Here is a 57,671-nt window from a genome sequence, read left to right as displayed (position 1 = left end):
TGCGAAGTCACCGAGCCGTTTTTCTGCGACATACCGGTCATATCCAGCACCGATGCGCCCTTGCCTTCCAGATGCGCCGCCATACCGAGCAAGGCACCGACGGTAATCACACCGGTACCGCCTATACCATTGAGCAGTATGTTATAAGCGCTGCTGCAGGCCGGCAGTTGTGGTTCAGGCAAAGCACCGAAATCATCGTTCTTCGCAGTGCCGGTTTTTGATTTGCGCAGCTTGCCGCCTTCTACCGTGACAAAGCTGGGGCAAAAGCCTTTGACGCAGGAATAATCTTTATTGCAGGACGACTGATCGATCACACGTTTGCGGCCAAATTCTGTTTCCAGCGGCATCAGCGAGGTACAGTTGGATTGCACGCCGCAATCGCCACAGCCTTCGCATACTGCGTCGTTAATGAACAGACGCTGATTCGGGTCAGGGAATTCGCCTTTTTTGCGGCGACGACGTTTTTCGGCGGCACAGGTCTGATCGTAAATCAGCACGCTGCAGCCTTGGATTTCGCGCAATTCGCGCTGTACCGCATCCATGTCTTTACGGTCATGCAATGTGACCATCTCCGGTAATTGCGAGCGGTCGCTGTAACGCGACAAATCTTCCGTCACCAAGGCGATGCGCTTGACGCCTTCGGCCGCCATTTGCTGCGCCATCATAGGCACGGTAATGGTGCCATCGACGGGCTGGCCACCGGTCATCGCGACCGCATCGTTATACAAAATTTTGTAGGTGATATTTACCTTTGCTGCCACCGCCGCGCGGATCGCCAGATAACCGGAATGGAAATAGGTGCCGTCACCGAGATTCTGAAACACATGCGGTAATGTGGAAAAAGCCGCCTGACCTATCCACGGTGCGCCTTCGCCACCCATGTGAGTCGTGAGCTTATTGTGTTCAGGATAAATTGCGGTCGCCATCACATGGCAACCGATACCGGCCAGCGCCAGACTGCCTTCCGGTACCTTGGTCGAGGTATTGTGCGGACAGCCCGAGCAATAGTAAGCCGGACGCGCCGGGGTATTGACCTGCTTGGTCAGCACCACATCTTTCGCTTCCAGGAAGGCCAGACGCGCCTTGATCAGATCACTGGTGTGGAAGCGCGCAATCCGTGAAGAAATCACACGTGCAATCTGCGCTACAGAAAAATCAGCCTTGGAAGTCAGCAGCCATTCGCCGCGTGGATGAACCCATTCGCCTTTTTCGTCGAACTTACCGATCACACGCGGGCGCACATCGTCGCGCCAGTTATACAACTGTTCTTTGAGCTGGTATTCCACCATCTGGCGTTTTTCTTCTACCACCAGAATTTCATCCAAACCTTGCGCAAATTCACGTATGCCATCCGGTTCCAGCGGCCATGGCATCGCGACTTTATACAAGCGGATACCGATCTCAGCAGCGAACTTTTCATCAATACCCAGTTCTTCCAGCGCTTCCAGCACATCGAGATAAGATTTACCGGAGGCGACAATACCCAGTCTGGCCTGCGGGCTGTCTATCGTTACGTGATTGAGCTTATTGGCACGCGCATACGCCAGCGCTGCATAGATTTTGTAATCCTGCATCAGCGCTTCCTGCTTACGCGCCTGTATGCCCAGCGTGTCTAGCGATAAACGGGTGTTGAGACCGCCTTCCGGCATCACAAAATCCTGCGGTATCTGTATCTGCAAGCGGAAGGGATCAGCGTCGACCGAAGCGGTGGATTCCACCGTATCTGCGAGTGCCTTAAAGCCAACCGCGCAGCCGGAAAAACGCGACATCGCCCAGGCATGTAAGCCCAGATCCAGGTATTCCTGCACATTGCAGGGATACAGCATAGGGATCATGCAGGCAGAAAAAATATGGTCAGACTGATGCGGCAAGGTTGACGAATAGGCACCATGGTCATCACCGGCCACCAGCAAGACGCCGCCATGTTTGGCGGTACCGGCATGGTTCATGTGTTTGAACACATCGCCGCAGCGATCTACGCCCGGGCCTTTGCCATACCACATAGAGAACACGCCATCGTATTTAGCCGGGCCGATCAGATCGACAGTCTGGGTGCCCCACACGGCAGTTGCAGCCAGATCTTCATTCACACCCGGTACGAACTGTACGTGATTTTGTTCTAATAATTTTTTGGTTTTCCACAAAGTCTCATCGAGACCACCGAGCGGCGAACCGCGATAGCCGGAAATAAAACCGGCCGTATTCAGACCCGCAGCCAGATCGCGCTGGCGTTGTATCATCGGCAGACGGACTAAGGCCTGTATGCCTGAGAGAAAAATTGTTCCGCTGTTGGATGTGTATTTATCGTCGAGCTGCACATCGTGCAAAACCGGTGCGGCGGCAGGATTAACTGAAGTTGCTGAAGGGATTGTTGCTGCTGTGGTGGATGGGCTTGCGCCTGAGGCGGACGAAAGTCCAGCAGACCCCATCGTGGTGTCGGTTGACATAGTGGCTCCAAAATTTGTGATTTTTGATCGCAAAGAACATGCAGGGCGTCCGGTAAGACACACATTTGTTCGTCACCTGTAGCGAGGTATCGGGTACAGGTTCATTGCGTTGGCTGAGATAGCAGCCATTTTATTCGAATCCGGGACAAAACTCGATAGCCAGAGCAGCCATTACCATTGCAATGCTAAATACGTCGCCACCGGGAATACGATTGATGACTCAGTTATTTGCAGTACGGCCTTTTGTCCAGATCCGGAAAGATATCAAAGAAAGCTTTCGAAATTATCGCTGCAGCGCTTTCCCGACTTCCTTTGAAATCTGCTGTGTTCACAGTGTAGATCGCCCGATGGATTATAGAAAATACGGAATTCAAATACGGGTATCACAAAAATTGATAGCTAAATTCTGCGCCTGCTATTAGTTCAAAAATAAGCGTCTCACTTCCGACGGTATGCATTTTTTGCATTTGTTAGTACGAATTCATTCTTTCTTTGAATTCCAGCGGCACTGCTAAGATTTCACGCCTCAGATTGCCAAATTGCAATCTTCTACCTTATTGCACATTCCCCAAATATGTCTTTTGATCCTGTACTCACACTCATAGGTAATACGCCAGTTGTCCGCATCCAGTCACTGGATACCGGTCTGTGCGAACTGTATGTCAAACTGGAAAACCAGAATCCCGGCGGCTCTATTAAAGATAGGATCGCTCTTTCCATGATAGAAGCGGCCGAGCGCAGTGGTGAACTGCAACCCGGCGGCACGATCATTGAAGCTACAGCGGGCAATACCGGGCTGGGGCTGGCATTGGTAGCAATCCGCAAAGGCTACAAAATCAAGCTGGTAGTGCCGGATAAAATGAGCACAGAAAAAATCCAGCAACTCAAAGCGATGGGTGTGGAAGTCTTGCTGACACGTTCGGATGTCAACAAAGGCCATCCGCTTTATTATCAGGATTACGCCCGCCGCATCGCTGATGAAACGCCGGGATCGTATTACATCGATCAGTTCAATAACCCGGCCAATCCGCTTGCACATCAAACCGGTACCGGGCCGGAAATCTGGCAGCAGATGGAACACAGACTCGATGCGATTGCGGTCGGTGTCGGCTCCAGCGGTACCTTATCCGGACTCAGTGCCTATTTTTCGACCACCGCGCCAGAACTGGAATTTGTACTCGCCGATCCGCAAGGTTCGATTCTCGCTGATTATGTAGAAACCGGTAGCTACGGTAATGCCGGTAGCTGGCGCGTGGAAGGCATCGGTGAAGACTTCATACCGCCACTCGCAGATTTTTCTATGGTGAAAAGTGCGTATCGGATCAGCGATGAAGAAAGTCTGTTCACCGCCCGCGCCCTGTTAGAAAAAGAAGGTTTGCTGGCGGGTTCTTCGAGCGGCACGCTGGTTGCCGCTGCGCTGCGTTACTGCCGTGCGCAAACAGAACCTAAACGGGTGCTGACTTTCATCTGCGACAGCGGCAACAAATACCTCTCCAAGCAATTTAACGATAACTGGCTGGTTGATCAGGGTTTGCTGCAGCAACCGCAACACGACAATCTGACTGATCTGATTACACGACCGCATCAGCGTGGTGCCACTGTCTTTGCACGCCAGGAAGACACACTGGCAGATGCGTATCAAAAAATGCGCCGTCACGACATTTCGCAAATGCCGGTCATAGAAGGCAATGCACAGCTGGTCGGCATCATTGATGAGTGGGATATTTTGCTGGCACTGCGCGCCGATAAAGCCAACTTTACGCAGCCAGTACGCCAGGTGATGAGTAAGGATCTGGTGACGCTGCATCCGCACGACCCGCTGGAAAACCTGCTCGGTATCTTCCGCGAAAACAAGGTGGCACCCGTCATCGATGGCGACAATTTTCTCGGCCTGATTACACAAACCGATGTGATCAACTACTGGCAACGCCATTAACCCGGCCACCGTCGAAAACCAACTGACACCGCAATGCACCGCCACCTGACAGTCTTCATTCATTTTTAGGAAATCAACATGTCTCACCCCGATACCCTGAGCGTACACGCAGGCTACCAGCCAGATAGCACTGGCGCGGTCATGCCACCAATTTATCTGAGTTCCACCTACGCGCAACGCGCTCCGGGCGAGCACAGTGGCTTTGAATATGGGCGCAGCGGCAATCCCAGTCGTCAGGCTTTCGAGCTGGCGCTGGCAGAATTGGAAGGCGGCACTGCCGGTTTCGCCTTTGCTTCCGGTCTGGGTGCCATGACGACAGTACTGGAATTATTAGAAGCAGGCAGCGAAATCGTTGCGGTGGACGATTTATACGGCGGTGCGTGGCGCTTATTTGAACAGGTCAAAGCACGTAGTGCTGGTTTAAAAGTACGCTATGTCGCGCCCGATGATCTGACTGCTTTGCGATCAGCAATCACACCTGCCACCAAACTGGTCTGGCTGGAAGTGCCGACCAATCCGTTGCTGAAATTTCCGGATATCGCTGCTATCACGGAAATCGCACGCGGCGTTGGCGCGTTGACGGTTGTTGATGCGACCTTCGTCACACCTTACCTGTTGAAACCACTGGAATTCGGTGCCGATATCGTACTGCATTCGATCACCAAATATCTGAATGGCCATTCTGACGTGATCGGCGGTGCTGTCATCGTCAAAGATCAGGCGCTGGCAGATAAGCTGCGCTGGTTGCAAAATGCAGTTGGCGCAATATTGGCACCGTTCGACAGCTTTCTCGCGTTGCGGGGCTTACGTACATTAGCCTTGCGCATGCAAAGACACAGCAGCAATGCGCTGACACTGGCAAGATGGTTGCAACAGCAAAGCGGAATCAGCGATGTGATTTATCCCGGCCTCGCCTCGCATCCGCAACACGCACTCGCGCAACGTCTGCTACCCAAAGGACAAAGTGGCATCATCTCCATCAGACTCAACACCGATGCCGCTGGCTTGCGACGCTTCGTCGCGGCACTGAAATTATTTACGCTGGCGGAAAGTCTCGGCGGCGTAGAAAGTCTGATTAACCATCCGTGGTCGATGACACATGCAGCAATACCGGAAGCATTGCGTATTGAAAGAGGCATAGGTGAAAATTTACTGCGCCTGTCGGTCGGTATCGAGCATCCTGCTGATTTGCAAGCGGATCTGGCGCAGGCTTTAGCGGCGATCTGACCACCAACGGCGGGGCTTACGACATCAGACTGCGCGTATTTGGCCAGACCCGGTGCTGACAAAGTTGCCGGGTAACGTCGAGTACCAGCTTTTCGACGGCCATGGCCGCATTTGTAAGCGGGATATTTTTGGAGAAGCACAGCGTCACAGTACGCGATAGCTGCACATCACTGACAGGCCACGCCAGCAACTCTCCGCGTTCGATTTCCGCCAGCATCGGTGCGACCGGCAAAATGGTCGCGCCCATGTCGGCCAGCAATGCCGATTTCAGAATGGCAATTGAGGTGATATCAATCACCTGCTCGATTTCCAACCCATGTTCACGTGCCACTTTTTCTATTCCGGGCCGCACGCCATGTTGAATACTCGGCAGGATTAACGGCGTCTGCAATGCCTTTTTCAGACTGATGCTTTTGCGTTTACAGGCAAACTGCGAATCGGCGCGGGTGATATACATCATTTCTTCTTCGACCAACGGTGTGCATGCGAAATGATTTTGCAGTTGTCCATCATTAAACAGAATAGCCAGATTCAGACGACCTGATTTTAACTGCTCGGTCAGATTGCCGGTCAGCTCTTCTGTGAGCTGAAATACGATATCCGGAAACGCTGCACGCACCGCCGTCAAAAGTGGAAAAGCGAGCGCACCGGAAACGCTTTGCGGTATGCCAAGCGCCACCGTACCACTGGGCTTATCGGTTGATTGGGTGACAGCTGATTTGGCGTCACAAACCTGTTTCAGTATGGCTTGCGCATGTTCATAAAACAGCTTGCCGGCATCGGTCGCCTGCATACCCTGCGCTGACCGGTGCAGTAAAGTGGCACCGAGTTCTTCTTCGAGATGTTGTAATTGTTGCGTCAATGCAGGCTGTACGATATGCAGCACTTTTGCCGCACGTGACAAGGAACCATGATCCACAATCGCGATGAAATAACGTAACTGGCGTAGTTCCATGTTTACTCCACCGGCTTGATCGCACGTCGCTCGATTGATGAAGACAAAATCAGCGAAGTCGATGTCACGCCGCAGCGGGCAAGGCTGGCAATGACACGCTCCAATTCGCGGACAGATGAAGCGACTACTTTAACGATCACGCAATCTTCACCAGTAATAGCGTGACATTCGACCACTTCTGGTACCTGCTCAGCAATTTTGACGACAGGCATATCACTGGAACGACTTGCTATCCGCACAAATGCGGTGATGCCATAACCCAAGGCTTCCGGGTTGACGTGCGCGTGGTAGCCGGTAATGACCTTCGCAGCTTCCATGCGCTTGATGCGCTCTGCCACTGCTGGCTGACTCAGATGTATGCGGCGGCCAATTTCGGCCAGCGTCACACGAGCATCTGCCTGCAGAATATCGAGAATTCTGGCGTCCATCATATCTAATTCTATCTTCATGGTGAAATCGTCTTTTTTCAATTAATTTAAAAGAAATGTACCTGATTTACCTTGAACTATCCATTTAAAAACAAGGCAGAGTTCCCTACACTATTCCACATTCAGCTCTTTCTCCTCATTCTCGTCTATTTGCATGCGCCACCTGCCCCGTTCCGTTTTAACTGCCCTGCTGACCGTCTATGTTGTCTGGGGCTCTACCTATTTCGCCATCCAAGTTGCCTTGCAAGCGTTTCCACCGTTCATGATGATAGGCACGCGCTTTCTGGTCGCTGGCGCGATTTTATTTGCCTGGCAAAAATGGCGTGGCGCAGCGAATCCGACACTCAGCGAGTGGCGTGACGGTGGCATCGTCGGCGTATTAATGCTGGGCGGCGGCACAGGTCTGACCGCCTGTGCGCAGCAATATGTGTCTTCCGGGCTGACTGCGGTATTTATCGCCTGCTCTCCGATGATTTTATCGGGCTTGTCGGGACTGTTCGGCGACTGGCCGAAACGGCGCGAATGGATAGGGATACTGGCTGGGTTTATTGGCGCAATGTTGCTGGCATCCGATGGTGATTTCGCCGCAAAACCTATCGGTGTACTGTTCCTGCTCGGTGCGATATTGTGCTGGGATGTCGGTTCTATCCTGTCGCAGAAAAAACTCAAAATGGCGGCTGGCGGTATGGGCTTTGCGAGTGAAATGCTGATCGGCGGTTTGTTTCTGGTGATCGTCAGTCTGTTGAAAGGAGAAAGCATGACAGGGCCAGTCACTGCTGAAGCACTGGCGGCCTGGGCCTATCTGGTGATCGCAGGCTCTTTACTGGCGTTCACTGCATACATGTATTTATTATCGAAAGTATCCACCGGACTGGCTGCCAGCTATGCGTATGTGAATCCTGTCATTGCCGTCGCTCTCGGCGTATTGTTTGGCGGCGAACATTTGTCCTTCAAAGCCATGCTGGCCATGGCAGTCATACTCGGCAGTGTGGTTTTGCTGACGACGGCACGTCAGGCCAGCAAATAGCAGAAAAAATGGCGGGCTCCTTACTTATAACTTAGGCGGAAGCCCTGCGCAATTGCAGCCAAAGACATAGAAAATGTGGAAGTGGCGAACTTATTTATAGAACTGGGATGCGATCAAGGGCAAAGCTATTACATCATCAATACCATGCCGACCAGCGAGTTGCAGCCATGGCTGCTGACTTGGTCACAGCATCAGACGATATGAATCAACTGACCTGACTTGCGGTCGCGCTTGGAATTATACATACGGCTATCGGCAATCTTGATCAGTTGTACATACTCATCACCATCCTCGGGAAAACAGGCCCAGCCTATTGATGCGCCAATTTCAACGACCGCATTATCCAACGCGATAGGCTCTTCAACCAGAGAAGAAATTTTCTCCACCATGTTATGAATATCAATAGAATTTTTGGTGTCTCTCAACAGCAATACAAATTCATCACCGCCATAACGGGCAACATCATCGGTATCGCGGATCGCGGACAAAAGTCGGGCAGCGGTAATCATCAGCACCTGATCGCCAGCATCATGACCATGGCTATCGTTAACCTGTTTAAAACGATCCAGATCAACGAACAGTAAAGTAAAGCCGTTTTCCTCGTCCGGGTTTTCTTTCGAATTTTTTTGCAGGTAAGTGATTTTTGCAAACAATGATTCGCGATTGGCGACTTGCGTCAGTTTGTCAAATCGCAGCTTTTTTTCCATGTCAACAAAGGTCTGCGTCAGTATGCCTATCTCATCCTGACGACGGATATGTAGCTTAGGCATAGGTTCGCCATTACCGAATTTTTCTGCCGCTGCAGTGAGTTTTCGTATATCGCGAACCACTCGTTCAACAATTGTTAGCCCTATCGTCAGCGCAAAAATAATACATGCGATAGCAATCACAACACTTTGCATAAACCCTTTATTTATTTCGCGCATGAAATCGGCACGTGGTACTGCAACAATCGTCTGCCAGTTCAATCCTTGTCTGACGCCGAGTGGAGATATTGCGACATCCACTGCACCACCGCTGAGGTCCATAGCCAATACCTCGGGCTCTACCGTTTTTGACTTGCCAATATTCGAGAAAGTGTCTCTGATCAATGCCGTTTTCATATCGACCGCACGCATGCGTTCGGGTACGCCATTGACGGTACGCTGTGGCACCTCCTCGCCCGAAGTCGCAACGATATAACCATCTGCGTCAACAATGTAGGCAACGCTGTTTTTGCTGATTTCCAGCTTTCGTAAAAAATTCGATAGCTCCATCAGAGTCATATCAGTCGCCAACACGCCTGCAAACTCATGATTTTTCTGGAATACAGCCTTCGCCAGCGTTATTGTCGGGAAATTAAACGAAAAATTGTTGTAAATCTTGGACCACACTGGTTTTTCAGAACGCATCGCCGTCTGATACCAGGGTCTTTTGCGGGGATCAAATTCATCGCTGCGTATCAGTTCCGAACGGTCACCGATACCCGTCACATGATAGACGTCCCGGCGGCTGGCTTCCGGTTCACGCCAGAATAACTGGACATCCCGCTTGGAGATACGATATACACCGACAAAACGCCCGTCTTTGCCACCAAAATAGACGTAATTATTCACGTCCATAAACAAGCCGCTGGCGGCCCAGAACTTGTCTTCCAAGGTATGCATGTCCGTGGGAAATACATGTTCTTTCGGCATACGGTCCGCGCTGGGGGCCACCGATTCCAGTGCTATCAATGCACCCTCTATATGCCTTTCAGTAGAGAGGTTGATGCGATTGACCATATCAACCAGCATACGTTGCGTGAGCGTATGCACCGCGTCTGTACCTGCCTTCATGGATACCCAGCCGATCGCAGCCGAAACACCGATCACCAATAAGGTAATCGGAATCACAAGTTGGCGGCGCAGAGACGAATGACTCATATCAGATTCAGGCTAAACAACAAAAGTAGGGAAAAGCGATGTACGGCGGAGCGATCTGATCTCATTCACTCGTCTACGCCACGGCTATATTCCAAAGACGCAATTAAAAAATACCGTATTCGTGCAGCATACTATGAACTGCATGCGTGTCGATAGAGCGCTTACTCTGTTATCAAAAATCAGTGTAGAGAAATTTATTCTTGCAGTTGGCACAACGCAGAAGATCAGCTATTTGTAAAACTGACTGCGGAAATTTTAAGACTGGCATCGCCACGAAATACGCAAAAATTGTTATCCAAAATGCGTAGCATGGTTCTGCCAGACTGCATAAAGAATGTTGGCAACATGTTTGCCATCCACCAATGCGTATGGGCGTCATGAACTTTCAGCTTTGGAAAAAAACAACACCGGTCTGCGCTTAACCTCGTCATCAGACCTGCGTGTTGTTGAAATTCAACTGACTGCTTAATTAATAAGCGCCCATGAAGTCTTTTTTACCTAGTACGACACCGTTATGACGCAAAATCGCATAAGTCGTTGTGACGTGAAAAAAGAACTGGGGCAAACCGTATTGCAGCAAATAAGTTTGGCCGTTCAGTTTTTTTTCTTTAGGCGTACCAGGACGCAAAATAATTTCACGCTCTTCGCTACCGGCAAATTTTGCCGCATCTAAAGAACTGATAAATGCTTTAGTTTTCGCGATCCGTGTCTGCAAATCGGCGAAAGTCTGCTCATTGTCTTCATACGCAGGCAATTCGCTCTCTGCCAGACGACCCGCAACGCCTTTCGCAAAATCAGCAGCAATCTGCACCTGACGTATCAGCGCGAACATGTCAGGAAATAAACGCGCCTGCAATAAAATTTCCGGCGCGATATTTTTTTCTGCCGCGTGCTCTTCGGCTTTCTTTAAAACTTCGCTGAGACTGTCCAGCATTTGGGTGAATACGGGCACTGATGCTGCATACATAGAAATCGTCATGGTGGGGTTCTCCGTTAATGGCTGACAAAAGTCACATAAAATCAAAGTTGATCAAGCGAGCTGATTATAGGCCGGGTTGATTTTCCACATATGCGGGCAACACAATTGCTGCGAAATCCATGCATAGATATCGATAGATCTGTCAGCACCACTTCTGGTCTGCGCATGAGCAGCTTGTCCGTGAACCAGCAAAGCATGTCTGAAACCCCGGACACTACGAACAAAACGTCAGCAAATAAAAAAGCCGGTCATCAGACCGGCTTTTTTTAACAAGATGAACTTGCTGTTGCTTAGAAGCGATAGCCTACACCTACGCCTACCAACCATGGATCAACCTTAACAGCACTGATTTTCGCACCGCCCAAAGTCACATCGCTGCGAATCTGTACTTTTTTCACATCCAGATTCAGAGACCAGTTTTTATCCAGTTTGAAATCCACGCCAGCTTGAATCGCGAAACCAAAGCTGTTGTTGTCCAGATCAGCAGCACCTTTTAACAGGTTAACATCGGAGATACGTGTGTAGTTCACGCCAGCGCCGAGGTATGGGCTAACTTGTGCGTCTGGAGCGAAGTGGTATTGCGCTGTCAGTGTTGGTGGCAGATGTTTGAATGTACCGATATTAGTACCATTCAATGTCACATCATGCTTTTGTGGGTAAGTCAGGATCAGCTCTGCAGACCAGTTTGGTGTAAGGAAGTAAGTGATATCAACTTCAGCAATAGTTTTGTTGCTGACGTGGATAGCATCTGCAGCCGCCAAACCGGCGATAGCATCAGATTTATTATCTGGGCTGATGTTCACTGCGCGGGCACGTACTTGCCATGGGCTTTGTTGAGCCATAGCTTGCGTTGCTGTTAAACCCATTGCAGCTAAAGAGAGAGCGATAACGATCTTTTTCATTTTGTTTTCCTCGGTTGTCTAAGTTGATGGATGAAGTGTAGTTCTGCGATACGCCTTGCAATTTGCGCTAAATCAAATTTGATGCGAGGCACAAATTTATGTGAAATTTGGCAAAATACGTTTGTCTCGGCGCGCATGAGGTATCCTTGCGGGCATTGTCTACATTTAACAACAAAGAAATAATGGCTAATTACGTTTACACCATGAATCGTGTCGGAAAAATCGTTCCGCCGAAACGTCAAATCCTGAAAGATATTTCACTTTCCTTCTTTCCTGGCGCCAAAATTGGCGTGCTTGGTCTGAATGGTTCAGGTAAATCCTCGCTGCTGAAAATCATGGCGGGGATTGATAAAGACATTCAGGGCGAAGCCGTACCGATGCCAAACCTGAACATCGGTTATTTGCCGCAGGAACCACAGCTCGATCCTGAGCAAACCGTACGTGAGGCGGTCGAATCTGCACTCGGCGAGGTATTTGAAGCAAAAGCAAAGCTGGAAGAAGTGTATGCAGCTTACGCTGAAGAAAATGCCGATTTCGATGCTTTGGCTGAAGAACAGGCGCGCCTGGAGGCCATCATCTCGGCGTCTGCAGGCGATAACGTTGAGCTGCAACTGGAAATGGCCGCGGATGCACTGCGCCTGCCGCCGTGGGATGCCAAAATCGGCGTGCTGTCAGGTGGTGAAAAACGCCGCGTTGCTTTATGTCGTTTACTGTTGTCAAAACCCGACATGTTGCTACTTGATGAACCAACCAACCATCTGGATGCAGAATCTGTTGACTGGCTGGAGCAATTCCTGTTGCGCTTCCCCGGCACCGTGGTGGCGATTACGCATGACCGCTACTTCCTTGATAACGCTGCAGAATGGATATTGGAGCTGGATCGCGGTGCCGGCATTCCATGGAAAGGCAATTACTCTTCCTGGCTGGATCAGAAACAGGCTCGTCTGAAACAAGAAGAAGCGACCGAATCAGCACGCCAGAAAGCACTGCAGAAAGAGCTGGAATGGTCACGTCAGAATCCGAAAGCACGTCAGGCCAAGAGTAAGGCACGTCTGGCCCGTTTCAATGAGATGAGCGAGCACGAATACCAGAAACGCAATGAAACTCAGGAGATATTTATCCCTGTCGCTGAGCGTCTGGGTAATGAAGTCATCGAGTTCAAGAATGTATCGAAAGCTTTCGGTGACCGTCTGCTGATCGACAATCTGAGCTTCAGAATTCCACCTGGCGCAATCGTCGGTATCATCGGCCCTAACGGCGCCGGTAAATCGACGCTGTTTAAAATGATCAAAGGGCTGGAACAACCAGACAGCGGCGAAGTGGTGCTCGGTCAGACTGCCAAAATCTCGCTGGTCGATCAGTCGCGTGAAGACCTCGGCAATACTAAGACTGTGTTCGAGGATGTCGCCAATGGTGCCGATATCCTGACCGTAGGCCGTTTTGAAATGCCGTCGCGGGCATATTTGGGTCGCTTCAACTTCAAAGGTGGTGATCAGCAAAAGATCGTTGGCAATCTGTCCGGTGGTGAGCGTGGTCGTCTGCATCTGGCGAAAACCCTGCTGCAAGGCGGCAATGTCTTGTTGCTGGATGAACCATCGAATGATCTGGACGTGGAAACCCTGCGTGCACTGGAAGACGCTTTGCTGGAATTCGCTGGCAGCGTGATGGTGATCTCGCATGATCGCTGGTTCCTTGATCGTATCGCGACACACATCCTGGCATTTGAAGGTAACTCGCAAGTCACGTTCTTCGATGGCAACTACCAGGAATATGAAGCCGACAAGAAAAAACGTCTGGGTGAAGAAGGTGCCAAACCTAAGCGTATTCGCTACAAACCACTGACGGTGTAACAGCACCAGAGGACAGCAGACACCGCATTGCTGTCCTCTTATAAAAACAAGATTTCCGGAATTTCATTATGGCCAATAACAGACGCTCCATTTCTTTATCAAAAGCGATTTTCACCAGCATTTTTTGTTTTTTCACGCTGTTATCCGGCCATGCAATAGCCAATTCCGGCGGCAAGGAAGCCAGTGCATCTGCCGGCGCCCCAACCACCGCGCTGGAACCTATCATCGTCAATCTGTCGAGCTTTGACCGTTATCTGCAAATCGGCATTACTCTGCAATTAGCGAAACCTGAAATCGCTGACAAAGTTAAAGTAATGATGCCGGTCGTGCGTCATTCGTTGATCATGTTACTCAGTGGAAAAGAATCGACACAGATTCAGACCGCCGAAGGTAAAAATGAGCTGATCGATGAAATAAAAGAAAGAATTAATCGTGTACTCGACGTCAAAGAACACGATGGCGTAACGGATATTTTCTTTGTTAATTTTGTGATTCAATAAGCGAAAACAGCTGATCTTTGCTGGGCTTCTACGCATAGTAAGCACTGACAAAAGCTGCTGTCGTTTTCTGCGGATAGTTTCCGTCTTCAGTTTCTTCGTTAATTTCATGTACCAACTGGCAGCACCCGCTTTCGCGGAGATAGAAATAAAAAAAAGCCGCTTTCTGGGCCAGTTGTATCCGCTGCACACCCGTGCTGAGGCGCGCGCCCGTCTGGCGGATATCCGCGCGCAGCATCCAGGTGCCGTGCATGTCTGCTGGGCGCTGGTTTGTACAGGCGACTCAGGTCTGGATGACGACGGCGAACCATCCGGTACCGCCGCCAAACCGATGTACAACGTATTGGTACACAAAGATGTGACCAATGTTCTTGCGGTGGTTGTCCGTTACTGGGGCGGCACCAAATTAGGTGCCGGCGGATTGACGCGCGCCTATGGGCAGGCCATTTCCGATGCGTTTAAAACTGCCCAGTTGATCGCCGTCGAAACGATGGCGGATATCATGTTCAGCATTGCATTTGCAGATGAATCTCAGGTCAGGCGCTTGATTGAAAAATATCAGGCGCAAGTGATAGCAGTCAGCTACACCGAATCCACCCAGATGCAGCTCAGCATGAAGGAAAAACAGATTACCTCGTTTATCGATGAGCTGACCGAAATGCTGAAAGGCCAGGTTCAAATCTCCTCCTGATATGATCAGGCGAACGACGATGCTTTAGGTATCATGACCGACGAGCTGAACCGTACTTTTGAATCGCATTTCTGAACCGCATTTCTCAATAATTTTTACCGTTCTCCATTCTTATGTCTTCTACTACCGACCATCTGCGCACGAAAATCAATCAGGAAACAGCGCTTTTTCCCTGGAGCGAACTGCTCAAACATTTTGCCTCCGGTAATGTGCTTGCCATTGCACCGGATCTCGATCTGGTCGAAATTGCACTGCACATGGCCAACGATAATGCAGCCGAAATTCAGTCATTACTGAGTACAGGTCGCTTGTATAAAGTCAGCGATGAGCAGGCCAAAGTCTGGCTGGAAAATGAACTGGAATTATGGACGGTAGTGGTCAAACCCTGGATACTGGTGCAACACCGGGCATCTTAAAAATGGGGGAGTATCGCCAATGAACGGTGAATTCCCCTTATTTTAATTAGACTTCAGGGATAATTTTATAGATACTCCCTCCCAGTATATGAGGCTGTTGAACTTTTATTAAAAACCGTTGGTCTGAGTGCCATGTTCAATGCAACAGGAAATGCCATGCAATTTCAGCTGCACAAACCCCTGAGCTTCACCCGCCGCACAGTGGCGTTGGTGCTAATGTTATTGGTACATGGCTGCTTGTGGCTCGGCTGGCAGAATCAGCACTGGATAAGAGTGCGCACCGAAGCAAACGAAATGCGCTATCTGCAATTGATTGATATACAAACGCCGCGCATTCCCGAAGTAAGTTCAGCGCCGCCAAAAAAAAATCTGCCGACAGCCCCGAAACGCAGCAATCCCACACCGCTCAATAACAAGCCCGAAAAGGCCAACGCGATCACGCTGAATCCTGTCGCGGAGAGTAATGCTAGCATCATCACGCCAGCCGTCACCAGCGCAGAAGAGCCGCGCCTGAATCTGGACGATTTAAAGCGATCGGCATTGGCGATCGATAAACAGCGCCAGCCCGGAACCATAGAAAAAATCCAGCAAAGTCATCGGCGTGACGAGGGCTTTGAACAAAAACTGGCCGATGGCACCAAAAAAGCCGAGCGCAAAGACTGTCTGAAAGCCTATTCAGGTATAGGTTTGCTGGCGGTCATCCCACTCGCAGTCAGCACTGTTGTCGATACCGGCTGCAAGTGGTGAACGCTGTCACGGGCTCAGTTATAATTCGCTGTTCGCCCCATCCACAGCCAGACAAAATGAATGGCTGAATGTGATGCTAAGTAATAACCGTGTCCATGCGGTCATGTTCATTTTTTACCGGATATTTCATGAAAAAAATCTCTTTTCTGTTCGCTGCGATGATGTTTGCAGCACTCGGCACAGGCATTACCCCAGTCACCGCTGGCGTAGCGCATGCAGATGAAGCAGCCGACAAAGCTGCGGAACTGGCCAAAAAGTCTGTTGTTCGTAAAGAAATGGTGAAGCCATTAACTGAAGTCCAGGAGCTGCTGGAAAAAAAACAATATAAAGAAGCACAGGATAAAGTGAATGAACTCAATGCCTTTGAGAACAAAACTGCCTATGAAACCTTTGCTCTGCATCGCCTGAACGCAGTCATTGCTTCCGGTACCAACAATACCGATCAGCTGGCAACCGCATTTGAAGGCATGGTCAGTTCAGAATTTTTGAAAGATGCTGAAAAACTGCGTCTGATCGAAGGGCTTGCCGGTACGTATTACAACGAGAAAAAATATGATCAGGCCATCCTGTGGGCAAAACGTTATCTGGAAAAAGATAACAGCAATGCTCAGGTCAAAAATATGGTTGCCCGCGGCTACTACCTGAAAAATGATTTCAACAGCGCCATCAAGCAACTGAACATCATGCTGGCCGAAGATGAAAGTGCGAAACGCATTCCTTCAGAAGAAAATCTGCGTTTGCTGGCCAGCAGCTATCAGCAACTGAAAGACAACGCTGGTTACGCTGCGGTATTAGAGCGCGTGGTTCAGCATTATCCGACCAGAGAATACTGGGGTGATCTGATTTACCGCACTGAACACAAACCAGGTTTTTCTGACCGTCTGCGTCTGGACTTATACCGCCTGCTGTTGGTCACAAAAAATATCGATGATGCCGGACAATATGTAGAAATGGCCGAGTTGGCCTTGCTCGCCGGTTTGCCGGCAGAAGCAAAAACGACGATAGACGCAGGCTACGCCTCTGGCTTGCTGGGCACAGGAAAAGAAGCGGCTAAACATAAGCAATTGCGTGATCGCGTGTACAAGCAAGCGGCAGAAGATATTAAAACGCTGGATGCTGGTGAGACTTCTGCTAAAAATGCCAAAACAGGCACAGGCTTAGTGAATATTGGTTACAACTACGTCATCAATGCGCAGGCAGAAAAAGGCATTGCACTGATGGAACAAGGAATTGCCAAGGGTGGTCTGAAATCGATGGAGGAAGCTAAACTTCACCTCGGTATGGCTTACCTGCAATCAGGCAATCGTGACAAAGCCTTGGAAGTATTCAAATCCATTCAGGGTACAGATGGCGCCGCTGACCTTGCCCGCCTGTGGACTTACGTTCGTCCTGCTGAAGCAAAATAAAATACAGACTTCATTCGAATCAAAAACACCGGCACATTTGCCGGTGTTTTTTTTCGCTTCCAATCCGTCATTCACTGTCTCTTGCAAGCAAAAAAAAGCGGTCTGGCTGTGTGGCCAAACCGCTTGTAAATCAGTCGCATGCGCTCTGTTTCATGCACTGAGGATACTAGCTTTACTACGACAATTTCATTCCTGCATTAAGAGTGGTAGGCAGACTCACCATGGCTGGTGATATCGAGACCTTCACGTTCTTCATCTTCAGGGACACGCAAACCAACTACCAGATCAACCAATTTGTACGCGATCACGGAAACCACAGCCGACCACAGAATTGTGACGCCGACCGCTGTTGCCTGTGTCGTTACCTGATCGATAATGGAGTAAGGATCAGCAGACATTTTGTTAGCGACGTAATCAAAAATACCCTGACCGCCTAAGGATGGCGAAGCAAAGACGCCAGTCAGCAGAGCACCGAGAATACCGCCAACGCCGTGTACACCGAAGACATCCAGAGAATCATCCGCACCGATCAGACGTTTCAGGCCATTCACGCCCCACAAGCAGACAATACCTGCCAGCAAACCAATAATTAATGCACCCATCGGTCCGACGAAACCACATGCTGGTGTAATAGCAACCAGACCCGCAACTGCACCAGATGCACCGCCCAGCATGGATGGCTTACCTTTAGACATCCATTCACCAAAGACCCAGGATACTGTCGCTGCTGCGGTTGCCAGTAAGGTATTGATGAATGCCAGCGCTGCGATATCGCCAGCTTCCAATGCTGAACCAGCATTAAAACCAAACCAGCCCACCCACAACAAAGACGCACCGATCATGGTCATCGTCAGAGAATGCGGCGCCATCGATTCCTTACCGTAACCAACACGTTTGCCGATCAGGAAAGCACCGACCAGACCTGCTACTGCGGCATTAATGTGAACCACTGTGCCGCCAGCAAAATCAAGCGCGCCTTTCTGGAACAGGAAGCCTGCTTTAGCAGTTTCAGTTGCCAGCGTTGCTGCATCTTTAATCGCATCAGGGCCAGTCCAGAACCAGACCATGTGGGCGACAGGCAGATAACTGAAGGTGAACCACAACACCACGAACAATAATACCGCAGTGAATTTTGCACGTTCAGCAAATGCACCAATGATCAGCGCACAAGTGATAGCTGCAAAAGTTGCCTGGAACGCGACATACACAAACTCAGGGATCACCACACCTTTGCTGAATGTTGCGGCAGTGGAGAATGTCGCCTTAGCAGGATCCCAGATACCTTTCAGGAACAGACGGTCGAACGAGCCGATAAACTTACCGCCTTCGGTAAAGGTCAGCGAATAACCATAGATGCACCATAAAACGATGATCACGGCAAAGATCATGAAAACCTGCACCAAAATCGATAACATGTTTTTAGAACGAACCAGACCACCGTAGAACAATGCCAGACCTGGCAAGGTCATCAGAATCACCAGCAAGGTAGCAACCAGCATCCATGCGGTGTCGCCTTTATTTGGCACAGGTGCTGCAACCACTGGTGCGGCATCTGTTGCAGAAGCGACCGCCGCGGCTGGTGCTACCGTCGGTGCCGTCACCGAAGCAGCCACAGCCTCCTTCACTGCTGGTGCCGAGGCACTGGTGGCGACCGCAGATGCGGCAATGGCATCCGCTTTGGCTGGTGCATCGTCAGCCCACGCACCCGCTGTCATTCCTATGGAAGCGAGAAATGCTCCCGCAACCAGCATGCTCTTCAGTACTTTTTTCATATGAACTCCCTAGTGTGCGGATCAGAGTGCGTCGTTGCCGGTTTCACCGGTACGAATACGCACAACCTGTTGCAAGTCATAGACGAAAATCTTGCCGTCACCGATTTTTCCGGTGCGTGCAGCGCTTTCAATCGCTTCAATTGCACGATCCACAATCGCATCGTCCACGGCTGCTTCAATTTTTGTTTTTGGTAGAAAATCGACGACATACTCGGCACCGCGATACAACTCGGTATGCCCTTTCTGACGACCGAAACCTTTCACCTCAGTCACAGTAATTCCTTGCACACCCATTTCTGATAAAGCTTCGCGAACTTCGTCGAGCTTAAACGGTTTAATAATGGCAGTAATCAGTTTCATGTTGTTCTCTCATTTCAGAAAGTTTTTACAGCGGTCAACAACAGGGTAGTCTTACCGGTAAATTTGCCTGCTGGGGTGACATACAGTTTTTTGTCAGCATTAGTACCGACTGCGGCCAGACTGAAATTCACACCAAAGAATTCTTTCGTGACGCCCACTTTCCAGTCGTTATACGAAGACGCCGAATTATTTTTAATCATCTGGCGACCGACATGCAAGTTCAGGGTATAGGCATCCGGTAACTCAATGTTTGCCCCCAGATCAAGATAGCCGCTGTTTTTGCTATTCACAAAGCCGAACAGATTTGTAACGGAGTGAGAATACTTCGCGTACACAGGGCCAGTGCCGATCTGTCCATAGATTTCAGTCGTGTTCGCATCAACAAAGCCCGGAACCTTATCCAGACCGTTAGAGAGATAAACGTAGGTCAGGACACCGGCGTCGTAGCTGACATCTTTAGTGATTTCGCCTTTCTTACCGGCGTAAATGTCCCACTCAACATCACCGCTGCCACCGGCATCTTTTACCCATTTAATGGTCGATAACCATGTACCGGCGTAAAAACCGCTAGGATTGTGAGTGTAGTCAGCGCCGCCTTGTAACGCAGGATCCAGACGCGTCTGCGCGATACCACGATAACGATATTCACTGGCAACACCAACGTTAAAACTCAATTCATTGTCTGGTTTTGGCTCATCTGCGTAAGCGAAACTGCTTAACAATGTTGCGGTCACTGCAGCGGCGAGTACTGATTTTTTCATTATGCTTCCCCTTGTTTATATATAGTAAACATCGATTTGTATAAGAAACTGGACTGAACTCACTTCATCAACCACCGGTACGCAAAGCCAGAAGATCGTTCGTGGCCTTGCAGGAAATGAACTTCGAAAAGTTACGAACGCTTCACTATTAGCAGAAGTCGTGCCAACTGTACTTTTTCACGTACAGCCCGCCTGTAGTGCAGTCATAGAGGTATAACAATCAGGTATAGGAATACAATCAAATGAATACGCTGGTGGGCACATCCACGGCTTTACGCTATGATTTCTGTTTAATAGCGAAGTGGTAAATAAAATACTGGCGCTCCATCTCGCACCGTTTTGACGCGGGATGCGCAATGTGTTTTATGGCTGCACTTTTTTCGCACTAGTAATGTGCAATCGCAAACTCACTTACAAATACAGGCAGGGATATGATGGATAAGCAAAATTTCTTCAGTGATGTACAGGCAAAAATCAGTCAAGCGCTGGAAAACTCCCCTGCCAAAGACATAGAAAAAAACGTCAAAGCCATCATGACTCAGGGTTTCTCTAAACTGGATCTGGTAACCCGGGAAGAATTTGATATACAGGCACAAGTACTAGCCAAGACGCGTAGTAAGCTCGAAGTACTGGAAGCACGTGTCGCGGCTTTAGAAGCGCAGATAACGGAATAACAGGGCGTTCCGGATATGTCGCTGGCGGTTCTTAAAAGTCGCGCACTCAATGGGATGGACGCTCCGCAAGTGACGGTGGAAGTCCATCTGGCCAACGGTTTGCCTGCTTTTACTATCGTTGGTCTCCCGGAAACAGAAGTAAAAGAGTCCAAGGACCGCGTCAGGGCAGCATTACAAAATGCCCGCTTTGAATTTCCGGCAAAAAGAATCACTGTCAATCTGGCGCCGGCAGATTTGCCAAAAGAATCCGGCCGTTTCGATTTGCCTATCGCCCTTGGCATCCTGGCCGCATCCGGACAGATACCCGCAGATGCGCTCGCACAATACGAATTCGCTGGCGAGTTATCACTGTCGGGTGAATTACGGCCCATCCGTGGCGCACTGGCGATGACCTTCGCGATCTGCAAAAGCACGGCTGACGGACATACAAAACCCGCATTTATTTTACCCAGAGCTAATGCCGATGAGGCGGCTTTGGTGACGGAAGCAGCCATTTATCCGGCAGATTCATTGCTTCAGGTTTGTGCTCACTTCGCCGCCATTGACGAAGAAAGTAAGCTGCAACGGCATCGCCCGCAGGCTGCAATTCAACGTCGCACCTATCCTGATTTTTCCGAAGTCAAAGGTCAGTTACAGGCAAAACGTGCGCTTGAAGTTGCCGCTGCAGGAAATCATTCTGTGCTCATGGTAGGGCCGCCCGGAACGGGGAAATCTATGCTGGCTGCCCGCTTCCCCGGAATACTGCCGTCAATGACGGATCAGGAAGCGCTGGAATCAGCAGCAGTACAATCCCTGACTTCGGGTTTCTCTATCGATAAATGGAAATCGCGCCCTTTTCGAGCACCTCACCATACAGCCTCTGCCGTTGCACTGGTTGGCGGCGGTGGCACGCCTCGTCCCGGCGAAATTTCACTGGCTCATCAGGGAGTGTTATTTCTCGATGAACTTCCCGAGTTCGATCGGCGCGTTCTGGAAGTATTGCGTGAACCGCTGGAATCTGGGCACATTACTATTTCCCGCGCTGCCCGGCAAGCGGATTTTCCGGCCCGTTTTCAGCTGATCGCAGCAATGAATCCCTGTCCCTGCGGCTACTTCGGCCACAGTAATGGCAAATGCCGTTGCACGCCAGACAGTATCGTTCGTTATCAGGATAAAATTTCCGGCCCTTTGCTGGACCGCATCGATTTGCAGATTCAGGTCGCGGCATTACCGCACGAGGATCTGTTGAAACAAGCGGCAGGAGAATCCAGCCCGGTGGTGGCGCAACGTGTCGAAGCCGCATTTGAGCGCCAGCAACGACGTCAGGGCAAGGTCAACAATTTACTCACCACGACAGAAATCGATACTTACTGCCGCCCGGACAGCAGTGCAGATCAGTTGCTGAAAAATGCCATGAGTAAATTTAACTGGTCAGCCCGCGCCTATCATCGCGTATTGAAAGTAGCGCGTACCATCGCCGATCTGGCTGGTGCAGATCACATCAGTTCGGCCCATGTCGCGGAAGCAATACAGTACCGGCGTGCGTTACGCGAGCATTGACTATAAACATGCATTGAAAAAGCCGAGGCCATGACCAGATAGTGCCCATATCGCTTATTTCAGGAGAAAACGATGTCGCCACAAGAAATGCAGGTTTTGCAAAATTTTCTCGCCCAGTTGGTTCAGGTACAAGGCGTCGCCAAAGACCCGCAAGCCGCCAGTCTGATCAGCGAGGCAATCAGCAAGCAGCCGGATGCAAGCTACTTATTAGTACAACGGGCCTTATTACTGGAACAGGCGCTGGCAAATGCAAATAGTCAGATTGCCAGCCTGCAGGCAGATTTGCGTGAGCAACAAGCACTCAATGCGACACAAAATCCGACGACACCCACACAATTTCTCGATCCTGCCGCAAGTAACTGGGGCAACAGTGCCAGCAGTCGCCCGCTAAATATTCCCTCCAATACCAGCACCTCAGTCACTGGCGCACCTTTAGCGGCCTATCCGGCGATGGCAGCCGTGCCAGTCAGCCAGCCAAGCGCCGTTGCCACAGCGCCTGCAAGCAGTTTTTTCGGTAATACGGGTGGCAGCATGCTGGGAACCGTCGCCGCAACGGCCGCCAGTGTGGCTGCCGGCGCCTTTTTGTTTCAGGGCATCAGCCATCTGATGAACGGCAATTCGCATCAGGCAATGGCAGATAACTCCTCAACGGCCAATCTCAGCAATGCTGACGGCGGACTGCTCACCGGCTATTTTGATCAGGATCAGGCCGACAGCTCGCCACTGGAAAGTCTGCCCGACGAGAGTGACGACGTCATCTGACCTGTTACTTTTAATGAGGTAACGCTCACACTCGGTTGCATTTCGTCACTCGCAGGTCATCCAATTGCCGGACAATCCGTTGTATGCTGATGGCCATCGATAGTGCCCGGAGAAGTGACTTCCATGTTGAGCGACTCACCTTTACAACGTCTGCTGGCTTTAAGCCCGGTTTTCATCCTCATTTTCGCAATGTCAGGATGCACGACGTCACCCGCGCCAAACAAGATAACGGATGCCGGGCCATCCAGATTTCTTCCACCCAGCAGCAATACTTTTGCGAAAGCGAACGTCCAGCCAGAGCTGCTGCTCAACCGGCTGACCTGGGGTAGTAACTTCTCTACTTATCAACAATTGCAAGCGGTTGGCATGGACAAGTTCCTCGACCAACAACTGCGTGGACGGGCCAGCGTCGTGCCGCCAACAGTGCAGGCGCAAATCAGCGCGATGACGATTTCACAGCAACCGATAGAGAATATCGTCAGGGAGCTGGAGCATAAACGCGTCGTCGCCGAACAGCAAAAGGGCACCGATGACAGTCTGCGGAAAGAGTATCAGCAAGAGTTGAACCGGCTAGCCAAAGAAGCTGCAACACGCTCGCTTTTACGCGATATCTATTCACCGAATCAGTTGCAGGAACAAATGACATGGTTCTGGATGAATCATTTCAACATCCACGCAGGCAAACATAATCTGCGGGCCATGGTCGGCGATTTTGAGGAACACGCGATACGCCCGCATGCTCTGGGTAATTTCCGCGAATTACTCAAAGCCACCGTATATCACCCGGCGATGTTGCGCTATCTCGATAACGAACATAATGCAAATGGTCGCATTAACGAAAACTATGCCCGTGAATTAATGGAATTACACACGATGGGCGTCAATAGTGGCTATACCCAGAAAGACGTGCAAGAACTTGCGCGGGTGCTTACTGGCGTCGGTGTTAATCTGGGCACAGACACACCAAGACTTAAAGCCGAATTAAGTAAATTTTATCTGCGTAAGGGTTTGTTTGAATTCAATCCGCAGCGACACGATTTTGGCAACAAGCAGATATTAGGTAACAACATCAAAGGTCGCGGTATCAATGAAGTTGAGGAAACACTGACATTGCTGAGCAAGCAACCAGCTACGGCGCGCTTTATCAGCCGGAAACTGGCGACGTATTTCGTCTCTGACACGCCGTCAGAAAATCTGATACAAGCGATGGCTAACAGCTTTCTGCAAAGCGATGGCGATATTCCTGTCACCTTGCGTACGATGTTTGACTCGCAGGAATTTATTGCTTCCTTAGGACGCAAATTCAAAGATCCCGTGCACTACGCTGTTTCCTCCATGCGGCTTGCGTACGACGGGAGTTGCATCGTCAATGCCGCTCCGATCATCAACTGGCTCAACATGATGGGGCAGCCATTCAACGGCAGGCAGACGCCGGACGGATACGCCATGACAGAAAGTGCCTGGGCGAGCCCCGGACAAATGACAGTCCGCTTTGATGTCGCCCGCAGTATCGCCTATGGCACGCCTGCACTCTTCAAAACAGATCAGCAGATTTCAGCAGAAAAACCGCGTACACCGGCCATTGCAAGCTCGCTGTATGTCAAAAACTGGGTGCAGACATTCAGCAAGGACACACAACAGACATTACAACAGGCAGCCACACCCGCAGAGTGGAGTACCTTATTTCTCGCCTCACCGGAAATGATGCGCCGTTAGTAAATAAACGCGGGTACAGTGATCGACAACTGACCATATGATGAACAAGCAGACCGGATGAAAGTCAACATGAATCGTCGCCAATTATTGCAGTGCCTGGCCAGCATGGCTGCGTTGCCGGGTGTTACTTACAGTAGTCAGTTACTTGCGGCACCGGCTACGCAAAACCGTCTGTTGCTGGTATTTTTACGTGGCGCTTACGATGCCAGCAATTTTCTGGTGCCGACGGCCAGTGATTTTTATTATGAATCCCGTCCGACCATTGCAATCAGACGCCCCGGAAACGAACCAGGCGGTGCTATCGCATTGAATGCCGACTGGGGCTTACATCCGGCATTGCGCGACACGCTCTACCCCATGTATCAGAGTAAGGAAATCGCCTTTATTCCTTTTGCTGGTATCGACGATGTATCGCGCAGTCATTTTGAAACGCAGGACAGTATAGAACTCGGGCAAGCACTCAATACCACCCGGAATTTTCATTCTGGCTTTTTAAACCGCCTGGCAGCCGTAATAAATGGCGGGAAAAATGACGGAAAATCTGCCCCGGCAATGGCATTTACTGATCAACTGCCACTTATTTTGCAAGGTAATGTACAAATCGGGAATACAGCATTAAAAAGCATTGCAAAATCCGGTCTGAACGAACACCAGAACCAACTGATAGAACAAATGTATCGCAAGACCGCGCTGGCGCAACAAGTCAATGAGGGCTTCGCCGTTCGCCAGGAAGTGGTGAAAGAGATGCAGGAAGAAATGAACGCAGCCAACCGCAATGCGATCAGCACTAAAGGATTTGAACTGGAGGCGCAGCGCATTGCCAGAATGATGCGGGAAAAATATGCACTAGGATTTATTGATGTCGGTGGCTGGGATACCCATGTGAATCAGGGTGCAGAAACAGGCGTGCTGGCAAATAAGTTCGAGGAACTCGGACGTGGTCTGCTCGCCTACAAAAATGCCATGGGCGACCAGTGGCGTAACACGACTGTCGTTGTGATCAGCGAATTCGGACGTACGTTCCGCGAAAATGGAAAACGTGGCACTGACCACGGGCATGGCAGCGTTTATTGGGTGCTCGGTGGAAGCGTACGCGGTGGTCAGATTTACGGGGAACAGGTCGCACTGACGCCTAGTCAATTATTTCAAAATCGCGACTATCCGGTATTGAATGAATATCGTGCCGTACTTGGTGGTCTGTTCAGTCGTATATATGGACTCAATCCCCGGCAACTCGACACAGTTTTCAATGGAATCAAAGGACGGGACTTAGGTTTGATATAAGCGATTGCGACGCCGCCACAATCGGCAAATCAATGTAAAAATGAGCACCGCCGCCCTGCTCAGGGGGCAAGTTATAAAAACCTATTTCACCGTGCATTTGCTGAATAATCACTTTGGAAATCGCCAATCCCAGACCGGTTCCGCCTTTGGCTCTCGTATCAGACGAATCAGCCTGAGAAAATTTCTTAAAGATTCTGTCTCTGAAGTTTTCCGGCACGCCGCCGCCCTGATCGGTAACCAATATACGTACCGAACAAGCACTGACGACTAACGCAATAACACGCACGACACCACCTTCCGGTGAGTATTTGCAGGCATTCGAGATCAGATTGGCGAGTACCTGCTGGAAACGTCCCTGATCAACATTAATTTCAATGGGCCGTATTCTTGGCAAATCCACATCAATTTCCAGCCGGACGCCGCGCCCCTCTGCAATACTTTGATTTTGTTGCACAGCAAGTTCGAGCAAGCTGAGTAAATGCAGGCGTTCAAATGCGAAATCCATTTTCCCGGCCTCAATTTTCTGGATGTCCAGCAAATCATTGATCAGGCGCGTCAGACTTTCACTATTTTTATGCGCCATCAAAATCAAAGGCTGCAGTTTTTCTGGTATTGATCCTGCCGCCCCTCCGACCAATAATCCGAGAGCGCCGCGAATCGCTGTCAAAGGCGTGCGTAATTCATGGCTGACCGTAGAAATGAATTCATTCTTCATGCGATCTATTTTGCGACGCTCAGAAATGTCACGCACGATGGTGATCAGCTTACGTTTTCCAGCCAGACTATATTCACTGATCGACAGTTCAGCCGGAAACAAGCTGCCGTCTCTGCGCAGGCGTTCCGTTTCTATACGCAAACGCCTTGTTTGCTGGAAATCGTCGTTATTGATCGCAATTTCCAGCATATCGAGCTTGCCATCGGGTGAGAACAAATGATTTGCCTTGCCCACCACCTCCTCGGATGAATACCCGTAGATGGCAACAGCAGCAGGATTAATGGCTTCGACAATGCCGGTATCATCCGTCATCACAATTCCATCAGCAGCATTCTGAAAAATTGCCTGCAAGCGGTCGGATGATTCTTTTAGTGCTTTCTGCTGTTCCGTCAGATTTTGCAACAGTCTGGTCTGGTTCCGGTTAATGACATCAGCCTCCCGTTTCAGCTCCGTCATCACCTGCATATCACTTTCTTTTTGTATGAATAACTGTATCAATACGCGAAATGCCGCGATCACGGCGGCAATGGCAGCAACGGTCACAATAGCAACCGCCAGGCTGATAGCATGCCAATCAGATAAATACAGATTTTCATCCACAGAAAAATAAACAATCAATGGATATTTCTCAAGATATTGGATAGCCGTTATGCTGGGCTTCCCATATTCAAGAGCGGAAGTATCAGAGGTGATCACAAGCGATTTTCTATCGTCTGCATCGATACCGCGATGGTGAATGCTGGCTGCAGCGTGCTTCGTTCCCATGACTGCTTCAGTGTCCGGCCAGCGAGCCAGGTAAGTAAAATCGTCTCTCAGCAATGAAATAGAAACATGACCATCAACGTTCAGTTTTTCATAAAATTTGGTGTAAAACTTAGGTGAGATGCCGATGATGGCAACGCCAATAAACTCACCATCACTGCCAGTCAGGCGATGGCTGAGAAAAAATATCCAGTCGCCAGTTGTTTTGCTGCGCACCGGATTACTGAGATAAATTCCTTGCGTAGGATGATCGCGCTGCACCTGAAAATAGTCGCGATCAGCAAGGTTATAGGCGGGTGACGGAAAATTTCTGGACGTACTGATGACATCCCCATTGACGTCGAGAATAGAAATGACCTCAATCGCTGGAAAAAGGGCAACCTTTTCTTTCAGAAACTGATGGAAATCGTAGGTGCCAAGTTTGGATGACAGGTATTCTGCGCTGATACTCCAACGGTCTTGTATACGTTCAGCGATATTACCCAGGGCAGTATAAGCAAAATCCATCTGCTGACTGGTGTTTTCTGCCAGCACAACGCTGAAGGTTTCGGTCTGCTTTTCCCACTTATGTATTTCTTGCAAACGCAGCGTCCAGACAAATACGCCGGCAGCAAGCACAATTGCCACCACCAGACTGATTGCAAATGTTTTAGCAATACGACTGGTATGTAGTCCCGTTTGTATCATGTTGGAAATCAGTCTTAATCATGTTGGAAATTCAAAAATCGAATCTCAGCTCGGGCAAATTCAGCTCTGCAATGCGCATTAAAACAAAAACGTTCATCCATACCTTGCATAACTTACCTGGAATCTGAATTTTGTGAAATGATAGGCTGTCTAAATTGGCAATTTATCCTATTCAATGGGAAAGTACCATGATCAAGCGGATTTTTTTATTTCTCATCATAGCCCTGCTAAGTTTAGTTCTGGTCATTGGCGTAAATACGCTGCGTCAGTCTTCCAGACAAATACCGGTACAACCAGCAGCCATAGTCAAGCTTGACGAACAGGCGGCAGCGCAACGTCTGGCAAGCGCCTTGCGTCTGCCAACGATAGCAAATGCCGACAAAGTGCAAACGCAATCAGCGGCGTTTAACGCGTTACATACCTTACTGGAAAAGTCCTTTCCTTTGGTTCACGCAAAATTACAACGCGATATTGTCGCGGAACATAGTCTGCTGTATCGCTGGCAAGGCACGGATACCAATGCCAGACCGATATTGCTGATGGCGCATCAGGATGTCGTACCGGTAGCACCCGGCACAGAGCACTTGTGGCAACAGCCGCCATTTGCCGGCGAGATAAAAGATGGTTTCATCTGGGGACGCGGTGCGTGGGACGATAAGGGTAATTTATTCGCCATGATGGAAGCGATAGAAACGGCGCTCGCTTCCGGCTTTCAGCCACGTCAGACAATTTATCTGGCCTTTGGGCATGATGAAGAAGTCGGAGGTCTGCATGGTGCGAAAGCGATTGCTGCATTGTTAGAAAGCCGGAACATCCGCTTCGAGTTCATACTGGATGAAGGTATGCTGGTCACCGAGGGTATATTAAAAGGTCTGGAACAGTCTGCCGCATTAATAGGCGTTGCCGAAAAAGGTTATACCAGCATGCAGCTGAGCCTGGATGCCACGCCCGGTCATTCATCTATGCCGCCACAAAAAACAGCCATAGGCATGATGAGCAGCGCGCTGAGCAAACTCGAACAACATCAGTTGCCAGCCAATATTCGTGGCATCGCACTCGATATGTTTGAAACGATAGCGCCTGAAATGCACGGTCTGAACCGCGTCTTATTATCTAATTTGTGGTTATTCGCACCGCTGGTACAACATGAACTTGAAAAAAGCGCCAGCACGAACGCAACACTGAGAACGACCACCGCACTGACGATGGTTCATGCCGGGAACAAAGATAATGTCCTGCCCGGACAAATTCAGGCAACCGTGAATTTCCGTACCTTACCGGGTGATACTCAGACCAGTGTGATGGAACACATCAAAACCACCATCGGTAATGATGCTATCCGCATCAACTCGCTCAACGGGAATTCTGAACCATCCAGAGTGTCACCAGTAAACTCTGACGCATACCGGATGCTGCACAAGACCATACGTGAAGTCTTCGCCAATACCATCGTTGCGCCAGGCTTAATGCTGGGCGCAACCGACTCACGTCATTTTGAAAAACTGAGTCCAAATATATTTAAATTTTCACCAGTCAGGGCAACTAGTGAGGATTTACCACGTTTTCATGGAACAAATGAACGCATCTCTGTTAAAAATTACCTAGAAATGGTACGGTTTTATCACCAGCTTTTAACCAGAACTCATTTCATCAATAGGGATGAGTGCGAGCAAGGCGATTCGGGATGCAGTGCAAGGCGTGACGCACAGCTAAGGCTGGCGCCTTAGCAAGCGGCGCAACGCTGCAATGCGCCCAAATCGCCAGCTCCCGGAGGGTTTGCCTCATAACGCGTGCCGGACTGCGTTGGACTCGTTGTCAATAGACCCGCTATTGACTGCCTCGTCCGCCTTGCCAGCCCACGTTATGAGACAAACGCATCTCACCCCTATTGATGAAATGAGTTCTTATAACAGTAAATCATCCATGGAAAAGGAGAAGACAAAATGAGGAATCCCATTTTTACTAAGAGTCTGGTATCTGGCTTACTGCTATGCAGCGCATCCAGCTGGGCGGCAGTCACACCATGCGAAGCGATCATGGACAAAATCAATGCCAAGTTAGAAGGCAAAGGGGTCAGTGATTACGCTCTCAAAGTCGTACCAAAAGATACAGAAACCAAGTTGCGCGTCGTCGGTGTCTGTGAAGGTGGCAGCAAAAAAATCATTTACCAAAAACAGAAAGCCAAGAAAAAAACTGAAGAATAAACCGTCTTTTTATTTAAGACTTACACAAAGTTGCCCCGGCAAGGCTTGGCGACGAAGACAGTACGCATAGTACGGCTAGGAGCCATAACGCCGCTGGGGCGGTTTTGCGTCAGTCCTACTATTCCTCTATAGCTGCTTCACACAGTAATGAGCTAAGCCAGAGTATGTCATCAATGCTGATGTCTGCTCTGGCGATAAAGCTGTCACTTCAACAAAACCCTGCTTTTGCCAGAACGCTTTCGTACTTTGCACTGAGACCAGATGCATTGTCGTCCAACCTGCACTGAGAGCGTATGCTTGCGCATGTTCGACCAGCCGCACGCCTACGCCGCATCCATGCATCGCCGTACCAACGGCAAGATCGTGCAGATACAGACTATCGGCTTCCCTTGCAGGGTCAAAATCACTGCCAAGAGATGAAATCTTCCCGCTGCTTGAGGGATAAGCCATCAGATATGCACAGACACCCACTGCCGCATCCTCCGCAACCCAGCAGGTAGTCGGTGCCGCTCTCAGTCGCGCATGAAAAATGCTCTCAGCCTCGACCATCGCACTCACATAGGCCTGCGTCTGTACCCCGAATACCGCAGCGATATCCTGCTCACGCATCAAACGAATTTGTAATGACATACGACGCCAAGCTATTTTTTTGATTTGGCAGACGCGGATTCCGAAGCAGATGCAGACTCTGAGGCACTGGCATCGTCTTTAACCGGCGGCGCGTTTGACGCAATTTCTGGTTTGACGTTGTCTATCTTGTTTTCACGCATATAGTCGTTCATCTCTTTCCATCCGGCGTACACGGACGATCGGGCGGCATCGGGATTGAGCGCATAGCAGTCTTCAATCGCGCGCCCGGCATGACGACAGGCGCTACCGGTAGCACGCGCATCAGATTCCTTCTGCGCCGCTTCTTTCGCCGGATCTGCAATGCCCAGACGTTCGCATGCACTCAACAAAAATAAAGGAAACAAAGCCAACAGGACGGAATGACGAAGCGACATCGCAGCACCAATGAAGAAGGAGAAAATCGTAAGCTTCATCACCATCTGACGAAGCAGTTTTATCGTTTCCTATGATACCCCACTGTCATCACAAAACCATAGAGATCTATCCGATGGTAAAAGCATGCACTTTGTTGTGTTTGTGCCGATATGTCCTTTAACAATATCAAAGCTACTATGATGTCAGCTTGATTGAATAAGCGAGATCTTTTGATGAGTATGGCAAGATGGTAGGCGGCGTCCTCGCTGCGCTGGGTGCAGGTTTATTGTGGGGTCTGGTCTTTATCACGCCCTTGTTATTACCGGATTATCCTGGTGTGGTGCTTTCATTTGGCCGCTATCTGGCATTTGGCCTGATAGCACTGATTCCGGCATGGTTTGACCGCCAGCGTATTCTTGCCCTCAGCAAAACTGACTGGTACAGCGCGCTGAAACTGGCGGCAGTCGGCAATATCATTTATTACGCTGCGCTGGCCAGTGCGATTCAGCTTGCCGATGCGCCGCTGCCAACCATGCTCATCGGCACCTTGCCAGTCATGATCGCGGTCTTTGCAAACTGGTCTCCACATCATCCTTCCGAATCCATCGCCTGGAAAAAACTCGTGCTGCCGCTGTTGCTGATTTTTTGCGGCATCATGCTGGTCAACAGCGAAGAATTGCGTCATCTTGATGCCCAACGCTCGATCAGCGATTACGTGAAAGGTGCAGGCCTGGCATTGATTGCCGTCGCTGCATGGACCTGGTATCCGATCATGAACAGCCGGTATTTGAAGAATCATCCACAAATTCAATCCAGCACCTGGGCAACTGCACAAGGATTAGCAACCCTGCCGCTCGCCCTGTGTGGTTTTCTGCTCTACGGAATGGTTCAGACGATGCAGTCAACGCCAGTCTATGATTTTCCATTCGGCAGCAGCCCCGGTAAATTTATCGTCGGTATGCTGACACTGGGATTACTGGCATCCTGGCTGGGCACGCTGTTATGGAATCGGGCGAGCCAGAAATTAGCCACCAGCCTCAGCGGTCAGTTGATTGTGTTTGAGACTCTGGCGGCGCTGTTGTACGCATTCATTCTGCGTCAGACTCTGCCTGCACCTCAGATACTCATGGGAGTATTATTACTTTGCCTTGGTGTCGCCTTTGCTTTACGCGGGTTTCAGAGTAAACAGGAGTGATACTCCCCCTATTTCTACTATCTGCCAGTGAAACTATGTTGACTAAAAAAATCCTGAGCACTGCCGCGATACTGATGCTCCTGGCATGCAGCCCGCAGTTTGACTGGCGCGAAGTCCGCGGCAGCGATGCGCCTTTCCGTGTCCTGATGCCAGCGAAACCGGCGAGTTTCAGCCGGGACATGCAACTCGCCGGGCTGACGCTGAACATGCAGATGACCGCCGCCGATGCAGCAGGCGTCAATTTTGCAGTCGGCAGTGTCAGACTGGATGATCCCGGCAAAGCTGGTGTCGTGGCAGAAGCGATGAAAGATGGGATGCTGAAAAACATACATGGGCAGATCACGCAAGCGGCCAGCAGCCCCGACGGCATCGTTGAAATGCAGGGAAAATTGCCCGATGGCGAAGTAGTCACTATGGCCGCTCGCTTCATCATACGCGGACCACGGGTATATCAGGTGATTGCGATTGGTCCGGCAAAAAAACTGAAACAAGATGTCATCGATACTTACATGAGTTCATTCAAAACCGACTGAAGCACAAACCACAAAAATCAGGCAATTGCGATTATGATAGCTTCAGCAACGTTCCCTATCATCCGCCATTGTTTTGCGGCGCTGTTTTACACTGCAATACCACGCCATACGTGAACACCGTGTCTGACAAAACCGCCCTGACACCCAAAAAAAGGAGACTCCATGCTGATCACATTCAAATCAAAAGCGGCCGCAGAAATCGTCATGTATAAGGAACATGCACGGCGTATTCTGGATCTGCTGCACAAGGATGTCGAACAAGGCATCATCACAACCGCTGAATTACCCGCAGCGATCGCCAGCATCGAAGCCGCCATTGCTGAGAGCAAGATCCACTCCGTTTCCACTGAAGTCGCGCATGATGTCAACGCGCATCAAAATGAGAACGACGACGAACATGAAAAGCCTGCAACGGTATCGTTCGCCACACGGGCATTTCCTGTGCTTGAAATGCTGCAGGCTGCACAAAAAATGCAAAAAGACGTGGTGTGGGGTGTCTGATTCATGACGGCTCATATCGAAAACACCCGGGAATTTGATTTAACGACGCAAGATGGCACCCGCCTGTTCGTCCGCGACTGGCCGCTCGCTCCCAACGGCGATCAGCTGCCGCCAGGCGTGCTGCTGATGCACGGCCTGGGCGAACACTGCGGCCGCTATGCACATATTGCCCGTTTTTTTAATGCCCTCGGTTTTGCCGTCCGCACTTATGACCATCGTGGTCATGGCAAATCCTCTGGCAATGCCGGAGATGTCCCTGACGACGACGCGATATTGAGAGATGCGCAAATCATCATTCAGGATTTCAGCCAGCAACTGGCGGCACCGCCTATTCTGCTGGGACATAGTATGGGAGGCTTATTCGCTGCCCGTTTTGTCGCCGCGAATCTGGCACCGGTCAGGGCGCTGATACTTTCATCTCCGGCTCTGGCAATACGTATGTCAGGTTTTGAGCAACAACTCGCCAAAGTGGCACTGGCGCTGTTTCCCGGAACAGGGCTGCCGAATGGACTGAAAACCCGCTATCTGTCACACGATGCCGAAGTGGTTCAGGCATATCAGAATGATGCGTTGGTACACCCAAAAATCAGTGCCCGTCTGCTGCGCAGCATGCAGGCAGCAATCGCTTTTACCCACCAGCATGTCAGCAATATTGCTATTCCGGTGTTGCTATTGGTCGCCGAAGACGACCATCTGGTTGATCCGGACGGCAGCCGCCGTTTCGAAAAGGGCGTCGTCCCAACATTGATGACCGCGCATTATTACGACGGCTTTTATCACGAAATTTTTAACGAGCTTGATGCAACACCGGTCTTTGACGATCTGCGTACATGGCTGGAACAACAACATCTGACGCCGCTCACAGCAACGTCCCATGTAACAGGAACCTGAGCCACCAACTGAATCACCAGGAAATAAATATGGAACAATTTGGCATCATTCATTTTGGGTTATTTTGTCTGGCAGTGATGTTGCTCAATGCAACGCCCGGGCCTGATACCGCCTATATCGTCGGGCGCAGCATCGCTCAGGGTCGCACTGCCGGTCTCATTTCCGCACTCGGCATCTCGGTTGGCTGTCTGTTTCACGCGTTCGCATCTGCATTCGGGCTGACCGCAATCATTGCCACCTCGGCGCTGGCATTCACCATCATTAAACTGGCGGGTGGCGCCTATCTGATTTACCTGGGTGTCAGAATGTTGTTCAGCAAACCGGCAGTCTTGATTGCACGTTCAACCGAACCGGAACGCCGCCCGCTGCAAAAAATTTTCTGGCAAGCGGTACTCACCAATATTCTCAACCCCAAAGTGGTGCTGTTCTTTTTATCGTTTTTCCCGCAATTTGTCTCAACCGATGCGAGTCACAAAACCTCTGCATTTCTGCTACTCGGCGCAACCTTCGCCCTGATGAGTACGCTCTGGAATAGCGGCACTGCCGTTCTGGCTGGTACACTAGCGCGCCGCGCAAGTCAGAATCCCCGCTACAAACTCTGGCTGGAGCGCTTTGTCGGAACAGCATTTGTCGGTCTGGGAATCAAATTGCTACTCACCAAACATTAATATGCAAGAACAACCAAGAAAAATCCTCGGCAAACCTGCCATCAAACCGGCTCGTACAGTCGCTGCCGCACCTGAAGCTCAGCCACCAGCGCCACTGCTGGAGCTGAAGCCGGATTCACTGGCTTTCAGCCTTTCCGGCGCTGCGCAGGCGGTGGCCTATGTACTCGAAGGCATGGCGTTACCACAAGCATTGGCAAAAGTTTTTTTACAAACCAATGCATTGCCGCAAGCGCGGGGCGCGATACAGGATATTTCTTACCGGACGATGCGTCAGGTCGGGCGCGTTGATGCGCTGCTGAAAGCCATGACAAATAAAGCGCCAGAACCAGCATTGTTGTACGGCTTGCTTTGCTGCGCCCTGACTTTGCTGGTGAAAAATGAAGGCGAAGATGCGCCGTACGAGGATTTTGTAGTGGTTGATCAGGCCGTCACCGCCGCCAGCGCCAACGCTCACATGGTCTTTGCCAAAGGCATGGTGAACGCTGTATTGCGCCGCTATCTGCGTGAAAAAGAGGAATTACTCAAGCTCGTCATGAAGCAACCGGCGGCAGTCTGGAACTATCCGCAGTGGTGGGTAGACCAAACCAAAGCAGCGTATCCGGATGACTGGCAAGCGATTTTAACGACCGGCAACCATGCACCGCCGCTGACCTTACGTGTGAATCGTCGACTCACCAGCACAGCAGCGTATTTGCAGCTATTGGCGGAACAGCAAATTGAAGCCTCACAAATCGGGCCGTTTGCGGTACGTCTGGCCAAGCCTTTGCCGGTCAACAGCATTCCAGGCTTCGAAGATGGCATGGTATCGGTACAGGATGCGGCGGCACAACTCGCCGCGCCGCTGCTAGACGTACAAGACGGGATGCGGGTGCTCGATGCCTGCGCGGCGCCGGGCGGTAAAACCTGCCACGTGCTGGAACTGGCCGACGTCAATTTGCTGGCGCTGGATATCGATCCTTTGCGCGTCAAACGCATTCAGGAAAATCTGAGCAGACTTAAATTATTTGCGGCCATCAAAGAAGGCGATGCCAGCCGTTCTGGATGGTGGGATAACAAAGCCTTTGACCGGATACTTGCCGATGTTCCGTGCACAGCGTCGGGCGTCGTGCGCCGCCACCCAGATAGCCGCTGGTTACGCCGCAAAACCGATACCGCGCAGCTCGCTGCCTTATCATCGCGCATACTTGACAATCTGTGGCGCATGCTGGCACCCGGCGGCAAAATGCTGATGGTGACCTGCTCTATCTGGCCTGCTGAGTCGGAGGCGCAAGCTGCCGCCTTTGCTGCCCGGCATGGCGCCATCCGTCTCGATGCACCAGGTCAATTATTGCCAACCATGGCGAATCCGTCCGATGCAAACAACGAACACGACGGTTTGTTCTATGCCTTGTTTCAAAAACCCGGGCAAAGCTAACGGAAAACACGAGCTTCAAGTTATCATTGGGGCTACGATTTTTATTTCCTGATTGCATGCTCCTTCGTCTGAACGATCACCTACGCCGCTTAGCGCTGACACTTGTGTTAGCGCTATTGGCGTTGCTCGGCGTTCCGACGGTGCATGCGGCGGAAGCTGAAGTCACCTCAGCCAGAATCGAAGCAAGCGATGAAGGCTACCGTCTGGCCGCCAGCTTTTCGTTCGAACTCAGCCACGCGCTGACCGACGCAATCGCCAAAGAAATCCCCATCTCATTCACCACCGAAGTCGAACTGACCCGTCCCCGCTGGTACTGGTTTGATGAAAAAACCATACGCGCAGTACAAACCGTCCGCATCGGCTACAACCCCTGGACGCGGCAATACACCGCCACCATCAATCAGGGTTTACAGCAAAATTTTGCCACGCTCGAAGATGCACTCGCGCTGGTATTGCGACCACGACGCTGGATCGTCGCCGATAAAGGCACGCTGACTGCCGGTGCAGTCTATAACGTTGCCGTCAAACTGAAACTCGATCTGAGTTATCTGCCCAAGACTTTCCTGATTACCTCGCTCAATAACAGCGACTGGCGTTTCTCCTCAGACTGGAAACGCTTTACCTTCAAGGCTGAAGACAAGTGACAAGATTTTTGCGGTATGCCTTGATTATCGGCGGTGCTCTGATGAGTATCCTGCTGTTTTTACTGACTACCGCTTCTGAAAATTCCGCTAATTTTGAGCCCTACTATGGCTGGCTACTTGGTGCCAATGCCGTCGTCGCCTCCGCTTTATTGCTGCTGATTTCCGCTTTGGTATGGCGTTTATTCAGTCGTTTCCGCAGCCGTGAATTTGGTTCCAAACTGATGACGAGGCTGGTATTGCTGTTTGCGCTGGTGGGCATATTGCCGGGCTCAGTCATCTATGCGGTGTCCGTCACCTTCGTGTCGCGCTCGATAGAATCCTGGTTTGACGTCAAAGTGGAGTCTGCTCTGGATTCCGGCAAGAATCTCGGTCTGGCGGCGCTCGATTTTCTGCTGGCCGATCTGCAGGCAAAAGCGCGTGAAATGGCGAGCGAGCTATCAACGCCGTCAGACACGCCTTTATCCATCAAGTTATCGCGTCTGCGCGAACGGGCGCTGGTGCAGGAAGCGACGATCGTTAACAGCCGCGGCAGGCTGGTTGCCACCGCCAGCCAGAACTTTGGACGGCTGGTACCTGAACTGCCGACCGCCGACATGCTGCGGCAAGCGCGTAATTCGCGCATCTTTGCCGCCATCGACGAAAAAATTAATACGCCGGATCCGACTGAAACGAATAAAAATGCCGGGTTGAGCGACGCAAAACGTCCGATTCTTCCGCAAGAAAACAATAAAACCCTGCGTTCGCGTGTTGTCATACAGTTGCAGGCAAGCGATATGGCACTGTCCTTGCAGCGGGAAACCTATTTTCTGCAACTGATACAACCGGTTCCGGCAAATCTGGCGGCGCATGCCGAAGCCCTGCGCAATGCATCGACCGAATATCAGTTGCGTTCGCTGGGTCGGGGCAGCCTGAAAACGATGTATATTTTTACGCTGACGCTGACCCTGTTACTGGCCATTTTTGCCGCCATTGCCAGTGCCTTCCTGATTTCTGGTGAACTTGCGCGTCCCTTGCTGTTGCTGGCGGAAGGAACGAAAGCAGTCACCGAAGGTGATTTTTCACCGCGCCCTATCGTCACCAGTACGGATGAACTGGGCAGCCTGACGAAATCGTTTAACACCATGACGCGCCAGCTATTCGATGCCCGTGCCGCTGTCGAAAAAAACCGCAGTGAACTGGAAAATGCCAAGGCCTATCTGGAATCGGTGCTGGCCAATATGTCGGCAGGCGTGATGGTATTGGATCAGACTGGCCATCTGGTGACGTGCAACGAATCCGTCGAACGCATACTGCAACGGCCATTAGAAGCGGAGATTGGTCAGCCACTGGCGGATATCAATGGTATGCATGATTTTGCCGATGCCATCGACAAAGCCTTTTCAGAACAACATGCGCAATCAGCAGCCGGTGGCAAAGAGCAGCAGGAACACTGGCAACAACAAATTGAAGTGCCCCGTCCTGATGCAGTCAAAACAGCAGAGCCCGCTTCAGGTGCAATGCCAAATGACGATAAACAGACGATTACTTTGCTCGCCCGTGGCTCACATTTGCCGGTCGGCGCGGGTAATGGCTATGTCATTGTGTTTGATGACATCAGCAATATTATCTCCGCGCAGCGTTCGATCGCCTGGGGCGAAGTGGCGCGACGACTGGCACACGAAATTAAAAATCCGCTGACGCCAATACAACTCTCCGCAGAACGTCTGCAAATGAAATTGCAGGACAAGCTCAATGAAGCCGATGTCGCCATTCTGAATAAGAGTACAACGACCATAGTGAATCAGGTGTCATCGATGAAGCGCATGGTGGATGATTTCCGCGATTATGCAAAAACCCCGCCCGCAGTGTTGTCGCAGCTTGATCTCGGTGAACTGATCGATGAAGTGCTGCATCTGTATCTGGCGGGCGATGACCGCGATATCATCCGCCTGCATCTGGCACCGGATTTACCGAAAATTATGGGCGATGCTACGCAACTGCGCCAAGTCATCCATAACCTGCTGCAAAATGCACAGGACGCCGTTGCCGATCAACCGCAGTCCGACGTGCCGCCACGCATTGATGTGATCACCGAAGTCGTTCATTACAACAGCAAAGCGCAGGATGTCTGCAGCGCAGTGAAGCTGTCAATTATCGATAACGGCCCCGGATTTTCCAGCAAAATTCTGGCGCGCGCATTCGAACCTTATGCGACATCGAAACCACGCGGAACCGGATTAGGACTTGCCATGGTGAAAAAAATCATCGACGAACACGGTGGTCGTATCGATATTCAGAATCGCAGTGATACAAACGGTGCAAAAGTAGCGATTTTGCTGTTAAAGTTAGCACCGGACTCAAAAACAGCATGAACAGGCTGATTTCCATTCGACATTAACGAAGAGTAATGCGGAAATAAGAAAGACAAAAACCACAAGGGCAGTAATAGGGTAGATTTATGGCAAATATTCTGGTCGTAGATGATGAAATGGGTATCCGGGAATTACTCTCGGAAATTCTGGGAGATGAGGGACACGTCGTGCAACTCGCGGAAAACGCGCAGCAGGCACGACTGGCCCGACAGGAAGCAAAACCCGATCTGGTGTTGTTGGATATCTGGATGCCGGATACCGACGGCGTTACCTTACTTAAAGAGTGGCAGCGCGACGGTTTGCTGACCATGCCGGTGATCATGATGTCGGGTCACGCGACCATTGATACTGCTGTCGAGGCAACCCGTATCGGTGCGCTGAACTTTCTGGAAAAACCCATTGCTCTGCAAAAACTGCTCAAAGCCGTGCAACAAGGGCTGACCCGTACACCTGAGCCTGTACGTCCGGCAGCGCCAGCATTGCGCGTCATCAGCAGCGATCACAACCATCCCAGCCTGACTCAGGGTGGGATGCAGGCAAGCAGCGGCACCTTTGAATCGCGCCAGTTCAATACCGCTCCTGCCGCAGCAAGTGCGCCGGCAAATCAATTCGCCAGCCTGTCGTTTGATTTACCTTTACGCGAAGCCAGAGATGCGTTTGAACGGATTTATTTTGAATATCATTTAAATCGTGAAGGCGGCAGCATGACGCGGGTAGCCGAAAAAACCGGCCTTGAACGCACCCACCTTTACCGCAAACTCAAACAACTCGGTGTCGAGTCTGTCAAATACGCCAAACGCGGCGAATAATCTGCAAACTGCCGTGCCGCTGACGCTCGTCAGCGGTGGCAGCTATCGCCAGCGCGAAGCTCAGATCGCTGCCTGTATCGACCACGATCAGAAACATGCTAAAAGCGTCGGCCGCGTCGCCGTCCTGCTGGAAGGTTTGCCTGAGGGCGATCTGCTGCTGAGCGATACCCAACAACTCCATTTACAAAGAATTGCCCCCGGCTGTTTTTGCTGTATCGGCAATCTGACCATGCGGGTCAGCCTCAACCGGGCACTCCGGCAACGGCCACAACACGTTTATCTCGGCGTCGCCAGTAGTGAGCATCTCGACAATCTCAGGCTGACTTTACAACAAGCGCCCTACGACCAGTTGCTGAAAACAGACGAATCTGTCTCCCTGTAATTTTGCGGAATAAACTAAAAATAAACTAAAGCTATTCATCGCGGCACCGTAACCTCTATCAGGCAGCACGTTTTTTGCTTACTTGTGGGACTTGCGCAAAGTTGTCCCGGCAAGGCGTGGCGACGAAGGCAGTACGAATAGTACGGCTAGGAGCCATAACACCGCTGGGGCGACTTTGCGCAAGTCCTAACTTGAAATTTGCTGCTAACAGCACCATGTCCGGTTTATATGAGGAAGTCATTTCTCCAGCCAGAAAGGATGCAAAATGAATCTTATTTATAACAGTGAAAATTACAGCGTCGTTGAATACAGTGAAGATGCGGAGCACGAAGCTCTGCGTTTTGGCGGCTACGAAATTACCGACAAAGCAGTACGTCGTGAATGGTTTATCGGTGGTCCGCAAGCGCTGAATTTCCGGCATGGTGTCACCGAGCTGATCGCGAGCGAACCCAGCATAGAAGAGATCGACGATTTTCTAGGTCAGTTTGATGGCTATATGCGGCAAAGCGTTCTGTTGCACTGACCCACCGTAATATCCACCCACCAATACACGGCATCAGTTGCCGTGTATATCCATACTACGGCAAGCTGTTATCTTGCTGTTTTGCTGTTTTTGCTGTTCAGCGCCACTCAATAACCTGGTCATGCCTATTAACTCTCATACAAGCTGGCTGGAAAGTCTGCAAGCGCTGCCAGAGAATGCGCCTGCGATCCTGATCACGGTCACGGCAGCTAAAGGCTCGACGCCGCGCGGCACTGGCACCCGCATGCTGGTCACGGCGCAGCACCAATACGACACGATAGGCGGCGGTCATCTCGAATGGAAAGCCATTGCGCATGCCCGTCTGTGGCTGGCGGAAAGCGCTGAGCATAACGCCGCCGCCCGGCATCTCGATCTGGCGCTTGGCCCCAGTCTCGGTCAATGTTGTGGCGGCGCGGTCAGCATCATGCTCGAACGCACCGATAGCTGGACTACCGAACAAAAGCTGGCGCGCTATGCCGAATTTCAACAACAGCAAGCGCAATTACCGCATCTGTACCTGTTCGGTGCTGGTCATGTCGGTAGCGCGCTGGTGAATGTATTACAGCAAACCCCTTGCCGCATCACCTGGGTCGATGAGCGCGACCATTTGTTTCCAGCGCATTTACCACTATCGGTGCAAACGGAAGCCACTGACTGCCCCGAAGCTGTCGTGGTTCACGCCGAAGCAGGCGCTTACTTTCTCGTTATGACCCATCACCACGGTCTGGATTTGCTGCTGAGCGAACATATCCTGCTTAAGAATGATGTCGCGTGGTTCGGTCTGATCGGCTCGCAAACCAAACGCGCCCGCTTTGAACATCGTTTGCGCGAGCGCCAGATAAGCGCCGCCCGGCTGGCGACGATGGTCTGTCCGGTCGGTATTGACGGCATCACTGGCAAAGAACCCGGCGTCATCGCCATTACCATTGCGGCACAGTTATTGCAACTCTGGGCGAAGACACCTACACTGCCGGACTTCGCCTCTATCACTCACACAGCGGAATAAACAGCATGAGTAACTCTTTACACGACTTTATCCGCGGCTTGCCAAAAGCCGAACTCCATTTACACATCGAAGGCTCGCTGGAGCCGGAAATGATGTTCGAGCTTGCCCGGAAAAACGGTGTCAGCCTGCCGTATGCCAGTGTCGAAGAAGTCCGTGCCGCCTACGACTTTGAAGACCTGCAATCGTTTCTGAACCTGTATTACGCCGGTGCCGCAGTCTTGCAGACCGAACAGGATTTTTTCGATCTGACCCATGCTTACATACAGCGCGCCCGCGCCGATCATGTCTGCCACGTCGAATTATTCTTCGACCCGCAAACCCACACTGAACGCGGCATCGCGATAGCAACCGTGTTTGCCGGTATCGCCCGCGCCTTGCGTGAAGCGAAAGCGGCGGACGGTTTTTCCGGCAGCATGATACTGTGTTTCCTGCGGCATCTGAGTGAAGAAAGCGCGCTGGCGACGCTGGAGGCCGCATTGCCGCTGCGTGAAGCGTATGCCGACGTATGGACCGGTGTTGGTCTGGATTCGGCTGAAGTCGGCAATCCGCCGGAAAAATTCGCCCATGTGTTTACGATCGCCCAGGCCATGGGTTTCCGGCTGGTCGCCCATGCCGGTGAAGAAGGCCCGCCAGCGTACATCCACAGCGCGCTGGATGTGCTGGAAGTCGAACGTATCGACCACGGTGTACGAGCAGAAGAAGACCCGGCGCTGATGCAGCGTTTAAAAGCCAGCCGCATTCCGCTGACAGTCTGCCCGCTGTCGAATCTCAAATTATGCGTCGTGAAGGATATGCGCGAACACAATCTGGCGCGCATGCTGCGTGATGGCTTGTGTGTGACGATCAATTCAGATGACCCGGCCTATTTCGGCGGCTATATGAACGCGAATTTCATCGCCACCGCCGATGCGCTGGCGTTGAGCCGCGAAGAACTGGTGCAACTGGCGCGGAATAGTTTTGAAGCATCCTTCGTATCTGATGCACAGAAACAAATCTGGTACGACGCACTCGATGCCTATTTGGAAAACGCTTAAAAATCGCCTGAAAACGCCAAAAAATAGTAAAAAATGGGGAGTATGTGCAAAAACTGCCTTTATCTCCTTATAAACAAAGGGCTTTAAAATATACTGGTGGGAGTATATTTTAAAGCCCTGAACGCCTCCAAACCATTATTTCCAACTCGCATTGCGTGCACGGACAAATAATTTTAGCTAGCAAAAGCGGTGTTCTCCTTTCAGTCCGACAAGGCTGGCCTGCATCAACACCACGCTAATTAGCTCACCGTCCGGGTGGATATATTGATAAAATGCTTCGCCCGGACCGATGTCCGCATGCTTTTCTGAGACAGCGCCACGACATCTGTGGACGCTGCACCTCACGCCTGTTTTTATGGAATCCCTATGCAAATCCCCCCACTCGGCACGTTGATCAAAGACGAAGAAAATGACTGGCTGATCAGCGACGCGTTCAACATCGCCGCTTTTAACAATACGCCATGTGAATTTCTGATCGAAGGCTACGAAGCCGATCCACATCCTCAGGATTTTTCCGATGCGATCAGCAATTTCATCACGCTCAGCAGCAGCGCGCTGAAAGCCGCAGAAGCCCCGGTTTTCAACTATTACCTCGATTGGGCGCGCCTGGCGAAAGCCGAAGGCCAGCCCTGCGTAGAGATCACCGAACCAGCGGATATCTGGCAGCACATTCAGTTCGGCAATGAGGCGCTGGTTTGCCGCCGCAGCAATGGCGATCAGGCGGTTTATGTATTGTTTGAATGTGATTGCGACTGGAATCAGGAAGATGGTCTGCAGATCGTTTTCAAACACGGCAATCAGGTCAGCAAGGTCGGCCCGTTTGATGATTTTTTAAGTAATGAAGACGTGTACGGCTTGCCGGAACTCGATAAAGTGATTTATCAAAGCCCTGGTTAAATATGGCACGCAGCAGGCTTGCTGCAAAATCGCGTCACCATAAAAAAAACCGCATGATTCATGCGGTTTTTTGTTTCATGCCTGACGACTGAACATCAGAAACGGTGACGGATACCGGCAGCAACGCTGGTTGCACGGTCAGCCGTGTTGAGTTTGTCGCTCATCACTAAAGCATAGACATCAGTACGTTTAGACAAATTGTAGTCGTAGCCTGCGGAGAAAGTATCACGCTTCAGATCCGCACCAACCAGGCTGCCTGTACGTTTAGTATTCGCAAACGCCAGCAAAATGTCGCCGCCGCCAGCCGGTGCTTTCACGCCCAGACTGTAAGTTTTGTCGTCCAGTGATTTCGGGCTGGTCGTGTCATCTTTGCTGGAAGAATACGTCGCAAACAGTTTTGCTACTGTCAGGTCATAGCTACCGGCAACAAAGTAAGTTTTCTGATTATTGATCGACGCATAATTCACAGGCGCTGCTGTTGCATCCACAATCGCGCCACCACTGAGCGGATTGCTGACCTGCACCTGATGATAGTAAGCGCCAAGAGCGAGTGGGCCATTGAAATACAAGGCATTGATACCGACGTTTTTAGTACCTGTACTGCCTGCTTTTTCACCGAACTGGTAATGCACATTCGCACTCAGACCATCAAAATTCGGTGTCGTGTAAACGATCTCGTTACTCCAGCCAGAGTCACCTGCAGCGGAATTGGCCCAGGTGCGGGCAGCATAATTACCGCTGGAAACCCAGGTGTGTAATACCAATGGCGAGAAGCTGAAAGAATCGCCGAACGGATTGAAAATCACGGTTGGCAAAAAACTTGGTGCCAGACCACGACCCAGCGACACTTTACCGAAAGAGCCGGACAAACCAACGTTCGCATCGCGCGAAAACATGGTATCGCCGCTGAAACGGCCAGAGGCGCCGGTATCTGCCTGCAAGAAACTGGTCAATGCAAAATCAGCTTTCAAACCGCCGCCCAGATCTTCAACACCTTTGAAACCGACCCACGATGTCGTCATACCGCCGCTGTTAACGACAGCCTGACGACCGCTGTCGCCACTGTATTTAACGGAACCCAGAGTCACGTCGAGCAAACCTTCGACGGACACCTGTGATTGTGCAGATGCACCGCCAGCAAGCAGACAAGACACTGCCAACACCATACTTTTCAATTGAAATTTCATCGGTTTTCCTTGATTGATGTGATAAAAAATTGTTTCGTATGCGGTTACCGGCAATCAGCGTCGCGTCCTGTACAGTGAGTCTGCTGTGTATTCAGGAGCTGATGAGATCAGCCAGCCGGAATTCCCCGATACGGATAATCTGTTCTATGCATTCCCGCATTTCGTCGGCGCGACTGGCAGCCAGACGTTGCGTGAAGTTGCGGATAATACTTTGCCGGTCATGATTGCGTACAGCGATGATGAACGGAAAGCCGAATTTTTCCTTATATTCGGCATTTAAACGTTGTAACTGCGCAAATTCTTCCGCGCTGCACTGAGTCAGACCTGCGCCACTTTGTTCACGACTGGACTCTGCCGTCAGCTCGCCACGTATCGCTGCTTTTCCCGCTAATTCAGGATGGGCGCAAATCAGTTTCAACTGTGCACTTTCCGCCGCAGTTCTGACGGCATCCGCCATTGCCTGGTGTAAGGTCGCCCTGCTGGCAAATGGCCGCTGCGCGACAACCGCTTCAGCCACCCACGGCGAGTGTTCAAAAATACCGCCCAGAACATCGACAAACGCCTGCGCAGAACAAAGGTTCAATTCATCTAAACTGTAAGTCTTGCTCATGCTGCGGCTCCATCTGTTCCTACGGCTCCTGCAGCTTGTGGCTGGTACAGATGCGTCTTCATCCAGTGCTGCGCGATATCGATGCGGCGGCAAATCCAGACTTTGTCGTGTGCCTGTATGTAATCCAGAAAACGCTGCAAAGCGCGGAATCGCCCGGGTCTGCCCAGCAAGCGGCAATGCATACCTACCGACAGCATTTTCGGCGCATTGTCGCCATCCGGATCACCCTCTGCATACAGCACATCAAAACTATCTTTTAAATACGCATAAAAATGATCGGCAGTATTGAATCCCTGCGGCGTGGCAAAACGCATGTCATTACTGTCCAGCGTATACGGCACCACCAGATGCGGTTGCTGCTCGCCCGTGCTGGTACTGACTTCAGTCCAGAATGGCAAATCATCGCCATAGTAATCGGCGTCATAAATGAAGCCGCCATGTTCAACCAGCAAACGCCGCGTATTCGGCGAATCGCGCCCGGTGTACCATCCCAGCGGCGCTGCTCCTGTCAGTTCACGCATGATCTGCACCGCCTGTTGCATATGTTCGCGCTCGATTGCCTCATCCAGATTCTGGTAATGTATCCAGCGCAAACCGTGGCAGGCAATTTCATGTCCGAGCGCGCCAAATGCCTGCGTCAGTTCAGGATGCCGCTGCAAAGCCATCGCCACGCCGAATACCGTCAGCGGTAAGCCGCGTTTTTCAAATTCGCGCAAAATCCGCCAGACACCAGCGCGCGAACCGTATTCGTAAATCGACTCCATCGACATGTGTCGCGCCTCATATGCAGCGGCACCGACGATTTCTGATAAAAACTGTTCGGATGCCTTGTCGCCATGCAGCACGCAGTTCTCGCCGCCTTCTTCGTAATTCAGAACAAACTGCACCGCAATTCTTGCCTGACCCGGCCATTGCGCATGTGGTACCTGCGCTCCGTAGCCGATCAGGTCGCGTGGATAAGCTGCTGTCATACTCATAAATTAGTTGCTCCGTGTATGCCCGAGAACGGCTTTTAAATCAAAACCCTTGCCAGCATTTTTCGGCGTGCGACAGGCACACTGATGCAAATGTTGTGCCATTGCGTGCAAGGCTGCTTTTTTATCCTGACGCTCCAATGCCGTCAGCACCTGAAAATGCTCATCAAATGAACAGGGGCGCGTCGTTGCCACCTCCTTATTCGAAATCATCAGCGTCGTGCGCGAGACGAGGCGGCGCAGCATATCGACCAGTAAATCATTGCCGCTCAGACGCGCGAGGGCGATATGAAAATCAGCCGACAGGCGTATCCATTGTGGCCGGTCGCCACTTTCATAGGCGTCCCGTTCACGCTCGACCATACGCCGCAGTTCAGCAATCGCGCTGGCATCAGCGTGCTGCAAGACTTTTTCCAGCGCCATCTGTTCCAGCGTCTGGCGCAATTCAAACATGTCGTGCGCCTCTTTTTCGCCCGGGCTGGCAATAAACGCACCACGGTTGGGCTCCAGATCGACCAGCCCGTCGGCCGCCAACTGGCTTAATACTTTACGCACCCCGTGTCTGGCCATCTGATAAATCTGGCTCAGAGATTGCTCAGTCAATTTAGTCCGCGCCGGCAAACGGTGATCCATGATCGCATCATAAATATCGCGATACATGTGGTCTTCCTTCTCTGCCAGTGTCGATGTGCGGCGTGTTTCAGATGAATTCATGCTGAGTGAAGAATAAAAATAGTGAGGCATATTTAATCACGATTGTCGACAATATTAAATATGCCGCAGTATTATTTACGAAATCACTTACATAAATAGCTGTTTTTATTCGATTTTATTTATTTTTATTTGACAGGCTTAAATTATGGCAATTAAGATTGTCGACAATATTTTCAAATCAATGAAACAAGACTTACGCAATTTGTCCCGGCAAGACATAGCAACGAAGCCGGGGCTACCTTGCGTCAGTCCTACGAAATAAGGATCACATGGGACGCCTGACCACACATGTACTCGACACCGCCCACGGCAAGCCCGGGCGAGGCATCAGCATTGCGCTGTATCGCGTCAGCCCACAGCAACGCAGCCTGCTTTGCGAACGCCTCACCAATGCCGACGGCCGCTGCGATCAGCCATTGCTCGATGGCGATGCGATGGAAGTCGGCACCTATGAGCTTGATTTCGACATCGGCACTTATTTCGCTGGTTTGGTACCTGATCTGCCGCAACCACCATTTCTGAGTATCGTGACTTTGCGGTTTTCTATCGCCGATGCCAGTGCGCATTATCACGTGCCGCTGGTCGCAACGCCGTGGAGTTACTCGACGTATCGTGGCAGTTGAGGTAGAAGACGCAACAAACTTCTGGCAATGCAGACCCTGCCTCTGCATCTAAAAAAATAATCTGGAAAAAAAATGGAAGCATATTTATTTGACTGGGCAAACCTGTTGCTGCGTTGGCTGCATGTCATCGTCGCAATTGCCTGGATAGGTTCATCTTTTTATTTCGTCTGGCTGGATAACCATCTGACTGCGCCAAGTGATCCACAACTCAAGGCACAAGGCGTAGGCGGTGAATTATGGGCGGTGCATGGCGGCGGCTTTTACAATCCGCAGAAATATCTGGGCGTACCACCGAAATTGCCGGAACATCTGCACTGGTTTTACTGGGAGTCTTACAGCACCTGGCTATCGGGGTTCAGCCTGTTTTTGCTGGTATATATTTTTAATGCCCGCACTTATCTGATCGACCCGTCTGTTGCCAATCTCACACCTGCAGTTGCAATCGCGGCGGCCTTAGGTTTTCTGGCACTCGGCTGGCTGGTGTATGACTTGTTGTGCCGCTTATTCGGCAAGAATGAAAAGCTGTTGTCAGCATTGATTGTCGCTTACGTCATCGCCGCCGCCTGGGCTGCCTGCCATTTATTTTCCGGTCGTGCCGCGTTTCTGATTACAGGCGCGATGATCGCGACCATCATGAGTGCCAACGTGTTTTTCTGGATTATTCCGGGACAGCGCAAAGTCGTGGCGGCGATGAAAGCAGGAGCTCCGGTTGACCCGGTGCACGGTCAGCGCGGCAAACAACGCAGCGTACACAACACCTACTTCACACTGCCGGTGCTGTTTGCAATGCTCTCGAATCATTACAGCATGACGTATAACCACGCGCAAAACTGGCTGGTGCTGGTATTCATCATGGTCGTGGGCGTTCTGGTACGACAGTTTTTTATCCTGCGCCATAAAGGTAAAACCAGCCCTATTTATCCGGCACTGGCCATTGCCATCCTCGCTGCGCTGGCTGCGTGGATGACACCAAAATCCGCGCCTGTCAGCAGCGCAAAGGAATCACCGGCAGCCCAATTTGCCCAGGTTCAGCAAGTGGTGCAGGCACGCTGCATACAATGTCATGCGGAACATCCGACACTAATGGAATTTCCCGCCAAAGGACTGATGCTGGATAAACCTGAGCAGATCAAGGCGGCATCGCAACTAATTTATCAACAAGTGGTGCAACAAAAGCTGATGCCGCTGGGGAATCTGACGCATATCACCGACGAAGAACGCGCTGTCATCGCGCGCTGGGTAGAAAACGATACGGCCAATATGGCTGGCAAGAAATAATCAAGAAAGTAATCGAGAAAATAATCGAGAAAGACACACTATGGCCATCATCACGCTCGACCCGAATGCTCCTGAATTTACCCGCCGCTATCCGAATCTCGCTGACCCGCGCCTGGGTGCCAGAACACTAGCCTGCAGCGATGATTTTTTTGCCGAGATGGCGCGCATGTTGAATCCTGAACCCGCTGTCTTCATTCCCGGCAAGTACGATACCAATGGCAAATGGATGGATGGCTGGGAATCCCGTCGCAAACGAGTGAATGGTCACGACTGGTGCGTGTTGAAACTTGGTCGCGCCGGGATACTCAAAGGCGTCGATATCGATACCAGCCATTTCACCGGCAATTACCCGCCTGCCGCCGCAATTGAAGGCGCATTTCTCGCCAGCGGCGAACCGGATGACCAGACCGTTTGGCAAGAAGTGCTGCCATCCGTGAACCTGCAAGGCAACAGCCATCATTATCACGAGATCAGCAGTACGCAAGTTTTTACACACTTGCGCCTGAACATTTATCCGGATGGCGGCGTGGCCCGTTTGCGCGTGTATGCACAACCGGAAAACGATTGGGCAAAAGCTGATCCGCATGCGCTGCACGATCTGATTGCGATGGAAAATGGCGGCTATATTGTGGCAACGAACAACCAGCATTTTGGGCTGGCATCCAATCTGCTGATGCCGGGACGCGGCGTGAATATGGGCGACGGCTGGGAAACGCGACGCCGCCGCGAGCCTGGTAATGACTGGTGCATCATCGCACTGGCACACGCCGGTATCGTGCAAAAAATCGAAGTCGATACCTGCCATTTCAAAGGCAACTATCCAGACAGCTGTTCGATACAGGCCGCATCCATGGCGGGCGGCACGAACACTTCGCTGATCACGCAATCGATGTTCTGGCCTACGCTGTTACCGCAACAAAAGCTGCAAATGGATCATCAGCATTATTTTGCAGAAGAGCTGCAATCGCTGGGGACTATCACGCATATTCGTCTGAATATTTTCCCGGACGGCGGCGTCTCGCGTTTGCGCCTGTTGAGTAAAATCGCCTGACAACCTTCACCAAATCACAATGTCCGCGATATGAAAACACTCACTATCTCTCCTCTGACACGGGCGGCGTTTGCGCCGTTTGGCGAAGTGATCATGACGGATGGCGCGCGCCATTACCCGATTAATCAGGGCACTACCGAGCGTTTTCATGCCCTCGCCTGCGCTGACACGCACAGTGAAAATGGACAAACTATACTCAGCCTGTTTCGCGCGCAGCCACGCCAACTGCCGCTGCCAATCACCATTATGGAAAGGCATCCGCTAGGCAGTCAGGCATTTGTCCCGCTGACACAAAATGAGGAAGACGAATATCTGGTCGTTGTCGCACCAGCGGGGGAATTTGATGAAAACAAGATGCAGGCTTTTTTGTGCAAAGGCTTACAAGGCGTGAATTACGCTAAAGGTGTCTGGCATCACCCGCTGATCGCCCTGCATAAAGTCAGCGACTTCATCGTCATGGATCGCATCGGCCACGGTCACAACTGCGATGAAATCACGCTGGATGGCAACTGGGTACTCGCCTGAACATTTCACACACCGCGCATTAAATCAACATTCGCAAGCGCCCTGCGCTATTCTTTTCGCGTATCAGATGGAAGGTACAAACAAAAACGCAGGCAAAAAAATAGCCCGCTAAGAGCGGGCTTAAATCCAAACCTTAGGAGGTGTTGGAGGAGACAGGTGTAACTATATCGCACCGCAACAAATACGCAAACGACTATTTTTGCATATCAAACATTCACAAATCAGATATCTGAAAACGATAACAAATTACCTAGAAGAAATCTTATTTCAAATTTTTATCGTTTCTATTGAATTTTTTAGTGCTTACCGGAAAAAGGACAAAAAAAACCCGCGACCTTGCGGTTGCGGGTTAAATCCAAACCTTAGGAGGTGTTGGAGGAGACAGGTGTAACTTTACTGCAGCGCAGCAAACATGTCTGCTTTATTTTCGATATATCAATCATCACCGCAAAGAATATCTGCACACCATGCTCTGCGAATGTTTGTTGAAGATGTTTTCTTATACCGACTATGCATGCGGATGAATGAAAAAACAGCGCAACACGACCTTCCGCGGCTCAAGATCAGGAAGTGGCCTTGGCGTCCGAACGACTCAGGAACACTTTCCTTGTTTTTATTCAAATTCCGCGTCAGTGCTGATGCCCGCCTCTGTGGAATCTGGTATCGTTCTCTCTGATGTGCTTGCTGCAGACGATGCAGCGACTTCACGTCGAAAAAATAAATTGCGTCCTGCTGCGGCTCACTATCCATCCCGATACCAGCCAGCACATCTGCAACGCAATCCGGAGACTCGTATGAAACTAATAGATCCTATTGTTCAATTCCAGGCAGAAATTCAACAAATCCGCCGTGATATTCACGCTCACCCTGAGCTTTGTTACGAAGAACACCGCACCGCAGACGTCATTACGCGCCAGTTGCAACAGTGGGGCATTCCTGTTGTTTCGGGTTTAGGCGGCACTGGCGTCCTGGGCATCATTAAAAATGGTAACAGTACGCGGGCGATTGGTTTGCGCGCCGATATGGATGCCTTGCCTATGCAGGAAATCAACAGCTTCGCACACCGCTCTCAGCACGAAGGAAAAATGCATGCCTGCGGCCATGACGGGCATACCGCGATGCTGCTGGGTGCCGCGCATTATCTGGCGCAACACCGCAATTTCGATGGCACGGTATATCTGATTTTCCAACCGGCAGAAGAAGGCGGCGGTGGCGCTTCAGCAATGATCAACGACGGTCTGTTTGAAAAATATCCTATGGAAGCGGTGTTCGGCATTCATAACTGGCCGGGCATTCCAGCAGGCTCGTTCGGGCTGACACCGGGGCCGATGATGGCCTCATCAAATGAATTTTATGTCACGGTCAAAGGTAAAGGCGCGCATGCAGCGCAACCGCACAAGGGCATCGACCCTATCATAATCGCGATACAGATTGCGCAGAGCTGGCAAACCATCGTCAGTCGTAATGCCAGCCCGCTGGAATCAGTGGTGCTGTCGGTCACACAGATTCACGCAGGCAGCGCCACCAATGTGATTCCCGACGACGCGCAGCTGGTCGGCACCGTGCGGGCATTCAGCAATGACATGATCGATCTGGTTGAACAACGCATGCGGGCAATTGCCACACACACTGCGGCGGCGTTTGATGCCGAGATTGATTTTGAATTCCGGCGCAATTATCCGCCACTGATCAATCATCCTGCTGAAACTGCATTTGCAGCGGAAGTGTTACGTTCTGTGGTCGGTGACGAGCGCGTGAATGCGCAGACCGAACCGACCATGGGTGCAGAAGATTTTGCATTCATGCTGCAAGCGAAACCGGGCTGTTATGTCTTCATCGGCAACGGCGAAGGTGATCATCGCGATGCCGGTCATGGTCTGGGCCCCTGTAATCTGCATAATCCCAGTTACGACTTCAATGATGATTTGCTGCCCATCGGCGCGACTTACTGGGTCAGGCTGGCAGAAACCTACTTGAAAAAAGCCACCGACGCAGCCATCTGAGGCAGCAGACAAGCTACAATTTCAACCTTCATAACCGGACACGATTTCACATGGCAGACGAAAAAGACAATAACGACGTACAACGCAGCCCTTTCCTCGAAGAGAAAGCATTTAAATCCCGCACCGTGCTGGTTTTCGGCACCATCAACGATAAGCTCGCGGCCGATGTCAGCAAGCGCCTGATCGCGCTGGCGGCCGAGTCGAAAGACCCAATTACTTTGCTGGTTTCTTCGCCAGGCGGTCATGTTGAATCCGGCGACGTGATTCACGACATGATTAAATTCATCGATGTACCGGTGAATATGGTTGGTACCGGTTGGGTAGGCAGCGCCGCTGTCAGCGTTTTCCTGTCTGTGCCAAAAGAACGCCGCGTCTGTTTGCCGAACACACGTTTCCTGATTCATCAACCTAGCGGCGGCTGCGGTGGTCAGGCAACGGACATTGCGATTCAGGCGCGCGAAATCGTCAAAGTGCGTGAACGTATCTCGGCATTGATCGCGCGCGAATCCGGTCAGACGCTGGAGCGCGTGACGAATGATATCGACCGCGATTACTGGATGAGCGCAGAAGAAGCGCTGGAATATGGTTTGATTTCACGCACCATCATCAAACAGAGCGACATCGCTTAATTGCCATTCATCCTGATTCCTGTATTTCATGGCTTAATTCGGGGGTAAATATACTCCCCCCAGTATATTTTGAAGCCCTTTAAATATAAGGACATGAGCGGTGAATACTAAAAAAGCAGGGGGAGTATATGCTCCGCCCTGCTTTTTTTACGCCACGGCTGTGCCTGTCAGTACAAGACTAAGCAACATCAAAACTCTTCCCAGTCTGTGGTGTCGCCTGCTTTTTCAACTGCTTTCGCTGCTCGCTGCGGACTTTGCCGGACACTGGATGGCGCAGGTTTGATTGCCGTGCTGTTCGTTTCCTTTTTGCCCGGCTTTGCCATCGTTTTTTTTGTCGCGTCAGCAGTATTGCGATTCACCAGCATTGCGGATGCGTTCGGCGCCGCCGTCTGGCTCTGATCTAATTTGAACACGCTGACGACGCTGCTGAGTTTTTCTGCCTGCCCTTGCAATCCGGCAGCGGCAGCGGCGGCTTCTTCGACCAGAGCTGCATTTTGCTGCGTCAGCGTATCCATATTGGTAATCGCATCATTGATCTGCGCAATACCAGCGCTTTGCTCCTGACCGGCGGCCGTAATCTCGTTGATCATATCGCTGACGCGCCGCACGCTGGCCACCACTTCGCTCATCGTGTCGCCCGCCTGATCCACCAGCCGCGTGCCTTGTGCGACTTTATCGACAGAATCGTTGATCAGCTCTTTGATTTCTTTCGCCGCACTGGCAGACCGTTGCGCCAGATTCCGCACTTCCGACGCGACCACCGCAAAGCCGCGACCCTGCTCACCGGCGCGCGCCGCCTCCACCGCAGCATTGAGCGCCAGAATATTCGTCTGGAAAGCGATGCCATCAATCACGCCGATGATGTCAACGATCTTGCGTGAAGATTCGTTGATCGAGCCCATCGTCTGCACCACTTGCGAAACCACGTCGCCGCCTCTTTGCGCTACGGCCGAAGCAGAATCCGATAACTGATTCGCCTGGCGCGCATTGTCTGCATTATGGTGAATCGTCGAAGTGATTTCTTCCATCGAGGACGCGGTTTCTTCGAGCGAACTTGCCTGACTTTCAGTGCGCCCCGACAGATCAAGATTACCTTGCGCGATTTCTGTCGCCGCAATGGTGATGTGATCCGTCCCCTGCCGCACTTCGCTGACCACCTTCAGCAAGTTATCGTTCATGTCTTTTAAGGCTTGCAACAGCATGCCGGTTTCGTCTTTACTGCTGGCTTCAATGTGACTGGTCAGATCACCGGACGCTACCGTCTGCGCGACTTTTACCGCATTCATCAGCGGCCGTGATACCAGACGGGCAATCCAGAAAGACAATGCCAGCCCCAGCACAACGCAGATTGCCAGCGCCACTAAAATCAGCGAACGCGCCGTTTCATAAACCTGCGTGCTATGTTCATAGGCAGCGATCCCGCCATCAGACTGAATTTTCACCATCTTATCGACATGGTCGCGCAACCGCGTATTCACTTTTGACGAGGTGATGCGTAGCAGGCTGACGGCTTCCGTCGAATTACCGGCTTTGGCGGCGGCAATCATCTTATCGGTGATCTGCAAATAGTCCGCCATCAGCTTTGCATATTCATCGTAATTCGCTTTCTCTGCCGCATTCGTCATCATGCGGCTGTAATCCGCTTCGATCTCGCGCAATCCACTAATCGCTTCCTTTGTTCTGGTAACGTATTTTTCAACTTCCTCGGAACTTTCCGCAAACACCATTTGCGCCTCTTGCGAGCGTATGCGCGAGACACGTTCCTTGATGCCCATCGCCGCTTTGACGCTGGGCATCCAGTTCTCACCCAGATCTCTGGCTGCTGTGTTGACCTGAGCAAGTTCAGTCACAGAAAAAATGCCGATGAAAATTGTGATCAACAACAAACAGAGCGAACTGATTAAGAGCTTGACAGATATTTTCAGATCATAAAAAAACGACATAGCTTACTCCGGAAGTAATGTTGATATGGCACGCAGCAAATGCGGAATGCATCTGCTGCGATGAATCAGTACAACGGAAAATGCAGGTCAAATGCGGCAACGGCAGATGAACGGCAGACGAAAAACACAGCTTTTCGCCTGGCGCATCGGTGGAACATATTTGTATTGCGGGACAATTTCATGTGAAGCTCCGGAACAGGATCAGACATCAAAATTGCGACAAATATTGAAAAGACTTTGTGTGAAATTTGAAAGAAAATAACGATGGAATAAAAAGAACGCGATACGCTCCAGCGCTTTTTCAACACACAGAAAAGAGACTAACTGTTAGTGACTAAAAAAGCAAAAGGGGAAAAGCAACTATGCTTTTCCCCTTTTTCAGTTCAGACGACGATTATTGCAAGGTAGTAATAACCTTGACAGTAGAATCGACCGCTGATTTTTCGATATAGCCAATTCCGGTAGGATTAGCCGCAATCGCTTTTTTCACTTCAGCCGCAGACGGGTACTCTTTTGGTGCAGCGGCCTTACCCGTAAACACCAGCTTGGACCAAATCGATTTCACTTCAGATAAATCTTTACCGGCTACTTTTTTATAAAACTCAGCACGTACCGGTGAATTTTCTGGCAGGTCAACCGGTGTAAACATCGGTGACTTTCCCAAAAAGAACTGTGATGCCTGTGCTGCCGTCATCGCAGTCGCCGGGTTCGCCGGATTCACGATCACGACGATATCGGCGGCACTCGCACTCGCTGCAACAGAGGAAAACGCTGCGGCGAGCATGACCTTTTTCAAAAATGTTGTCATCGCCATCTCCTCAGAATACAAAATCAACCGCAGCAGCAAACACGTTTACCGGGCCTTTAAAGCCAGGTTTGGCGTTGATAAATACGCCATTGCCGTTATCTGGAGACATACGATCAAATTGCACTTTTAATGCAGCCGATTTATGGAAGTCCCAGCGTACGCCTATGCTATTGCTGGTCTGAATCGGGGAAGCTGAAGCCAGTGCATTGGCACCTGCTGTGTAAGCCAGCAAAGGACCGGATGTCGGTGTTCCGGCAACCGTTCTGGCGCTATCCTGTTTTGCAGAAGCATGCACAAAATACGGCAGGAAGCTGCCTGTACGGTAACCAAACATGGTGTACCACGAAGTCGTGTCAGCAACAGCCAGACTACCGGACTTACGCTTACCGTATTCCGCCTGCACCACAACGTTTTTCCAATCTACGCCTAAGCCCAGAGAAGTAAACGACGCTTTAGTGTCCTGCACCGCAATCGCATTCGCGGCACTGGTGTAGCCATATTTATTCAGGCCGCTGACCAGTGTGTTCAGATTGACAGAATTATCAACAGACACGTTGGTATCAACACGACCAAAACGCACCGTGAACGGGCCGTTTTCCAATGTCACGTTGAAGCTGGAGAGTTTTTTAAATTTCGCTTTGTAGCCCGGGCTTTCATTCTCTGTCACACCGTAGGCCAGTTGCGAAGAAATGTTAGTTTCACCAACGGCAGTCTGATAAGTCGCATCGACACCATCAATGCTTTCCAGCAAAACCTGGGTGTACATCTCGACTGGTGGACGCAACATCGTGTTGGCATAGCCAACATTGCGATAATCAGAAATCATGTACACAGGCAAGCCCATGC

Annotated in this window: 56 protein-coding genes (2 of these 56 cut by a window edge); 36 read left to right on the top strand and 20 right to left on the bottom strand. The window is 50.9% G+C overall.

What is annotated here, in order from left to right; genetic code table 11:
* Nucleotides 1-2,447, bottom strand: the 5' portion of a protein-coding gene (locus H8K29_RS01500) for an indolepyruvate ferredoxin oxidoreductase family protein (protein ID WP_186896120.1). Its footprint begins 1,168 nt before the window's first position; only the first 2,447 of its 3,615 coding nucleotides appear in the window; the start codon lies at nt 2,445-2,447; its stop codon lies off the left edge, out of view.
* A gap of 574 nt (nt 2,448-3,021) precedes the next feature.
* Here H8K29_RS01500 and H8K29_RS01495 point away from each other — a divergent pair.
* A complete protein-coding gene (locus H8K29_RS01495; RefSeq protein ID WP_186896119.1) occupies nt 3,022-4,383 on the top strand; it encodes a cystathionine beta-synthase in 1,362 nt (453 codons plus the stop codon).
* Nucleotides 4,384-4,461: 78 nt separating this feature from the next.
* Nucleotides 4,462-5,610 (top strand): PLP-dependent aspartate aminotransferase family protein, encoded by a 1,149-nt coding sequence (locus H8K29_RS01490; RefSeq protein ID WP_186896118.1) that lies wholly within the window; start codon nt 4,462-4,464, stop codon nt 5,608-5,610.
* Between the two features lie 16 nt (nt 5,611-5,626).
* Here H8K29_RS01490 and H8K29_RS01485 read toward each other — a convergent pair whose 3' ends face one another.
* Together H8K29_RS01485 and H8K29_RS01480 are read right to left on the bottom strand one after the other, a co-directional pair.
* Nucleotides 5,627-6,565, bottom strand: a complete 939-nt coding sequence (locus tag H8K29_RS01485; protein WP_186896117.1) for a LysR substrate-binding domain-containing protein — start codon at nt 6,563-6,565, stop codon at nt 5,627-5,629.
* Nucleotides 6,566-6,567: 2 nt separating this feature from the next.
* Nucleotides 6,568-7,014 carry an Lrp/AsnC family transcriptional regulator gene (locus tag H8K29_RS01480; protein ID WP_186883919.1) on the bottom strand — a complete coding sequence of 149 codons (447 nt, stop codon included), beginning with the start codon at nt 7,012-7,014 and terminating at the stop codon, nt 6,568-6,570.
* 133 nt (nt 7,015-7,147) lie between these two features.
* Between H8K29_RS01480 and yedA the strand changes: the two genes are divergently transcribed.
* A complete protein-coding gene (gene yedA / locus H8K29_RS01475; protein ID WP_186896116.1) occupies nt 7,148-8,020 on the top strand; it encodes a drug/metabolite exporter YedA in 873 nt (290 codons plus the stop codon).
* A 191-nt stretch (nt 8,021-8,211) separates the two neighbouring features.
* On the opposite strand, the gene H8K29_RS01470 is transcribed toward yedA, so the two are convergent.
* The 3 genes from H8K29_RS01470 to H8K29_RS01460 form a co-directional block, all read right to left on the bottom strand.
* A complete protein-coding gene (locus tag H8K29_RS01470; RefSeq protein ID WP_186896115.1) occupies nt 8,212-9,924 on the bottom strand; it encodes a sensor domain-containing diguanylate cyclase in 1,713 nt (570 codons plus the stop codon).
* A 469-nt stretch (nt 9,925-10,393) separates the two neighbouring features.
* Nucleotides 10,394-10,903, bottom strand: coding sequence for a DUF1993 family protein (locus H8K29_RS01465; RefSeq protein WP_186896114.1), 510 nt, complete (start codon nt 10,901-10,903; stop codon nt 10,394-10,396).
* Nucleotides 10,904-11,193: 290 nt separating this feature from the next.
* Nucleotides 11,194-11,805: an OmpW family protein gene (locus H8K29_RS01460; protein ID WP_186896113.1), complete on the bottom strand. Its 612-nt coding sequence runs from the start codon at nt 11,803-11,805 to the stop codon at nt 11,194-11,196.
* Between the two features lie 182 nt (nt 11,806-11,987).
* Here H8K29_RS01460 and ettA point away from each other — a divergent pair, with 182 nt between their 5' ends.
* From ettA to H8K29_RS01430, 6 genes are all read left to right on the top strand, one after another.
* On the top strand, nt 11,988-13,655 hold the full coding sequence (gene ettA / locus H8K29_RS01455) for an energy-dependent translational throttle protein EttA (RefSeq protein WP_186883924.1): 1,668 nt from the start codon (nt 11,988-11,990) through the stop codon (nt 13,653-13,655).
* 68 nt (nt 13,656-13,723) lie between these two features.
* Nucleotides 13,724-14,155, top strand: a complete 432-nt coding sequence (fliL, locus tag H8K29_RS01450; RefSeq protein ID WP_186896112.1) for a flagellar basal body-associated protein FliL — start codon at nt 13,724-13,726, stop codon at nt 14,153-14,155.
* A gap of 106 nt (nt 14,156-14,261) precedes the next feature.
* Nucleotides 14,262-14,843 carry a YigZ family protein gene (locus tag H8K29_RS01445; RefSeq protein ID WP_186883926.1) on the top strand — a complete coding sequence of 194 codons (582 nt, stop codon included), beginning with the start codon at nt 14,262-14,264 and terminating at the stop codon, nt 14,841-14,843.
* A 113-nt stretch (nt 14,844-14,956) separates the two neighbouring features.
* Nucleotides 14,957-15,259 carry a DUF2288 domain-containing protein gene (locus H8K29_RS01440; RefSeq protein WP_186896111.1) on the top strand — a complete coding sequence of 101 codons (303 nt, stop codon included), beginning with the start codon at nt 14,957-14,959 and terminating at the stop codon, nt 15,257-15,259.
* Nucleotides 15,260-15,415: 156 nt separating this feature from the next.
* Nucleotides 15,416-16,006 carry a hypothetical protein gene (locus H8K29_RS01435; RefSeq protein WP_186896110.1) on the top strand — a complete coding sequence of 197 codons (591 nt, stop codon included), beginning with the start codon at nt 15,416-15,418 and terminating at the stop codon, nt 16,004-16,006.
* 128 nt (nt 16,007-16,134) lie between these two features.
* Complete coding sequence (locus H8K29_RS01430) at nt 16,135-17,412, top strand: lipopolysaccharide assembly protein LapB (RefSeq protein WP_186896109.1); 1,278 nt, start codon at nt 16,135-16,137, stop codon at nt 17,410-17,412.
* A gap of 197 nt (nt 17,413-17,609) precedes the next feature.
* Here the strand turns inward: H8K29_RS01430 and H8K29_RS01425 are convergent, their stop codons facing one another.
* Genes H8K29_RS01425 through H8K29_RS01415 form a run of 3 tightly spaced genes read right to left on the bottom strand, consistent with a single transcriptional unit; the run spans nt 17,610 to nt 20,305 of the window.
* The gene (locus tag H8K29_RS01425) at nt 17,610-19,184 is read right to left on the bottom strand and encodes an ammonium transporter (RefSeq protein WP_186896108.1); all 1,575 of its coding nucleotides are present in this window, start codon (nt 19,182-19,184) and stop codon (nt 17,610-17,612) included.
* A 21-nt stretch (nt 19,185-19,205) separates the two neighbouring features.
* Complete coding sequence (locus H8K29_RS01420) at nt 19,206-19,544, bottom strand: P-II family nitrogen regulator (protein ID WP_186883931.1); 339 nt, start codon at nt 19,542-19,544, stop codon at nt 19,206-19,208.
* Nucleotides 19,545-19,558: 14 nt separating this feature from the next.
* Nucleotides 19,559-20,305 carry a TorF family putative porin gene (locus tag H8K29_RS01415; protein ID WP_186883932.1) on the bottom strand — a complete coding sequence of 249 codons (747 nt, stop codon included), beginning with the start codon at nt 20,303-20,305 and terminating at the stop codon, nt 19,559-19,561.
* A gap of 434 nt (nt 20,306-20,739) precedes the next feature.
* Here H8K29_RS01415 and H8K29_RS01410 point away from each other — a divergent pair, with 434 nt between their 5' ends.
* The 5 genes from H8K29_RS01410 (at nt 20,740) to H8K29_RS01390 (ending at nt 26,280) form a co-directional block, all read left to right on the top strand.
* Nucleotides 20,740-20,979: an accessory factor UbiK family protein gene (locus H8K29_RS01410; RefSeq protein ID WP_186896573.1), complete on the top strand. Its 240-nt coding sequence runs from the start codon at nt 20,740-20,742 to the stop codon at nt 20,977-20,979.
* Nucleotides 20,980-20,994: 15 nt separating this feature from the next.
* Nucleotides 20,995-22,518 (top strand): YifB family Mg chelatase-like AAA ATPase, encoded by a 1,524-nt coding sequence (locus tag H8K29_RS01405; RefSeq protein ID WP_186896107.1) that lies wholly within the window; start codon nt 20,995-20,997, stop codon nt 22,516-22,518.
* A 72-nt stretch (nt 22,519-22,590) separates the two neighbouring features.
* Nucleotides 22,591-23,280: a DUF2076 domain-containing protein gene (locus H8K29_RS01400; protein WP_186896106.1), complete on the top strand. Its 690-nt coding sequence runs from the start codon at nt 22,591-22,593 to the stop codon at nt 23,278-23,280.
* A gap of 123 nt (nt 23,281-23,403) precedes the next feature.
* Nucleotides 23,404-24,996, top strand: a complete 1,593-nt coding sequence (locus H8K29_RS01395; protein ID WP_186896105.1) for a DUF1800 domain-containing protein — start codon at nt 23,404-23,406, stop codon at nt 24,994-24,996.
* A gap of 69 nt (nt 24,997-25,065) precedes the next feature.
* Nucleotides 25,066-26,280 carry a DUF1501 domain-containing protein gene (locus H8K29_RS01390; RefSeq protein WP_186896104.1) on the top strand — a complete coding sequence of 405 codons (1,215 nt, stop codon included), beginning with the start codon at nt 25,066-25,068 and terminating at the stop codon, nt 26,278-26,280.
* Here H8K29_RS01390 and H8K29_RS01385 read toward each other — a convergent pair.
* A complete protein-coding gene (locus tag H8K29_RS01385) occupies nt 26,252-28,444 on the bottom strand; it encodes an ATP-binding protein (RefSeq protein WP_186896103.1) in 2,193 nt (730 codons plus the stop codon). The genes H8K29_RS01390 and H8K29_RS01385 overlap by 29 nt on opposite strands.
* 188 nt (nt 28,445-28,632) lie before the next feature.
* Between H8K29_RS01385 and H8K29_RS01380 the strand changes: the two genes are divergently transcribed.
* Both H8K29_RS01380 and H8K29_RS01375 read left to right on the top strand, forming a co-directional pair.
* Nucleotides 28,633-30,171 carry a M20 family peptidase gene (locus tag H8K29_RS01380; RefSeq protein WP_186896102.1) on the top strand — a complete coding sequence of 513 codons (1,539 nt, stop codon included), beginning with the start codon at nt 28,633-28,635 and terminating at the stop codon, nt 30,169-30,171.
* Between the two features lie 216 nt (nt 30,172-30,387).
* Nucleotides 30,388-30,648, top strand: a complete 261-nt coding sequence (locus H8K29_RS01375; protein WP_186896101.1) for a DUF1161 domain-containing protein — start codon at nt 30,388-30,390, stop codon at nt 30,646-30,648.
* A gap of 126 nt (nt 30,649-30,774) precedes the next feature.
* On the opposite strand, the gene H8K29_RS01370 is transcribed toward H8K29_RS01375, so the two are convergent.
* Together H8K29_RS01370 and H8K29_RS01365 are read right to left on the bottom strand one after the other, a co-directional pair.
* The gene (locus H8K29_RS01370; protein ID WP_186896100.1) at nt 30,775-31,278 is read right to left on the bottom strand and encodes a GNAT family N-acetyltransferase; all 504 of its coding nucleotides are present in this window, start codon (nt 31,276-31,278) and stop codon (nt 30,775-30,777) included.
* An 11-nt stretch (nt 31,279-31,289) separates the two neighbouring features.
* Nucleotides 31,290-31,691 carry a hypothetical protein gene (locus H8K29_RS01365; protein ID WP_223826780.1) on the bottom strand — a complete coding sequence of 134 codons (402 nt, stop codon included), beginning with the start codon at nt 31,689-31,691 and terminating at the stop codon, nt 31,290-31,292.
* Nucleotides 31,692-31,879: 188 nt separating this feature from the next.
* Between H8K29_RS01365 and H8K29_RS01360 the strand changes: the two genes are divergently transcribed.
* The 10 genes from H8K29_RS01360 to H8K29_RS01315 all read left to right on the top strand — a co-directional run bounded on the left by H8K29_RS01360 (nt 31,880) and on the right by H8K29_RS01315 (nt 41,020).
* Entirely contained in the window at nt 31,880-32,827 is a 948-nt protein-coding gene (locus tag H8K29_RS01360) for a DMT family transporter (RefSeq protein WP_186896099.1), read from the top strand.
* 35 nt (nt 32,828-32,862) lie between these two features.
* Nucleotides 32,863-33,360, top strand: a complete 498-nt coding sequence (locus H8K29_RS01355) for a hypothetical protein (RefSeq protein WP_186896098.1) — start codon at nt 32,863-32,865, stop codon at nt 33,358-33,360.
* 162 nt (nt 33,361-33,522) lie between these two features.
* A complete protein-coding gene (locus tag H8K29_RS01350; RefSeq protein WP_186883955.1) occupies nt 33,523-33,861 on the top strand; it encodes a DUF1840 domain-containing protein in 339 nt (112 codons plus the stop codon).
* Nucleotides 33,862-33,864: 3 nt separating this feature from the next.
* Nucleotides 33,865-34,752 carry an alpha/beta hydrolase gene (locus tag H8K29_RS01345; RefSeq protein ID WP_186896097.1) on the top strand — a complete coding sequence of 296 codons (888 nt, stop codon included), beginning with the start codon at nt 33,865-33,867 and terminating at the stop codon, nt 34,750-34,752.
* Nucleotides 34,753-34,781: 29 nt separating this feature from the next.
* On the top strand, nt 34,782-35,420 hold the full coding sequence (locus tag H8K29_RS01340) for a LysE family translocator (protein WP_186896096.1): 639 nt from the start codon (nt 34,782-34,784) through the stop codon (nt 35,418-35,420).
* 1 nt (nt 35,421) lies between these two features.
* On the top strand, nt 35,422-36,834 hold the full coding sequence (gene rsmB / locus H8K29_RS01335; RefSeq protein WP_186896095.1) for a 16S rRNA (cytosine(967)-C(5))-methyltransferase RsmB: 1,413 nt from the start codon (nt 35,422-35,424) through the stop codon (nt 36,832-36,834).
* 56 nt (nt 36,835-36,890) lie between these two features.
* Nucleotides 36,891-37,478 carry a DUF4390 domain-containing protein gene (locus tag H8K29_RS01330; protein ID WP_186896094.1) on the top strand — a complete coding sequence of 196 codons (588 nt, stop codon included), beginning with the start codon at nt 36,891-36,893 and terminating at the stop codon, nt 37,476-37,478.
* On the top strand, nt 37,475-39,829 hold the full coding sequence (locus tag H8K29_RS01325; protein ID WP_186896093.1) for an ATP-binding protein: 2,355 nt from the start codon (nt 37,475-37,477) through the stop codon (nt 39,827-39,829). The genes H8K29_RS01330 and H8K29_RS01325 overlap by 4 nt, the downstream gene beginning before the upstream one ends.
* An 86-nt stretch (nt 39,830-39,915) precedes the next feature.
* The gene (locus tag H8K29_RS01320) at nt 39,916-40,638 is read left to right on the top strand and encodes a response regulator (RefSeq protein ID WP_186883961.1); all 723 of its coding nucleotides are present in this window, start codon (nt 39,916-39,918) and stop codon (nt 40,636-40,638) included.
* On the top strand, nt 40,601-41,020 hold the full coding sequence (locus H8K29_RS01315; RefSeq protein WP_370527113.1) for a GTPase: 420 nt from the start codon (nt 40,601-40,603) through the stop codon (nt 41,018-41,020). The genes H8K29_RS01320 and H8K29_RS01315 overlap by 38 nt, the downstream gene beginning before the upstream one ends.
* A 58-nt stretch (nt 41,021-41,078) precedes the next feature.
* Here the strand turns inward: H8K29_RS01315 and H8K29_RS01310 are convergent, their stop codons facing one another.
* On the bottom strand, nt 41,079-41,261 hold the full coding sequence (locus tag H8K29_RS01310) for a hypothetical protein (protein ID WP_186883963.1): 183 nt from the start codon (nt 41,259-41,261) through the stop codon (nt 41,079-41,081).
* 24 nt (nt 41,262-41,285) lie between these two features.
* Between H8K29_RS01310 and H8K29_RS01305 the strand changes: the two genes are divergently transcribed.
* The 4 genes from H8K29_RS01305 (at nt 41,286) to H8K29_RS01290 (ending at nt 44,480) form a co-directional block, all read left to right on the top strand.
* The gene (locus H8K29_RS01305) at nt 41,286-41,543 is read left to right on the top strand and encodes a DUF3567 domain-containing protein (protein WP_186883964.1); all 258 of its coding nucleotides are present in this window, start codon (nt 41,286-41,288) and stop codon (nt 41,541-41,543) included.
* A 121-nt stretch (nt 41,544-41,664) separates the two neighbouring features.
* Nucleotides 41,665-42,549: a xanthine dehydrogenase accessory protein XdhC gene (gene xdhC / locus H8K29_RS01300; protein ID WP_186896092.1), complete on the top strand. Its 885-nt coding sequence runs from the start codon at nt 41,665-41,667 to the stop codon at nt 42,547-42,549.
* 5 nt (nt 42,550-42,554) lie between these two features.
* Entirely contained in the window at nt 42,555-43,583 is a 1,029-nt protein-coding gene (locus H8K29_RS01295; RefSeq protein ID WP_186896091.1) for an adenosine deaminase, read from the top strand.
* Nucleotides 43,584-43,949: 366 nt separating this feature from the next.
* A complete protein-coding gene (locus tag H8K29_RS01290) occupies nt 43,950-44,480 on the top strand; it encodes a hypothetical protein (protein ID WP_186896090.1) in 531 nt (176 codons plus the stop codon).
* A 95-nt stretch (nt 44,481-44,575) separates the two neighbouring features.
* Here H8K29_RS01290 and H8K29_RS01285 read toward each other — a convergent pair whose 3' ends face one another.
* From H8K29_RS01285 to H8K29_RS01270, 4 genes are all read right to left on the bottom strand, one after another.
* Nucleotides 44,576-45,667, bottom strand: a complete 1,092-nt coding sequence (locus H8K29_RS01285) for a porin (protein WP_186883968.1) — start codon at nt 45,665-45,667, stop codon at nt 44,576-44,578.
* Nucleotides 45,668-45,758: 91 nt separating this feature from the next.
* Nucleotides 45,759-46,277 (bottom strand): 2-oxo-4-hydroxy-4-carboxy-5-ureidoimidazoline decarboxylase, encoded by a 519-nt coding sequence (gene uraD, locus H8K29_RS01280; RefSeq protein ID WP_186896089.1) that lies wholly within the window; start codon nt 46,275-46,277, stop codon nt 45,759-45,761.
* Nucleotides 46,274-47,254: an allantoinase PuuE gene (gene puuE / locus H8K29_RS01275; protein WP_255423215.1), complete on the bottom strand. Its 981-nt coding sequence runs from the start codon at nt 47,252-47,254 to the stop codon at nt 46,274-46,276. Before puuE ends, uraD begins: the two co-directional genes overlap by 4 nt.
* 3 nt (nt 47,255-47,257) lie before the next feature.
* Nucleotides 47,258-47,965, bottom strand: coding sequence for a GntR family transcriptional regulator (locus tag H8K29_RS01270; protein WP_186896088.1), 708 nt, complete (start codon nt 47,963-47,965; stop codon nt 47,258-47,260).
* 269 nt (nt 47,966-48,234) lie between these two features.
* On the opposite strand from H8K29_RS01270, the gene uraH reads away from it, so the two are divergent.
* The 6 genes from uraH to H8K29_RS01240 all read left to right on the top strand — a co-directional run bounded on the left by uraH (nt 48,235) and on the right by H8K29_RS01240 (nt 54,074).
* Complete coding sequence (uraH, locus tag H8K29_RS01265; RefSeq protein ID WP_186896087.1) at nt 48,235-48,588, top strand: hydroxyisourate hydrolase; 354 nt, start codon at nt 48,235-48,237, stop codon at nt 48,586-48,588.
* Between the two features lie 72 nt (nt 48,589-48,660).
* Nucleotides 48,661-49,866 carry a urate hydroxylase PuuD gene (locus tag H8K29_RS01260; RefSeq protein ID WP_186896086.1) on the top strand — a complete coding sequence of 402 codons (1,206 nt, stop codon included), beginning with the start codon at nt 48,661-48,663 and terminating at the stop codon, nt 49,864-49,866.
* A gap of 40 nt (nt 49,867-49,906) precedes the next feature.
* Nucleotides 49,907-50,917 (top strand): allantoicase, encoded by a 1,011-nt coding sequence (alc, locus tag H8K29_RS01255; protein ID WP_186896085.1) that lies wholly within the window; start codon nt 49,907-49,909, stop codon nt 50,915-50,917.
* Between the two features lie 30 nt (nt 50,918-50,947).
* Nucleotides 50,948-51,442, top strand: coding sequence for an ureidoglycolate lyase (locus H8K29_RS01250; protein ID WP_186896084.1), 495 nt, complete (start codon nt 50,948-50,950; stop codon nt 51,440-51,442).
* A 794-nt stretch (nt 51,443-52,236) separates the two neighbouring features.
* Nucleotides 52,237-53,445: a M20 aminoacylase family protein gene (locus H8K29_RS01245; RefSeq protein WP_186896083.1), complete on the top strand. Its 1,209-nt coding sequence runs from the start codon at nt 52,237-52,239 to the stop codon at nt 53,443-53,445.
* A 50-nt stretch (nt 53,446-53,495) separates the two neighbouring features.
* Nucleotides 53,496-54,074, top strand: a complete 579-nt coding sequence (locus H8K29_RS01240; protein ID WP_186883976.1) for an ATP-dependent Clp protease proteolytic subunit — start codon at nt 53,496-53,498, stop codon at nt 54,072-54,074.
* A 188-nt stretch (nt 54,075-54,262) separates the two neighbouring features.
* Here the strand turns inward: H8K29_RS01240 and H8K29_RS18105 are convergent, their stop codons facing one another.
* The 3 genes from H8K29_RS18105 to H8K29_RS01225 all read right to left on the bottom strand — a co-directional run.
* Nucleotides 54,263-56,017, bottom strand: coding sequence for a methyl-accepting chemotaxis protein (locus H8K29_RS18105; protein ID WP_186896082.1), 1,755 nt, complete (start codon nt 56,015-56,017; stop codon nt 54,263-54,265).
* 394 nt (nt 56,018-56,411) lie between these two features.
* Complete coding sequence (locus H8K29_RS01230) at nt 56,412-56,825, bottom strand: hypothetical protein (RefSeq protein ID WP_255423214.1); 414 nt, start codon at nt 56,823-56,825, stop codon at nt 56,412-56,414.
* Nucleotides 56,826-56,835: 10 nt separating this feature from the next.
* Nucleotides 56,836-57,671, bottom strand: partial view of a hypothetical protein gene (locus H8K29_RS01225; RefSeq protein ID WP_186883979.1) — the 3' portion only. Its footprint extends 355 nt past the window's final position; the window shows 836 of its 1,191 coding nt (coding positions 356-1,191); its start codon lies off the right edge, out of view; it ends in the stop codon at nt 56,836-56,838.

It is taken from the genome of Undibacterium sp. CY21W, from assembly GCF_014284265.1.
Taxonomy (GTDB): domain Bacteria; phylum Pseudomonadota; class Gammaproteobacteria; order Burkholderiales; family Burkholderiaceae_D; genus Undibacterium; species Undibacterium aquatile.
This window is presented reverse-complemented; position numbering and strand designations above follow the sequence as displayed.

Bases quoted from the DNA above. Each gene is read 5' to 3' on its own strand.
- H8K29_RS01495 (WP_186896119.1), top strand. From the start codon at position 3,022: ATGTCTTTTGATCCTGTACTCACACTCATAGGTAATACGCCAGTTGTC.
- H8K29_RS01490 (WP_186896118.1), top strand. From the start codon at position 4,462: ATGTCTCACCCCGATACCCTGAGCGTACACGCAGGCTACCAGCCAGAT.
- H8K29_RS01485 (WP_186896117.1), bottom strand. From the start codon at position 6,565: ATGGAACTACGCCAGTTACGTTATTTCATCGCGATTGTGGATCATGGT.
- H8K29_RS01480 (WP_186883919.1), bottom strand. From the start codon at position 7,014: ATGAAGATAGAATTAGATATGATGGACGCCAGAATTCTCGATATTCTG.
- yedA (WP_186896116.1), top strand. From the start codon at position 7,148: ATGCGCCACCTGCCCCGTTCCGTTTTAACTGCCCTGCTGACCGTCTAT.
- H8K29_RS01470 (WP_186896115.1), bottom strand. From the start codon at position 9,924: ATGAGTCATTCGTCTCTGCGCCGCCAACTTGTGATTCCGATTACCTTA.
- H8K29_RS01465 (WP_186896114.1), bottom strand. From the start codon at position 10,903: ATGACGATTTCTATGTATGCAGCATCAGTGCCCGTATTCACCCAAATG.
- H8K29_RS01460 (WP_186896113.1), bottom strand. From the start codon at position 11,805: ATGAAAAAGATCGTTATCGCTCTCTCTTTAGCTGCAATGGGTTTAACA.
- ettA (WP_186883924.1), top strand. From the start codon at position 11,988: ATGGCTAATTACGTTTACACCATGAATCGTGTCGGAAAAATCGTTCCG.
- fliL (WP_186896112.1), top strand. From the start codon at position 13,724: ATGGCCAATAACAGACGCTCCATTTCTTTATCAAAAGCGATTTTCACC.
- H8K29_RS01445 (WP_186883926.1), top strand. From the start codon at position 14,262: ATGTACCAACTGGCAGCACCCGCTTTCGCGGAGATAGAAATAAAAAAA.
- H8K29_RS01440 (WP_186896111.1), top strand. From the start codon at position 14,957: ATGTCTTCTACTACCGACCATCTGCGCACGAAAATCAATCAGGAAACA.
- H8K29_RS01435 (WP_186896110.1), top strand. From the start codon at position 15,416: ATGCAATTTCAGCTGCACAAACCCCTGAGCTTCACCCGCCGCACAGTG.
- H8K29_RS01430 (WP_186896109.1), top strand. From the start codon at position 16,135: ATGAAAAAAATCTCTTTTCTGTTCGCTGCGATGATGTTTGCAGCACTC.
- H8K29_RS01425 (WP_186896108.1), bottom strand. From the start codon at position 19,184: ATGAAAAAAGTACTGAAGAGCATGCTGGTTGCGGGAGCATTTCTCGCT.
- H8K29_RS01420 (WP_186883931.1), bottom strand. From the start codon at position 19,544: ATGAAACTGATTACTGCCATTATTAAACCGTTTAAGCTCGACGAAGTT.
- H8K29_RS01415 (WP_186883932.1), bottom strand. From the start codon at position 20,305: ATGAAAAAATCAGTACTCGCCGCTGCAGTGACCGCAACATTGTTAAGC.
- H8K29_RS01410 (WP_186896573.1), top strand. From the start codon at position 20,740: ATGGATAAGCAAAATTTCTTCAGTGATGTACAGGCAAAAATCAGTCAA.
- H8K29_RS01405 (WP_186896107.1), top strand. From the start codon at position 20,995: ATGTCGCTGGCGGTTCTTAAAAGTCGCGCACTCAATGGGATGGACGCT.
- H8K29_RS01400 (WP_186896106.1), top strand. From the start codon at position 22,591: ATGTCGCCACAAGAAATGCAGGTTTTGCAAAATTTTCTCGCCCAGTTG.
- H8K29_RS01395 (WP_186896105.1), top strand. From the start codon at position 23,404: ATGTTGAGCGACTCACCTTTACAACGTCTGCTGGCTTTAAGCCCGGTT.
- H8K29_RS01390 (WP_186896104.1), top strand. From the start codon at position 25,066: ATGAATCGTCGCCAATTATTGCAGTGCCTGGCCAGCATGGCTGCGTTG.
- H8K29_RS01385 (WP_186896103.1), bottom strand. From the start codon at position 28,444: ATGATACAAACGGGACTACATACCAGTCGTATTGCTAAAACATTTGCA.
- H8K29_RS01380 (WP_186896102.1), top strand. From the start codon at position 28,633: ATGATCAAGCGGATTTTTTTATTTCTCATCATAGCCCTGCTAAGTTTA.
- H8K29_RS01375 (WP_186896101.1), top strand. From the start codon at position 30,388: ATGAGGAATCCCATTTTTACTAAGAGTCTGGTATCTGGCTTACTGCTA.
- H8K29_RS01370 (WP_186896100.1), bottom strand. From the start codon at position 31,278: ATGTCATTACAAATTCGTTTGATGCGTGAGCAGGATATCGCTGCGGTA.
- H8K29_RS01365 (WP_223826780.1), bottom strand. From the start codon at position 31,691: ATGAAGCTTACGATTTTCTCCTTCTTCATTGGTGCTGCGATGTCGCTT.
- H8K29_RS01360 (WP_186896099.1), top strand. From the start codon at position 31,880: ATGGTAGGCGGCGTCCTCGCTGCGCTGGGTGCAGGTTTATTGTGGGGT.
- H8K29_RS01355 (WP_186896098.1), top strand. From the start codon at position 32,863: ATGTTGACTAAAAAAATCCTGAGCACTGCCGCGATACTGATGCTCCTG.
- H8K29_RS01350 (WP_186883955.1), top strand. From the start codon at position 33,523: ATGCTGATCACATTCAAATCAAAAGCGGCCGCAGAAATCGTCATGTAT.
- H8K29_RS01345 (WP_186896097.1), top strand. From the start codon at position 33,865: ATGACGGCTCATATCGAAAACACCCGGGAATTTGATTTAACGACGCAA.
- H8K29_RS01340 (WP_186896096.1), top strand. From the start codon at position 34,782: ATGGAACAATTTGGCATCATTCATTTTGGGTTATTTTGTCTGGCAGTG.
- rsmB (WP_186896095.1), top strand. From the start codon at position 35,422: ATGCAAGAACAACCAAGAAAAATCCTCGGCAAACCTGCCATCAAACCG.
- H8K29_RS01330 (WP_186896094.1), top strand. From the start codon at position 36,891: ATGCTCCTTCGTCTGAACGATCACCTACGCCGCTTAGCGCTGACACTT.
- H8K29_RS01320 (WP_186883961.1), top strand. From the start codon at position 39,916: ATGGCAAATATTCTGGTCGTAGATGATGAAATGGGTATCCGGGAATTA.
- H8K29_RS01310 (WP_186883963.1), bottom strand. From the start codon at position 41,261: ATGACTTCCTCATATAAACCGGACATGGTGCTGTTAGCAGCAAATTTC.
- H8K29_RS01305 (WP_186883964.1), top strand. From the start codon at position 41,286: ATGAATCTTATTTATAACAGTGAAAATTACAGCGTCGTTGAATACAGT.
- xdhC (WP_186896092.1), top strand. From the start codon at position 41,665: ATGCCTATTAACTCTCATACAAGCTGGCTGGAAAGTCTGCAAGCGCTG.
- H8K29_RS01295 (WP_186896091.1), top strand. From the start codon at position 42,555: ATGAGTAACTCTTTACACGACTTTATCCGCGGCTTGCCAAAAGCCGAA.
- H8K29_RS01290 (WP_186896090.1), top strand. From the start codon at position 43,950: ATGCAAATCCCCCCACTCGGCACGTTGATCAAAGACGAAGAAAATGAC.
- H8K29_RS01285 (WP_186883968.1), bottom strand. From the start codon at position 45,667: ATGAAATTTCAATTGAAAAGTATGGTGTTGGCAGTGTCTTGTCTGCTT.
- uraD (WP_186896089.1), bottom strand. From the start codon at position 46,277: ATGAGCAAGACTTACAGTTTAGATGAATTGAACCTTTGTTCTGCGCAG.
- puuE (WP_255423215.1), bottom strand. From the start codon at position 47,254: ATGAGTATGACAGCAGCTTATCCACGCGACCTGATCGGCTACGGAGCG.
- H8K29_RS01270 (WP_186896088.1), bottom strand. From the start codon at position 47,965: ATGAATTCATCTGAAACACGCCGCACATCGACACTGGCAGAGAAGGAA.
- uraH (WP_186896087.1), top strand. From the start codon at position 48,235: ATGGGACGCCTGACCACACATGTACTCGACACCGCCCACGGCAAGCCC.
- H8K29_RS01260 (WP_186896086.1), top strand. From the start codon at position 48,661: ATGGAAGCATATTTATTTGACTGGGCAAACCTGTTGCTGCGTTGGCTG.
- alc (WP_186896085.1), top strand. From the start codon at position 49,907: ATGGCCATCATCACGCTCGACCCGAATGCTCCTGAATTTACCCGCCGC.
- H8K29_RS01250 (WP_186896084.1), top strand. From the start codon at position 50,948: ATGAAAACACTCACTATCTCTCCTCTGACACGGGCGGCGTTTGCGCCG.
- H8K29_RS01245 (WP_186896083.1), top strand. From the start codon at position 52,237: ATGAAACTAATAGATCCTATTGTTCAATTCCAGGCAGAAATTCAACAA.
- H8K29_RS01240 (WP_186883976.1), top strand. From the start codon at position 53,496: ATGGCAGACGAAAAAGACAATAACGACGTACAACGCAGCCCTTTCCTC.
- H8K29_RS18105 (WP_186896082.1), bottom strand. From the start codon at position 56,017: ATGTCGTTTTTTTATGATCTGAAAATATCTGTCAAGCTCTTAATCAGT.
- H8K29_RS01230 (WP_255423214.1), bottom strand. From the start codon at position 56,825: ATGACAACATTTTTGAAAAAGGTCATGCTCGCCGCAGCGTTTTCCTCT.